This is a genomic window from Mycobacteroides sp. CBMA 271 (assembly GCF_009729205.1).
GTDB lineage: Bacteria > Actinomycetota > Actinomycetes > Mycobacteriales > Mycobacteriaceae > Mycobacterium.
Genome location: NZ_VTHB01000010.1, coordinates 1 through 57671 on the forward strand (window position 1 = coordinate 1; position 57671 = coordinate 57671).

The following is a 57671-nucleotide window of genomic DNA, read 5'->3' on the forward strand; positions in this document are numbered from 1 at the left end:
GGCACCGACACCCGCAGCATGTTCGCCGACCTCAACTCGATTGCACGCGGCGCCAATGACATCACGGTGAGCCCCAACACCAGCCTCGTCGCGATCAACCGACTGATGCCCGTTCTCATCAAGGCCAACGCCGGTGCCGCCCAGGCGCATGACGTCAACATCGCCAAGCTTGCGCTGGGCAATCTCGATGACGCAGGCAACAAGGGCGTCGATAAAAACCACGGCCCCAAGCAAGCAGACTGGGCCTACTTCGTCGGCAGCTTCAAATACACCCTCTACCGACTCCAAGAACGCATCGTCGGACAAGGCCCCAATCCGCCCATGCCCGCCGACAACTCGACACCGCCCGGACGGTAGCCGGAATAGCGGGTCCACATTCGGGGTTCGCCCCGACATGGCCACCGAACAGTTCGATCCGCATGCGTTACTCGCCGAGAGCCGCATCGGCGTCCTGGCGACAATCAAGTCGAACGGAATTCCGCAGCTCTCCCCCGTCACCCCGTTCTACGACCGCGACAAGGGCATCATCTACGTCTCGATGACGGACGGCCGCGCCAAGACCGTGAACCTGCGCAGAGATCCGCGTGCCGCGCTGGAAGTCACCAGCCCGAACGGCGGAGCCTGGGCGACCGCCGAGGGAGACGTGACCCTGACCGGGCCCGGCACCGATCCAGAAAGCCCCGAGATCGAGGCGCTTGTCGACTACTACCGCGGCGCCGCCGGCGAGCACCCCGACTGGGCTGAATACCGATCGGTCATGGTGTCGGATCGACGCGTCCTGATGGCGCTGAAGATCGAACGCGTATACGGCGAAAAACTCCGCTGAGCCTCAGACCTGTCCGGTGGCGTCGTAGATCCAGCTCATATCGGCGTTCGCAAAATCCGCCATCCAGGACGCCGGTGCGAAGTTCGCCAGCGCGCCCATGTCCCAGTAGTCCTTCCAGACCGTGATCTTCCCGTCGACCACCTTGTGGACGGTGACGAACGGGAGCACTGCGATCTCGCCGGTAGTCCAGGTCCAGGTCTCGGAATGCTCGAACATGACATCCTCACCGTTGGCTACGAGGAGGCCGGGGTGGTTCACGTACCCCTTGAGTGGTTCCAGCCCGATCTTGAGCCGCTTGACGATGTCCGCGGGTCCCCGTGCCGCGGCGGCGGGACCCACCGGCACGTCCAGATAGATGCACTCGTCAGACAGAAAGGGCTCAAGCGCCTTCCAATTCCGCTCCGAAAGTGCGAGCCACATACCGAGAACCACCGCCGCTGATGACATACCCATAGCTTTCCTTCCCCCGAAGTACGACGAGTCGGAATCTTACGATCTGCGGGCCCCCGCCGGGTCCAATCTCGGCTATTAGGCTCACCCCATGCCCGTTGCAAAGTCGATCTTGTTGTTCACGGTCGCGGCGGTCCTGGAAATTGGTGGCGCCTGGCTTGTCTGGCAAGGAGTACGCGAACACCGCGGCTGGACCTGGGCGGGCCTGGGTGTCATAGCGCTGGGTGCCTACGGGTTCGTCGCGACACTGCAACCCGACGCCCACTTCGGCAGAATCCTGGCGGCGTACGGCGGTGTCTTCGTGGCCGGGTCGCTGCTCTGGGGCATGGCCCTGGACGGTTTCCGCCCAGACCGCTGGGACGTCATCGGCGCGCTCCTCTGCCTCGCGGGGGTCGCGGTCATCATGTACACGCCCCGGGGCGCATGAACCGCGAATCGTCCGGACCCTTGCGGCGGGAACTGGGCACCTTCGACGCCGTCATGATCGGGCTGGGCTCGATGATCGGTGCCGGAATCTTCGCGGCATTGGCGCCCGCGGCGCAGGCGGCCGGGTCGGCTCTGCTCCTCGGCTTGGCGGTCGCTGCAGTCATCTCTTACTGCAACGCGACATCCTCCGCGCGGCTGGCCGCTGTGTACCCCGCGTCGGGCGGCACCTATGTGTACGGCCGCGAACGCCTCGGCGAATTCTGGGGGTATCTGGCCGGCTGGGGGTTCGTGGTTGGGAAGACGGCGTCCTGCGCCGCCATGGCGCTGACGGTCGGCTTCTACGCATGGCCGGCGCATGCGCATGCCGTCGCAGCGGCCGCGGTTGTGGCCCTGACCGCGATCAACTATGCGGGAGTACAGAAGTCGGCCTGGGCGACGCGTGTCATCGTGGCGATCGTGTTGGCGATATTGGCCGCTGTTGTGGTCACCGCCTTCGGGCTCGGCGGAGTCGACGTTAGCCCGCTCAACCTCACCGGCGGCTCATTCGAGGGCGTCTTACAGGCGGCCGGACTGCTCTTCTTCGCGTTCGCCGGATACGCCCGCATCGCGACCCTGGGCGAGGAGGTCCGCGACCCCGCCCGCACCATCCCCCGCGCCATCCCCATCGCGTTGGGGATCGCGTTGGTCGTCTATGCCGTTGTCGCCCTTGCCGCATTGACGACACTAGGTCCGCAACGACTGGCCACGTCCGCCGCTCCCCTACTCGATACCGTCACCACCGCAGGCGCGCCGTGGCTGCAACCAGTGGTGCGGATCGGTGCCGTCGTCGCCGCCTTGGGCTCGCTGTTGGCACTGATCCTCGGGGTGTCGCGCACGGCCTTCGCGATGGCCCGCGACCGGCATCTGCCCCACCAACTGTCGGCGGTGCATCCCAGATACGGGGTTCCGTATCGCGCCGAAATTCTTGTCGGCCTGATTATTTCGGTCCTGGCCGCCACGGTGGATGTACGCGGAGCGATCGGATTCTCCTCCTTTGCGGTACTGATCTACTACGCGGTCGCGAACGCATCGGCGTGGACTCTCTCCCGCGATGAGGGACGCCCACCACGCATCATCCCGGTGCTCGGCCTCATTGGCTGCGTGGTGGTGGCCTTTGCGCTACCGCTGCCGTCGATCGTCTCGGGTACCTCAGTGCTGGCACTGGGTGCCCTGATCTACGCCGTCCGTCGCCTCAGTGACCCGGGTAGGCGTGAATGAGCGCGGTATCGAGCTTCGGAACCGCATGGGTCAGTTCATGTTCGGCCTCATGCGCAATACGGTGCGCCGCCGCCAGGCTGATACTCGGGTCGATATCGAGTTCGGCATCCGCGTGCAGGCGATGCCCGATCCACCGCAGCCGCACGCTGCGCACCGTCCGCACTCCCGGCTGAGCCGCCAACGTCGTTTCGGCGGCATCTACCAAAACCGGATCGACACCGTCCATCAACCGCCGGAACACATCACGCACCGCGGTACGCAGCACCGCGAGAATCGCCACGGTGATCACCAGCCCGATGATCGGATCAGCCAACGGATAACCCAGCGCGACACCGGCGGCCCCCAACACCACAGCCAGGGACGTGAAACCGTCGGTGCGCGCGTGCAGTCCGTCGGCGACCAGGGCGGCCGAGCCGATTCGGCGCCCGACCCGGATCCGGTAGACGGCGACCAGTTCATTCCCGATGAAGCCAACAACACCCGCGGCTGCCACCCAGCCCAGTTGGCCGATCAACACGGGATGGACGAGACGGACCACCGCCTCGTAGCCGGCGATCACAGCCGACAGTGCGATCATCGCCACCACGAAGAGGCCCGCCAAATCCTCCGCGCGCCCAAACCCGTAGGTGTATCGCCGTGTCGCGGCCCGTGTTCCGAGCGCGAAGGCCAGCCATAGCGGCACCGCGGTGAGCGCGTCGGAGAAGTTGTGGATGGTGTCGGCCGCCAGCGCCACCGAGCCGGACACCACCACGATCACCACTTGAAACGCCGCCGTCAACAGCAGCGCGACGAGACTTACCTTGACGGCCCGGATGCCGGCGGCACTAGAGGTGAGCGCATCGTCGATGTTGTCGGCGGCGTCGTGGCTATGCCCGCGACTCATTGCTTGCCAACTATCTTCGGCCCCACCGCACCACGATGATGCGGCGGGATTCCCGGCCCGGCATGCTCGGCGTTGTATACCGCGTCCGTGACGAGCTGCTCGACGTGTTCGTTCTCCAGGCTGTAGTAGACCGTGGTGCCCTCACGACGGGTGCGCACCAGTCGCGCCATCCGTAGCTTGGCCAAGTGCTGCGACACCGACGGCGCAGGCTTACCGACAAGGTCGGCCAGCTCGTTGACGGACAGTTCACCAGCGGTGAGCGCCCACAACACCCGAACTCGGGTGGCATCGGCCAGCATTCGGAACACCTCGACCACCAGCGCCGTCTGCTCATCACCCAGTGGCGCTCTGTTCGCCGTCATCTCCCCGAGTCCTCACGTGTGAGACGGAACCAGCGGGGCCCGGTTCTCTTGATCGGCTCGGCGAGCCCACCTGTGTCCGCGAGCTCGTCCTCGACAACTCGCCACCCGCTAAAGGTCTGCTCAATCTCGGTTCGATCGGCCCCGCGTGGCAGCGGGCCCCGGCGGCCCGGGCTGAAGGCGAACATCAGGAGACTCGCACCCGGATCGGTCACCGACGTGACCTGCTGCGCGTATGCGGTGCGGTCGTGAGGTGCGAGCCCGTGATAGCACCCCACGTCGAGCACCAGACGGTAGCCCGCCCCGATCGCCTCGGGGAGGTTAGTGACATCGGCCTGCAGGAATTCGGCGTCCACATGCGCCGCGTATGCCTTGACGCGTGCCTTCTGCACCGCGCGCTCGACGGAGTCCAGACCTGTGACCTGCCATCCACGTTGTGCGAGCTCGATGCTGTGATCGCCTGTTCCACAACCCAAGTCGAGAGCCGTTGCGGGCATTGACACCGCGGCAGACTCTTGGTCCAACAGGCCTCGTAGCTGCCTGAGAAACTCCGACTCGGGATCCGTCTGTTCCCACGGGGTCACGCCGAACCGGTACGCCAATTCGTACAGACGCCCCATCGAACCCTCCTCTACTGCGTATCTGCATTGATACGCAGATAATAGACCATGGCGCGGTCTAGTGCTCGCAGCATCCGCAACTGTCGCTACCGGCCGCCGCAGATTCCACGGGGAACGCCGGCGCACAGCAGGATTCGCCCTTCCAGGCGTTCATTCCTTCACGAACCGCGATGACTGCGATCACCAGCGCGGCCAGCGGATCGGCCCACGACCACCCAAATAGCGAGTTCACCACGAGCCCCACCAACAGCACTGCCGACAAGTAGGTGCACAGCAGCGTCTGCTTCGAATCGGCCACCGCCGACCGAGATCCCAGCTCACGGCCGGCACAGCGTTGCGCCCAGGACAACACCGGCATGACCGCCAGACTCACCGCGGCCAGGATTATCCCGATGGTCGAATGCCGGGCCTCACCGAATCCTGCCAACGACCGGATGGACTCCACCGACACATAGGCGGCGAGCGCAAAGAATGAGAGGGCGATCGCCCGAAGCGCGGCCTTCTCGCGCGCCTCGGGATCCTTGGCACTGAACTGCCAGGCCACCGCCGCTGCCGATGACACCTCGATGACCGAATCCAGGCCGAAACCGATCAAGGCCGTCGAGGACACCCGCGCGCCCTCGCCGAGGGCAACGATCGCTTCGATGACGTTGTAGGCGATGGTCGCGGCCACGAACAGCCGGACCCTGCGCGTGAGGACATCGCGCCGCTGCGTGGTGAGCACCATCAGCAGCAGCCCTCATCGGCCGGGCAATACGACGGGTCCACCGTCAACACCAGCTGCACTAGATCATCCAGCGCCCGGCCAATTCGATCATCGGCAAGCTCGTACCTAGTGCGTCGACCTTCTGGGACGGCAACGACCAGCCCGCAACCACGAAGACATGCAAGGTGATTCGAAGTGATCTGCCTCGATACCCCAACCTCGTCGGCAAGTTCAGACGGATACCCCGGCCGCGATCGCAGGCTCAACAGGATGCCTGCGCGCGTCGGATCCGACAACGCACTCCCGAACCGCATCAACGCATCGCGGTGAACCGCCGTCTCCATGCGCCCAATAGTACAGATTGGGCTGTACTAACCGGCAGTGGCCACGCCTCCCCGCGACACGGCATTCGCCTTCTCGCCCGCACGCAGAAACACGCCGGTGCGCCGCGTGCCCAGGCCATCGGAGGGTTGCCCGTCGGCGACGACGGCCTGACCGCCGATCAGCACGGTGCTCACGGTCGCGTCATTGCGATTGACCATCCGCGACAGCCCGCCATAGGCATGGACGGGCTGCTCGGCGTATTCGGTGAGAGTCCCGTCGAGTTTCTCCGGGTCGAGCACGAAAAGGTCTGCACGGTCCCCGATTCGGAGGTGTCCGGCATCGATCTGGTACCAGTCCGCCAGTTCACCGGTCAGCCGGTGCACGGCCTGCTCGATGGTCATGAACGGCTGGCCCGCTTCCTGCGCATCGCGGACGTGACGCAATAGTCGGAGCCCAAAGTTGTAGAAGGCCATGTTCCGCAGATGTGCGCCGGCATCGGAGAAGCCAATCTGGATACCGGGGTCTTGTGCCAGCTGCTTGAGCACCTCGGGACGGTGGTTGGAGATCGTGGTCCGCCAACGGATCGCCGTGCCGTGTTCGAGCACCAGGTCCAGGAACGTGTCGACGGGATGCAAGCCGCCGCGATCCACGCCGACCTGTCCGAAGGTCTTCCCGATCACCGACTCGTCCGGGCAGGAGACGATCTCGGCATCGAAAAAGTCTCGATGCCAGACTCTTACGCCGAACTTGCTCTCATATTCCTTGCGGAACCGGCGACGGTACTCCTCATCGCGCAGTAGCTCGTTGCGTTCGACCTCATCGCGCAGGTGCAGTGCCGCGGCCCCCGCACCGAACTCTTCGAAGATCACCAAGTCGATACCGTCGGCATACACCTCGAACGGCACGGGCAGATGTTGCCACCGGAAGTTCCCACCGAGCTTGTTGACGATTTTGGCAAGCGGGCCCATCGCGCGAATTGCGTACGGATTGGCCTTGATATCGGCCGCCGATAGCAATGACGTCGACAACCGCTTGCGCAGTATGCCCAGCGACTGCACTGCCTGCGACAGCACATTGAACGGATTCTCAATGTCCGGCCCGGATTGCAACGCCCGGTTCCTTTGGCGCAACTGAGCTTTCAGTTTCCGCAGTTCGCGCGGCTTGGCGTAGGTGGACGGCAGCGTCCGCGAACGGCACACCGCGCCGTCAAGTTTGTCGAACAGCAGCTGCTGAGATGACATGCCCACAAACCCGGCGTCCAGCGCCTCGGTAAGCCATCGATCCATCTGAGCCTGCTCGCCGGGAGTGGGCCGTTCCGACTTGCGGGTGGCACGATCCAGACCCATCACGGCCGCCCGCATGTCCGAATGCCCCAGGAACGTAGCGATATTCGGGCCCAGCGGCAGCGACTCCAGCGCCGCGATGTACTCGCGAGCATTCGTCCACGTCTTGTGCTGATCGACCGCTCCGATCACGTGCTCGCGCGGTATGGCCTCCACCCGGCCGAAGATGTCCCCCGCGTCGATACCGTTGACGTGCACGACCGACAGCGAGCATGAGCCCAACATCACCGTCGTGACTCCATGCCGGACAGATTCAGACAACGCCGGTGCGGCCAGCACCTCGACGTCGTAATGCGTGTGGATATCGACAAGTCCCGGCAGTACCCACCTGCCGCTGGCGTCGATGACGTTGTGGCAGCTTGTCTCGTCCAGGCCGTCGGCCGAGATCGCGGCGATATGCCCGTCCTTGATGCCGATGTTTCGGACGGCGGATGCGGCGCCCGTCCCGTCGAACCATCTGCCGTTGCGTATCACCGTATCGAATGGGGCGCCCATATCAATTCCCTACCTGTTCTTGGACTATCGCTATTTCACCGGCGCAATGCGGAGCGCCGGCAAGACGTAACGCCGGAAGTGGCGTCGCAACGAGGCAGGATCATCCGGGTCGATGCAGTTCCCCGGGACACTGCCCAGGCTGATCATCACGCGGGCAATCCACTCGCTGGCTTCCGCCACATCGGTACGCGCGTGGATATCCCCGGCGTCGCGGGCGGCCTCTACGTAGGGCCGCCAGAACCCAGCCAGGTCGGGCACCAGGCCCTGAACACCCGCGCCGGCGCACGCGTAGAACTCCTCGGGCTCGCGCACACGTAACCGCATGAGCAGGGTCCCCGGATCGTCGTAGGCACGGCGGCCGATCTTCACGCCGGCCACCAGGCGCTCCTCGAAACCGTCAATATCTGAAAGCTCGGCCGCAGACTGGGCCCAGCTGATTTCGATGAGCCGGATGATCGCCCCGCCCACCAAAGCCTGCTTGTCCGGAAAGTGTCGATAGAGCCACGATCGCGAAACTCCCACTTCCTCAGCCACATCGGTCATCGTGGTCGCCCGAATGCCCTTGTCGGCCAAGAGTTTCTCGGTGGCATCCAGCAGCCGCGCGGTCACCGAATCACTATCGGGGTCGGGTACCGAACCGTCGTCAAACACCGCAGTCATGCCCTCAATGTAGACAAGGCGTAGACACATTTCAAGATCTGTGTACACTTCGAGTGCACAAATCTTTAGAACTGTTCACAAGGCGACCGCGGCGACGCTGCCGCGTCTCAAGGAGTGCCATGACCCGACCCAATACCGCGATCATCGGCGCCGGCATCAGCGGGCTCACTTCCGCAAAGATGTTGTCCGACTACGGAATTCCCTACACGTGCTTTGAGACTTCGGACCGGATCGGAGGCAACTGGGCGTTCGGCAACCCCAACGGTCACAGCAGCGCCTACCGCTCGCTGCATATCGACACGTCTCGGCACCAGCTCTCCTTCCGAGATTTCCCCATGCCGGATAGCTACCCACACTTCCCCCATCACACGCTCATCAAGCAATACCTCGAGGACTACGCAACCGCATTCGACCTCAAAACCAACATCGAGTTCCAGAACGGCGTTGTCCACGCCGAGCGGCTCTCCGACGGAGGCTGGGAACTACTGACGCAGGCGGGCGAACGGCGGCAATTCGACCTTCTCGTCGTCGCCAACGGCCATCACTGGGACCCAAGACAACCCGACTTCCCGGGCACGTTCACCGGCACCACCCTGCACTCGCACCACTACATCGACCCACGCACGCCGCTCGACCTCATGGACAAGCGGATCCTGGTCGTCGGCCTGGGCAACAGTGCCGCGGACATCGCCGTCGAGCTCTCATCGCGGGCCACCGGGAACACCGTCGCCCTGTCCACCCGGTCCGGCGCCTGGATCGTGCCGAAGTACGTTGCGGGGCAACCCGCCGACAAATACTTTCGCACCAGCCCGCATATCCCGATGTCCTGGCAACGCAAGCTGTTTCAAATGATGCAGCCACTCATGTCCGGCCGGCCCGAGCAGCTGGGGCTGCCGGTGCCGAATCACAAGTTCGGAGAGGCGCACTTCACCCAGTCCGTCGAGCTGCCACTGCGGCTCGGATCGGGCGACATCGCTCCCAAGCCCAACATCAGTCGCCTCGAGGGTGAGACGGTGCATTTCGCAGACGGCACGTCAGAAGATTTCGACGTCATCATCTACGCGACGGGATACAACATCACCTTCCCCTTCTTCGATCCGGAGTTCATCAGCGCCCCCAACAACCGCATCGACCTGTACAAGCGGATGTTCAAACCTGGACTGGACGATCTGATCTTCGTCGGCCTCGCTCAGGCGGTTCCGTCGCTGTTTCCCTTCGTCGAATGCCAGGCCCGGCTCGTGGGCGCGTACGCGGCCGGTAAGTACCGGCTGCCTTCGGTCGACGAGATGCACGACGTGATCGAGGCCGAACATCGCAAGTACACCGGGCACATGTTGGACCGCCCGCGACACACGCAACAGCTGGACTATTTTCTGTACGAGCACGACATGAGAACCAAGGAGATCCCGCGCGGATTCGCTCGGGCGGGAGGCGTGGCATGAACCGTCAAAACATCCGATTCAGCAGCAACGGCATCGACTGTGACGCATGGTTCTATCCCGCGGCCACGTCAACAGATTCGGCGCCCGTCGTGGTGATGGCGCATGGCCTTGGGGGGACTAAGGATTCCGGATTGGAACCGTTCGCCGAGCGACTGTCCGACGCCGGTATACATGCCTTCGCCTTTGACTACCGCGGCTTTGGGTCCTCTGACGGTTTTCCACGGCAACAGGTTTCGTTCAGCCATCAGATCGGCGACTACCACGCGGCCATTGCCGCGGCATTGCGACTTCCCAGGGTCGATCCGACACGGGTAGTCCTGTGGGGTGTATCCCTGGCCGGCGGCCATGTGCTGACGGTGGCCGGCTCGCGCAACGATATTGCCGCCGTGGTCTCGGTGACACCTCTAGTGGACGGAATCGCGGCGGCGCGAGCAGCGTTGGGCGAGCACAGCGGTGGGATGCTGCTGCGTTCCGCGTTCGCCGGGATTCGCAGCCGGATGGGTCGTGGCCAACAAACCATCCCCATCGTCGGGCGGCCCGGCGAGCTGGCCGCATTGACATCCGACGGGTACTACGAGGCACACATGGCGATCGCCGGTCCTACGTGGCGCAATGAAATCGACGCAACGGTGGGCAGTCAGCTCGCGTCGTATCGACCTACCCGCTTCGCCGGACGAATCAACTGCCCCATCCTGGTTCAGATCGCCGACTTCGACCGCGCCGCACCGCCATACGCGGCGGCCAAGGCCGCGTTCAAGGCACGGGCGGAGGTGCGCCACTACCCGTGTGGCCATTTCGGCGTGTATCAGGGGCAGGAGTACTTCGAGTCTGTCGCGGCACATCAAATCGGGTTCTTACAAAGGCATCTGGGTGTGACGGCCGCGTCGCTGACCGAAGCCGCCCGTGGCTGAGACCATTCAGGAGCTGGTTCGCGCCCGCGCATATGACGACAATGCCGCTCTTGTCTATCGAGGCGAGAAGTGGACCTGGCGGGAACTTGTGACCGAGTCAGCCTCCCAAGCAGCGGCATTGATCAGGATGGCCGATCCCACCCGACCACTTCATGTGGGCACCCTGTTGGCCAACACGCCCGCAATGGTGATGGCGATGACGGCCGCGGCCCACGGTGGATACATCCTGTGCGCCATCAACAACACCCGCCGCGGCGACGGGTTGTTGCGCGATATCCGCAAGGCGGATGTGCAGATCCTGCTCGTCGATACTGAGCATCGGGATCTGCTCAAATCCTTGGACATGTCCGGCATATTGGTGATCGATGTCGACGGCGACGATTGGCACTGGGAGATCAGCGCGGCCGACGAGCTCCAGCCCTACCGAACGGTCGGTACGCTCGACCCCTTCATGATGATCTTCACCTCGGGGACCAGTGGTGACCCGAAAGCTGTTCTCGTGAACCACATGACGGTTCTCGTCGCGGCGCAAGCACTGGTAACGAGATTCTCCCTTTCCCCGGCCGACGTGTGTTACGTCTCGATGCCGCTGTTCCATTCGAATGCTGTGCTCGCGGGCTGGGGGGTGGCCGTCGCGGCGGGTGCCACCCTCGCCCCGGCGAAATTCTCTGCCTCGCGCTTCCTCGCCGACGTACGGGAGGTGGGCGCCACCTATATGAACTACGTGGGTAAGCCGCTGGCCTATGTGCTGGCCACCTCGGAGTACGCGGACGATGCAGCCAATCCCCTACGCGTGGCATTCGGCAACGAGGCGTCTGATCACGACATCACCGAGTTTGCACGGCGATTCGATGTGATGGTGTACGACGGGTTTGGATCCACGGAGAACGCCGTCATCATCACCCGCGAGGAAGGAACGCCAGCCGGGTCCATCGGCAAGGGTTTCCCCGGCGTCGCCATCTACGACGCCGATTCGCTGACCGAGTGCGCACTGGCCGAGTTCGACGCGCACGGAGTCCTGTCCAACTTTGATGACGCGGTCGGCGAGTTGGTGAATACCCAAGGAGCGGGCTTCTTTTCCGGCTACTACAACGACGCGAACGCCACCGACGAACGCCTGCGCCACGGGATGTACTGGTCGGGCGACCTTGCCTACCGGGACGCCGAGGGCTGGATATACCTTGCGGGACGGACCGCCGACTGGATGCGGATCAACGGCGAGAACCTGGCCGCCGCGCCTATCGAGCGGGTGCTGCAACGGCATCCGGCGGTGAGCCAGGTTGCGGTGTACGCGATTCGCGATACTTCTGGCGGTGATCAGCTGATGGCCGCACTGGTGCTGCGCGGCTCCTTAGCCCCGTCCGAGCTCACTGATTTCCTTGCCGCGCAGGAGGATCTGCCTCGAATTGGTTGGCCTCGGCATGTCCGCCTAGCAGAGAGCCTCCCCTCCACCGCAACCAACAAGATCCTCAAGCGTGCGCTGGCTTCGGATGGCGTCCATGTCGGAAGCGACGTTCTCTGGCAGCGCGAGGAGCGCGGGACGGTGTATTCGCATGTGTTGCTGGAGTGACTGAAGTTGTTCACCAATCCCCTTGCAGGGCAGCATCTGTCACGGTAGATTCGAATGCATGTTCGACTCCATGGGGGATGCTGAGCTGATCGACGTGATCACCGCGGCACAACGAGCTGAGGCCCAGGGCGCCGCGCGGCGACTGGCCGCGATCGGCGCCCTGGTGGACCGGCACGCCGATCCCAACCAGGAAGAACCCCAGGACCGGTTCGCCGTGGACCGCTGGGATGAGGTGGCCGCCCAAATCGCTGCCGCCCAGGGCATCACTCACGCGTTGGCCTCTCACCAGATGCGCTACGCCTACGTGCTGCGACACCGTCTCAAAGCCGTGGCGGCCCGATTCACCGACGGACACAGCGACTTTCGCACCGTCGCCCTCATCATCGGACGCACCGAGCCACTCGAGGACGATGCCGTGGTCGCCGCCGTGGACGCCGCGATCGTGGCCGCGATACCCCGCTGGGAACGCTGGTCGGTCAAACGCATCACCGCCGCCCTGGACGCCCTCGTCTACCACCATGATCTCGACGCGGTACGGCGCACCAAAACCGCCGCTGATGACCGACACCTGCAGATCCGACCCCTGGACACTGGGAACCCCCTCGCCGAAATCTGGGGAGTCCTACAAACCCCGCACGCCGTCGCCCTCGATCGGCGCCTCGACCTGCTCGCCGCCACCGTTTGCGGCGCCGACCCACGCACCAAAGCCCAGAAGCGCGCCGACGCCATCGGCGCCCTCACCCAAGGCCACGACCAGATGCACTGCACCTGCATCGATCCCGACTGCGCCGGCCGCGCAGCGGCCGACACCCCAGTAATCGTGCACATGGTCGCCAACCAAACCACCCTCGAAGACCCCGAGAACACCGAGCCCGCCCAGATCTCCGGATTCGGGGTCATCAACGCCGAACAAGCCCGCCACATCGCCGCCCAACCGGGCACCCGCACCCGCACCCTGACATCCGAGGGCACCGACCGCTACCGGCCCACCCGCGCCCTGGACGCCTTCGTGCGGTGCCGCGACCAGATGTGCCGATTCCCCGGCTGCTCACAACCCGCCGACAAAGCCGACCTCGACCACAGCATCCCCCACGCCAACGGCGGACACACCGACGCCGACAACCTCAAAGCACTGTGCCGCAAACACCACCTACTCAAAACCTTCGGCGGCTGGCGCGAAATCCAAGAACCCGACGGCACCATCATCTGGAAAGCACCCACCGGACACCTCTACACCACCACCCCGGCCAGCAACCTGCTCTTCGCCAACCTCACCCGAACACGCACCCGCACCCAAAACCGCCAACAACGCCACACCACCGAACGAAACCACAACCGAAACGACCGACTGCAACGCCAAGCCCAACAAGCCGCCTACGCCCAAGCCAACCCCCCACCCTTCTAGCGACTCCAGGTGTCTTCCAGCATCCGAGGCTTGCACGCCTGGAACGCGCCGACGCCCAGCACGGTGATCGCGACGAGCAGCAGTGCGAACGGTGCGTACCAACCACCGGTCACGTCGTGCAACACACCGAACAACACGGGGCCCAGGCATGCGACGGCATACCCAACTCCCTGTGTGAAGCCGGACAGCGCCGCGGAACCGCCAGCGGTACGGGTACGCAGATTCACCAGCGTCAGACCCAACGGGAATGTCGACGGCCCGAATCCGAGCACGATCACCCACAGCGCAGTCGCCGTCATCGGCATCCACAGCAGCCCGCCGAAACCGACCAAGAAGCAGACCAAGCACGCCGCCACCAACGGGAACGGGTTACGCATGCGGGCCGCGAGCGGCGGGATGGCCAGCGTGCCAAAGAATCCCACGCCGGAGAAGAGCGCCACCATTACGCCGCCCAGCGCGGCGCTACCGCCGGCCGAGGACAGGATCGCCGGGATCCAGGTGAACATCGAGTAAGTCACGAGGGACGTCATGCCGAACATTCCGGCCATGCCCCACGCCAACGGTGAACGCCAAACCTGGCCCACGGCAGCTGAATCCGCATGGACTTCGGCGGAGTGGTCTGCGACATCATGACCACGGCGGGCGATGACGACACCGATCCACGGCAGCAGGGCTGCGATCGGAACCAGCACCCACGCCCCCAACGAGAATCGCCATCCATACGCGTCAGCGAGCGGAACCGCGGTGAGCGCCGGCACCGTGGTGCCGATCTGAAGCACCGTCAGGTAGGCCGCGCTCATCAGCGCAACGCGATGAGAGAAGTACCGCTTGACCAATGGCGGGATCACCACGTTGCCGATGCCCATGCCGAGCAAGGCCACGCAGGACAGCACCACCAGCCCACCCGTCGAGGTCATCGCGGGTCGCGCCGCCATGCCGATGACGGTGGCCACCACGGCAGCGAGCGTGGTGCGCTCGAGACCGAACCGCTCGGTCAGCGCGGGTGTCACCAACCCAGCGACCGCGAACATGGCCGTCGGAAGCATCCCGAACACACCGATCACCGCGGAACCAAACCCAACGTCCCGCGAGATCTCGGTCAGCAACGGAGTTAGCGAGGTGACCGCCGAACGAAGGCATAGGGCGAAGAGCAGGATCGCGACCAGCACCATCAGACGCCCACGGCGCAGCGCGGCAGCCGATACGCCCCGCATCGATTCATGCATGGCGGTCCCGGTGTCGTGCGCTGTCGTGGTCAACGTTCATCCTCCTATGCGGCCCCGCAAATCATAGGATGAATGGATGAATATGTTCAACGTGATTTCCGCCGCACGCTACGATGAGCCGTCATGCAGCCGGTCCGTCGCCAAACACTGATTGGCCAGGTCACCGAGCAACTCCGCGAGGAGATTCTGTCGGGACGCTGGGCCATCGGCGGGCGCATCCCTACCGAACCTGAATTGTGCGAGCTCACCGGGACCTCTCGCAACACAATTAGAGAGGCCGTTCAGGCCCTGGTCCATGCCGGGATGCTGGAACGACGGCAAGGTTCCGGCACCTACGTGCTGTCCATGGGCGGCAGTGGATCGGCCATCGCGGACTACTTCGCCGCAGCCAACGACCGCGATCTGATCGAACTGCGACAGACCCTCGAAGTGACAGCGGCCGGGCTCGCCGCGCAGCGACGTGATGAGGATGACATCGAGCAGCTGCGCGCCCTGTTGCGGCGTCGCAACGAACTGTGGGCACCCAGTCAGGTCGCAACGCAGCACGTCGAGGACGCCATTTCCACCGACATCGCGGTCCACCGGGCAGTGGTGGCCGCCAGCCACAATGCCCTCTACCTGGAGCTTTACGACTCGCTATTGGGCCTGATGGACCACTACATGCGCGGCAATCCCATCGGTGCGGAATGCTCCTTCGAGCACGAACACACCCGGCTCGTCGAGGGCGTCATCGCCGGAGATATCGACGCCGCCACGGCAGCCACCGAGCAGTTGTTCACCGAGCTGAGCCTGCGCCGCCGGAACTTTCCGTCCCCCGCACACGACTAGCTGAACGTGAAGATCGTCATTCCCGCAGCGATAGCGCTGTCGCTGCTCGCCGGCTGTTCAGCCCATGAGCCCACCCCGTCCGAAGAGTCTGCCAAGGTCACCATCACCGATCAGTGGGCCAAGTCCGCTCCCGACGGATCCATGACCTCCGTATTCGGCACCATCCACAACACCGGATCCACCGAGGCCCGCATCGTGTCGGCCACCTCACCCGCGGCGCGCTCGGTGGAACTGCATGAGGTCACCGCTGGCGGACTGATGCGCCCCAAGGAGGGCGGAGTCGTCATCCCGGCCAATGGCGAACACAAGCTCTCCCCCGGCGGTGATCACGTCATGCTTATGGGACTGACCACTCCGCTGCGTCCCGGCCAGGACGTCGTCGTCACGCTGGCGTTTCAGGACGGCTCCACCACGCCCGTCACCGCGCAGATCCGAGACTTCGCGGGTGGCAACGAGAACTACCAGCCCTGAGCATGACGCGTCGTTCCTTATCTCGTCGGGGGCTCATCGTGGGGGGTGGCGCCGCAGCCGCCCTCACGGCGGGCGCCGGATTGTCGGCGTTATCCGCCCAGTCAGAGGCGGCACGTCCCGACAGCGCGCCCGCCGTCGAACCGTTCTACGGGCCGCATCAGGCGGGAATCATCACCTCAGCGCAATCGCACGCGTTGTTCCTCGCGCTGGATCTGCTGCCAACAGACGCGCGCACCGCCCGCGAGAATCTGCGATCGATACTGCGTCTGTGGAGTACCGATGCGGCCAGGCTGACCCAGGGGCTGCCCGCGCTGGCCGACACCGAACCGGAATTGGCCACGCCCACTGCACGATTGACGGTCACCGCCGGGCTTGGCCCGTCAGCCTTCGCCAAGGTCGGCCTGGCTGACAAATGTCCCGTCTCCGCGCGGGACTTCCCGGCCTTCTCCACCGACAAGCTCGACGCGCGGTGGTGCGGAGGCGATCTGCTGCTGCAGATCTGCGCCGACGACATGCTTCTGGTCACGCACGCCGCCCGGGTGCTCCTGAAGAACGTTCGATCACTGGCTACCGAGCGCTGGCGCCAGGCCGGATTCCGCACGCCCCGCGCGGAAGATCCGTCCGGAGCCACCATGCGCAATCTCATGGGCCAGGTCGACGGCACCGTAAACCCCAGCGGTCCCGAGTTCGACAGCCTGCTGTGGCACCAAGGTGAAGACCACGAGTGGCTCAGGGGTGGCACGCTTCTCGTCCTGCGCCGGATCACGATGGACCTGGACGGCTGGGATCAGCTGGACCGCAAGCTTCGCGACCTCGTGATCGGCAGAAAGACAGACACCGGCGCGCCGCTGACGGGCGAGAAGGAATCCGACGAGCCCGACCTGCAGATGACGCGTGGCGGTATCCCCGTCATCCCCACAACCTCACACCTCGCACTGGCCCGGCACCGCAACCCACACGAGAAGTTTCTGCGGCGCCCGTACAACTTCGACGACGCCCCGCTACCCGGCACCTCGTCGAACTCCGGCCTGATCTTCGCTGCGTACCAACGTGATATCGCTACCCAATTCGTCCCGGTGCAGCGGCGTCTGGCCGAACGTGATGAGTTCAATCAATGGAACACCGCTGTCGGGTCCGCCGTGTTCGTCATGCCGCCGGGAACCGCGCAGGACGGCTACCTCGGAGAGTCACTGCTCAACTAGCCGGCCGTACGCACCTGCTGCGCGGCACGCTCGCAACCTCTTGCAAGTTAGGGTTACCTAAGTTTTAATGGTGAGGTGAGCATGATGCCAGGCCCCGCCTCCACGGAGCCGACCGTGAACATCGGCGAGGCGGCCGCCCTGTACGGCCTGGCCCCGTCGACCCTGCGGTGGTGGGAAAAACAGGGTGTCCTGGACACACCGATGCACAACGGTGGCCGACGCACCTACAACGAGCACGACCTGCGCAGCATCGGCATCGCGTACCTGTGCTGCATCACCGGGATGATGCCGCTACGCCAGGCCGCCGTCGTGACGTCCCATACGACACAACCCGATACCTGGCGCAGCGCGGTCACCGCACAGGTCGCGGACATCTCCGCGCGTATCGACCGACTCGACCGCGCACGCGATTACCTCAACCACCTACTCACCTGCACTAACGAAGACATCGTCGAGTGCCCCTACCTGGACGGCGAGCTGCGCATCCAGACCCCACGAGGCCGCGCTTCCGGCACGGATCTGGTGACAGCGGCGCGGAGCGCGCCCATCTCCGTCGTCGAGATCTGTACTGAATCCGACTCGCCATCATGCCTGTTCTGTGGTCACCTACTCACCCCGCGCGGGAAGGGCCGCCCGCAGCGCTACTGCTCCCCCGCCTGCAAGCAACGCGCCTATCGGCAGCGCCGCGGTAGTGAACCGGCCAGTGGGGTCGCGTGATTCACGGTATGAAATGACATGTGACCCCGCCCCTTCCTGAATCCCCGGATCCCCTTCCGCAGATTGCCCAGGCACGGTCCATCCTGTTCTCGGCCCCGGCGGCAGGACGCCGCTGGAGCGTCGGCCTGCGGGCCGCTGCCGCGGTCGCCATCCCCGGCATGTTGGTGGTCGCCGCCGGTTACCCGAATGCCGCCCTCTACGTGACCTATGGAGCGTTCGCCGTCCTCTACGGCGAGGGTCGCCCGTACCGGGTCCGCGCCGCGGTGGTGGCCACCGCAGGCATCACCCTGATGCTCATCGCCGCGCTCGGCGCGGCAGTAGGCACGCACGCGCCCGGAGGCATCGCCAACCACGCCGCAACCATCCTCACCCTGACCGCGGTCGCAGTCCCGGTCGTCTACACCGTCGACGCCCTTCGACTCGGCCCGCCGGGCGCGCTCTTCTTCGTCCTGGTGTGCGGCGGCGCACTCGGCGCCACCGAATGGGGTGTGGATCCGATACGGATCCTCGTCTGCGCGGGGCTGGGAGCAGTTGCGGCGGTATTGGTCTCGTTGACGGGCGCCGCGATCGATCTCCACAAACCCGAACGCGTCGCCGTGCAGCGAGCTGTCGAGGCCGTCGAAACCTATGCCCAGCCCGGAAACCTGACCGTCGATGCCAGACACGCCGCGGGCGCCGCGATCTCCTCGGCGTGGACCGCCTTGCACGACGCCGGACTGTCCACCGGATCCGATTCGCCGTTGGTGACGACCATGCTCGACACCCATCGCCGGTTCACCGAGACCGCGGTCGGCAACAAGATGGTCCTCGACCATCTCATCCCCGGTGATCACGTCCTCATGGTCCGGCCCAGTATCTGGTACCGCCTGCGCCGCTCCGTCCGGTTCCGATCGCACGCGACCATCACGGCCGGACGGGTAGGCATCGCGTGCCTGGGAGCCGGGGTGCTGAGCGCCGCGGTCGGTCTGACACGACCGCAATGGGCGATCCTGAGCGCGCTGGTGATCGTGCACCTGGGTCCGGATCGGCTACATGGCACGGTGCGTGGGCTGCAGCGCTTCGCGGGCACGATCATTGGGCTCGGCCTCTTCGCCGTCCTGTACCAGCTGTCTCTCACCGGATACGCACTCATTGCCGCAATCGCGACATTGCAGTTCTGCACAGAACTGTTTCTGCCGCGCAACTACGCCGTCGCGGTCATGTTCGTGACCCCGATCGCACTGTTGTCGGCGGGCGTGGTCACCCTCCAGGGATCCGTCACGTCGATCGTGCGCGATCGTCTGGCCGAAACGGTGATCGGCGTCGCCGTGGCCATGGCCGCGATGTACGTCATCGCACCGCGCGCCCATCGTCGGACCTTCGCCTTCACCGAGGCCCGGATCCGACGGGCGGCACTCGAGCTCGTCGGGATGGCGCGGGTCATGCCCGCCCACGACGCCGCCTATGCGGAGGCCCGCGACCTGTCCTTCGAACTTGAGGGCGCGATTCGGGCCGGGGTGGAGAGCGCGCACAACGAGCCCGAGTGGCTGCAGCAGCGCTGGCCGGTGCACGCCGCCCTTATTCACCACGGCTACGACCTGGTGGCGGCCTGCTGGGCCACCCCTCCCGGCGAGATGCTCGGCGATACCGACCGCTGGGAACGCTGCTTCAGCAGCAGTCCGTGACGAGGGTCACATCACGCGGATACCCTCGGCAAACACCATGAGTTGACCCGGGTGCCCACTGCTGGTCCTGGCTATTCGGGTACCGATGCGGTTACGGTCGAACGGTACGAAACCCGAGTGATACGAAACCTGTTGTCGTTATGGTGATTATTAGTGGTCGAAACTGAATTGCATTCTGAATCAAGCAGTACCGCCGTGTGGTCGATTAGCCACCCGCTGCAGTCGGACGCTCGTCACATGTGGCGCATAGCGCGCGACTCCGGCGTACTGGATGTCAACTCTTCTTACTCATACCTGCTGTGGTGCACCGACTTTCCCTCTACGTCCGCGGTCGCTCGGGTCGACGATAAAGTCGTCGGTTTCGTCACCGGATACATCCGCCCATCCGGTTCGCTGATGATCTGGCAGGTCGGGGTGGACGAGGCGTATCGCGGAAAGGGACTAGCCGCCACCTTGCTGGCCTGGCTCGCGGACTCTCTCGCGACCCTGCAGGGCGAACCTCTAATCATGGAAACCACTGTCACACAGTCAAATACCGCCTCACGCGCGTTATTCGCCGGGTTTGCCCGCCGGCGGGACATGAACCTCGTCGAATCCAATGGATTTAGCGCGGATCTCTTTCCCGACGCACACGAGGCAGAGCCACTACTTCGGCTCACTCCGCAGGATCCACATAAAAGCGCCCAGAGATAGTGCCTAAAGCATTGGGCCGAAAGGGGATACACAAATGACCGCCACCTTGCCCGCTCAGGGAGCTGGGCTGCCAAAGGTCATCACCGAACGTGAATCAGAGGTGCGGAGCTATTGCCGGAGCTGGCCCACCACCTTCGCCTCCGCCTCCGGATCGTGGCTCACCGATACCGCAGGTGAGCGTTATCTAGACTTCTTCGCCGGCGCGGGCGCGCTCAACTACGGACACAACAACCCGGTGCTTAAAACCGCGCTCATCGACTATCTGACGACCGACGGCGTGGTCCATAGCCTGGATATGGCCACGGTGGCCAAGCAGCACTTCCTCGAGGAATTCGAGCGGACCATCCTGCTGCCCCGCGGGATGGACTATAAGGTGCAGTTCCCCGGCCCCACCGGCACCAATGCCGTCGAGGCCGCCCTCAAACTGGCGCGGAACATCACGGGCCGTGAGTCAATCATCAGCTTCACCAATGCATTCCACGGAATGACGTTGGGATCGCTTGCCGTGACCGGCAACTCGATGAAGCGTGCCGGTGCCGGCGTGCCCTTGGTGCATTCCACTCCCATGCCATACGACAACTACTTCGGTGGTGTCACCGAAGACTTCCAGTGGTTCGAGAAGGTTCTCGACGACGAAGGTGGCGGCCTCAACAAGCCCGCCGCGGTGATCGTCGAGACCGTGCAGGGCGAGGGTGGCGTCAACGTCGCGCGCGCCGAATGGCTTCGCGCGCTGGACGACTTGTGCCGAAAGCGGGAGATCATCCTGATCGTTGACGACGTCCAGATGGGTTGCGGCCGAACGGGTGCGTTCTTCTCGTTCGAGGACGCGGGTATCCGCCCCGATATCGTGACGTTGTCCAAATCTATCAGCGGCTATGGCTTGCCCATGGCCCTGACGCTCATCCGCCCGGACCTCGATCAGTGGGCCCCGGGCGAGCACAACGGCACCTTCCGCGGAAACAACCCCGCATTCATCACCGCGACCGCAACACTGCAGAAGTATTGGCAGGACAGCACATTCAGCGACGATGTGCGCCGTAAGGGCGACCGGCTCCATTCCGAGCTGTCTGCCCTCGTGGACGATGACGACTCGGTGACCGTGCGCGGTCGCGGCATGGTGCAGGGCATCGTATTCGCCGAGACCGAACGGGGCTCACGGGTGAGCAAGTCCGCGTTCGAACGGGGTCTGCTGGTGGAGACATCCGGCCCCAAAGACGAGGTGGTCAAACTGCTGCCCGCCCTGACCACGACCGACGAGCAGCTTGATATCGGCATCGCCACCTTGCGGGAAGCCATCGCGGAATCTGTCTAGAAGGGAAGCATTTTGATAGTCCGTACCACCCAACAGATCACCGGCACCGAACGCGACGTCAGCGGCGAAGGCTGGCACAGCAAGCGGATCGTGCTCGCCGACGACGGCGTGGGTTTCTCCTTCCACGAGACCACTATCGACGCCGGCACCGTGCATGTCTTCCATTACCAACACCACATCGAGGCGGTGTGGCTCACCGCGGGCACCGGCACGCTGACCAACCTGGAGAACGGCGACGTGTTCACCCTGGGACCGGGAAGCATGTACCTCCTCAACGGGAATGAGCGGCATCAGCTTTCGGCGGAAACCGAGATGCGCATGATGTGCGTTTTCAATCCTCCTGTCACCGGGCGGGAGGTCCACGACGAGTCCGGCGCATACCCGGCAACGCCTGCCCTGTCATGAGCGCCGCCGCGATCGTCGATCGCTATCCCAGTCGCCTCGAGGTCGAGCAAGCGCCGATAACCAGGACCGAGCCGGTGGTCTGGGGTGCTACGGAGGACGGGCCGCTGGCCTCACCGGCACTCACCCAGATGTCCAATCAGGGCTTCCTGATCCGCCCCAGCACCGTCGACGACGCCACCGTCTCCGCGCTGCGCAACGAGATCAACAGGGTGCCATCGCAACTCGGTGATGATCCCAGGATCGTCCGGGAGGCCGGATCGCAGGAGGTGCGATCCATCTTCGAAGCGCACGCGCTCAGCCCTGTCGTCATGGACGTGGCGTGCTCGCCGGGTGTGCTGGACGTCGCCGAGCAGCTGCTGGGCGGATCGGTCTACCTGCACCAGTCGCGCATCAACGCAATGCCCGCCTTCCGAGGGCGCGGTTTCTACTGGCATTCGGACTTTGAGACCTGGCACACCGAGGACGGGCTGCCCCAGATGCGCACGGTGTCCTGCTCGATCGCGTTGACCGTCAACGTCGCCTACAACGGCACACTGCAGGTCATGCCGGGAACACACCGCACCTTCTACCCGTGCGTCGGGGCGACGCCACCCGATAACCATCGAAAATCTCTGGTGAAACAGGAAATTGGGGTGCCGTCCACACAAACCCTCGCCGAGGCCGCAGTCACCAGCGGGATCGAGCTCTACCTGGGGCAGCCGGGAGATGCGCTGTGGTTTGACTGCAACCTGATGCACGGGTCCGGGTCGAACATCAGCCCCTACCCACGGTCAAACGTGTTTTTGGTGTTCAACTCGGTGGAGAACGCACCCGAGAGACCCTTCGCCGGGGCGGAGCCGCGCCCCGAGTACATCGCCGCCCGGACCGCCACCCCGCTCACACCCCGATCGCCGGGCACGCAAGTCCAACGACGCGTCATTCGTGCCTGACCCCCTTACCACCCCTTAGGTTAGGATGGGCTAAGTAACGGGGTTTGGGCACAAACAAAGGTCATATCACCATGGGTAGAGGGTTCCAGGGCGCGGTGCTGCGCGGATTCGGGGCACGCGACCACCTGGCCACGGTCGTCGGCACCACGCACGTCGCACCGAACTGCGTGCGGATAACCATGTCCTCTGCATCGCTGTTCGATGACCTCCTACACACCCCCGCCGAATGGCTCCGATTCTGGTTCCCCGATCCCGCTGGTGGTGCCACGGAGTTCCAACGTGCGTACACGATCGTGTCGACAGATAGCGAAGCCGGCGAGTTCACGATCGATGTCGTCGTGCACGAGCCAGCCGGGCCCGCGTGTCAGTGGGCGACCAGCGCCCAGCCGGGTATGACGATTCCGGTGGTCGCTTTCGGATCCTCACGTTTCGAGATTCCCGAGGACCTCCCTGCCGGATTCCTGCTGATCGGCGATTCCGCGTCCATCCCGGCCATCAACTCCATCCTGGCCGCCTTACCCGCAGATGTGGACGTCGAGCTGTATCTGGAACGGCACAGCCCCGACGACGAACTGATTCCGCTGACCGACCATCCTCGGCGGCACCTGCACTGGGTGGAACGGACCGACGAGACATCGCTGTCCACCGCGCTGCAAGCACGCGACTGGTCCAACTGGTACGCATGGGCCGGACCCGAGGCCGGATCACTCAAACATCTGCGCAAACGGCTAAAAGAGGAGTTCGGATTCCCGAAGGCCGATCTGCACGCGGCCGCATACTGGACATTCGGGCGCGCGATGGGAAGTCGGCGCGGCGATGTCGACAAAGGCGGAACCGAGACGCAGCCGACGCCCCGACCCGTCACCCCGAAGACCACCCCGGAAAAGCCCGAAAGTGCTGCGGTCCAAGGCAAGTGGCGCTCACAGGCCGCCGGTGAAATACTAGCACCGGTCAAGAAACAGATGATCGCCAGCGGCGTACTGCAAGCGATCATCACCCTGATCGAACTGGCCCCATTCGTCGTCCTCGTCGAATTGACGCGGCTGCTGCTGGCCGGCGCCAACGAAGCCCGGTTGTGGCACACCGGAATTGCTTTCCTGGTCCTGCTGGTGCTGGGCACGGGGCTCAGCACGACCCTCTCGCTGTGGCTGCACGTCGTAGACATCCGGTTTAGCGCGGGCATTCGGAGCCGACTGCTAGACAAGCTGTCTCGAGTGCCGTTGGGGTGGTTCACTCGGCGTGGCTCCGGATCGGTCAAGAAGCTCATCCAGGATGACACCCTGTCTCTGCACTACCTCATTACTCACGCGATCCCCGATGCAGTGGCCGCTGTCGTCGGGCCGGTGGCGGTGCTGGTCTACCTGTTCATCGTCGACTGGCGCCTGGCGCTCGTGCTCCTCATTCCGATCCTCATCTATCTGGTAACAACGGCCACGATGATGTTTCAGAGTGGCCCGAAGATCATCGAGGCTTCCCGCTGGACCGAACGGATGAGCGGCGAGTCTGCCGCGTATCTCGAAGGGCAGCCCGTGATCCGGGTGTTCGGCGGGGCGGCAGCGTCCTCGTTCAAGCGTCGCCTCGACGATTACCTCACCTTTCTGAACGAGTGGCAGCGGCCGTTCATCGGGAAGAAGACGTTCATGGACCTGGCCACCCGGCCCACGACGTTCCTGTGGCTCATCGCCGCAGCCGGCACGTTATTTGTCGTCGCGGGGACGATGCAGCCGGTCGCGCTGCTGCCGTTCCTGGTGCTCGGCACCACATTCGGTACGCGCCTGCTGGGAATTGCGTACGGACTCGGCGGCATTCGCGGCGGAGTCTTGGCCGCCCGACATATTGCGGTGACGCTCGGTGAGGCGGAACTGACCACCGATAACAGCCATGCCGCCGCCGACGCGGGGCCCTCCATGCCCTCGATCGTCTTCGAGCACGCCACCTTCGGATATCGGCCCGGCGTGCCCGTGATCCACGACATCACCCTGACGCTGCGGTCCGGGACGGTGACGGCCCTTGTGGGACCGTCCGGATCCGGGAAATCTACGCTGGCCTCCCTACTGGCACGGTTCCACGACGTCGACAGCGGCGCCATCCGGATCGACGGCACAGACATCCGGGCACTGACCCCGGACGAGCTGTACACCAAGGTCGGCTTCGTGTTCCAAGATGTGCAACTGGTCGCGGGAACGGTCCGCGAAAACATCGCGCTGGCGCGGCCCGAGGCCACCGACGCCGAGGTCGAGTCCGCGGCCCGCGATGCGCAGATTCACGAACGAATCCTGCGTCTTCCCAACGGGTATGACACCGTTCTCGACACCGGCACCCAACTGTCAGGGGGCGAGAAGCAACGGCTCACCATCGCTCGCGCACTGCTGGCCGACACTCCGATCCTGATCCTGGACGAGGCCACCGCCTTCGCCGATCCTGAATCGGAGTATCTAGTCCAGCAGGCACTGGGCCGGCTCATCCACAACCGGACCGTGCTGGTCATCGCACACCGGCTGCACACCATCGCCGACGCCGACCAGATCGTGGTCCTGGACCACGGCCGCGTCGTCGAAACCGGCACTCATGCCGAGCTACTCGGCGCCGATGGGCGATACCGGCGGCTCTGGGACGGCCGCTTGGCAGAACCGTCGGCCGTACTCGCCGGGGAGAACATCTGATGCTGTCCAAACTGATTCGCCTCATCCCGCCCAGCCACCGCGGCTCGCTGTGGCTGTACATCGTGCTGTCGGTGCTCTCGGTGGCGTTGCGCGCGGCAGGTTGCCTGCTGCTGGTACCGCTGCTGGACGCCCTGTTCGGTTCGGCTCCTTCCGGGGCGTTGCCGTGGCTCGGGGTACTCACCGCCGTCACGGTGGGCGGCTGGATCGTGGACACCGCACTGGCCCGCATCGGCTACCGCATCGGATTCGCGCTCCTGAATGACTCGCAGCATCAGGTGGCCGACAGACTCACCCGCATCCCGCTGGGCTGGTTCACCGCCGAGCGCACAGCCATGGCGCGACAAGCGATCTCATCCGGCGGCCCGGACCTGGTGGGATTCATCGCCAACCTGCTCACCCCGCTGGTGGGCGCCGCGCTGCTGCCCGCAGCCATCACCATCGGGCTGTTCTTCATCTCCTGGAAACTGGGTGTCGCCGCCGCCGTCACCCTGCCACTGCTCCTGGGCGCACTGATCGCGAGCATTCGCATCGTGCGAGCAGCCGACGAGGCAGACACCAAGGCGCACAGCGCACTCACCGAACGCATCCTGGAATTCGCCCGCACACAGGCCGCGTTGCGGGCCAGCCGACGTGTCACCCCTGCGCGTAGCCAAACCGGCGAGGCAGTTGCCGTCGCACGCGGTGCGACCATGCGGCTCTTGCTCTTCCAGATCCCCGGCCAGCTGCTGTTCACCATTGTCAGCCAAATCGCGCTCATCCTGCTCGCCGGCACCACGGCGGTGTTGGCAGTGCGCGGTGCGATCGGGGCCCCAGAGGCCGTCGCACTGATGGTGGTAGTGGTGCGGTTCCTCGAACCGTTTACCGTGCTGGCCAATCTGGCCTCCGCCGTCGAGAATTCGCGCGGCGTGTTCGAACGGCTACATGCGATCATCACTACCGATGCCGCGGACCAACCCGTCGAGGCCGTGGCTTCCGCCGAAACCCCCGCCCCGCGTATCGAATTCCGCGATGTCGGGTTCCGCTACCAAGGCGCCGAGGACCAGGTGCTCACGGGCATCGACTTCACCCTGGAGCCCGGCACCACCACCGCCATCGTCGGGCCATCGGGCTCCGGGAAGAGCACCGTCCTCTCGCTCATCGCCGGCCTGCAGGAGCCGGTCAGTGGCCAAATCCTCGTCGACGGAACAGATGTCGCCACCTTGGACACCGCTACCCGCCGGGCGCTGGTGAGCATGGTGTTCCAACATCCGTACCTATTTGACGGGCCGATCCGAGACAACGTCCTCGTCGGACATCCGACGGCCGACGACGAGGAGGCGCGCCTGGCCATGGCACTAGCCCGCGTCGACGAGATCATCGAACGCCTACCAGATGCTGAACGATCGCGTGTCGGTGAGGCCGGCACCGCGTTGTCTGGTGGCGAACGCCAGCGGGTCAGCATTGCCCGCGCCCTGGTGAAACCCGCACCTGTACTGCTGATCGACGAGGCCACCAGCGCCCTCGACACCGAGAACGAGACGGCGATCACCGAGGCCATTGGAAACGACCCGCGTGCCCGCACCCGGGTGATGATCGCCCACCGGCTCAGCGCGATCCGCAACGCGGATCATGTGCTGTTCGTCGACAACGGTCAGATTGTGGAGCAGGGTTCGATCGCTGAACTCACCGCTCTTGGAGGACGTTTCGCCGAGTTCTGGCGCCAGCAGGAGTCCAGCTCCGGCTGGCGGATTGCGGCGGCCACCAGCTAGGTGCGCGCCATTAGAAACTCCTCGGCAGACAGTGCGTTGCCGGGCACATAGCGCTCGATCAGCGCCCGACCCGACATGTGCGACACCTCGGTGAAACCACATTCGCGCGCCAAGGAAAGCATCTGGTCGGGAGCGAAGAAACTCACCCACGGGGTGCCGGACTCCGCCGCCCTGGACACGATCATCTGTCGGATCGGGCGCTCCGACTCGTCGAGCAACTCCAGCGGCAACAGGAACGTCATTGCCAACGTGGAACCCGGTGCCAACAAAGCACATTGGCGCAGCGTCGCCGCGATGGCGTCTCGCGTCAAATACATGCTCACCCCGGTGGACGCCACCACGGCGGGCTTCTCGGCGTCGAACCCCGTGTTCTGCAGTTGATCCCACCACGACCCGCCGGCCTCGAAGTCGACGGGGACCAACCGTAGCCAGTCTGGTATGCCGAACCCCAGCTCACTGAGCCGCTTTCGCTTCCACGCCTGTGTCTGCGGTTGATCCACCTCGAAAACGGTGAGTCGCCTGCCGACGTCCGGATGCCGCTGCGCGAAGGTATCCAGCCCCGCACCCAGGATGACGTACTGCCCCACCCCGGCCGCGGCCTCCTGTGCGACGAGATCCTCGACGAACCGGGTCCGCGCCACCATGCCCAGCCGAGAGGCAAGGGAACCCTGTGGGTCCATATCGGGTCGCTGCCGCCAATCGGGGGGTGGCTCCACCAACTGCAGACCGATCGCATCGGTCAGCACATGCGGCGGCGGATCCAGTTCCACATGCAAGGCGCGCCACAGCGCGGTTCGTACGGCAGTGTGATCGGGTACCTCAGGGCTCACATGACTCTGTCTACCAGCTAGCTGCCCGCCATGGCGTCGCGCAGACTCTTGGGGCGCATGTCGGTCCAGTTGGCCTCGACGTACTCGAGGCAGTCGGCACGCGAGGCCTCACCGAAGACCTTGCGCCACTGCGCCGGGACTTCGATAGTGGTGGGCCAGATGCTGTACTGCTCTTCGCCGTTAACGAGGACGCAGAAGGCACCACTCTCGTCATCAAATGGGTTGGTACTCACTTGTTTTCCTTTCGCGACGAGCAGATTCGGTACGGATCGGTCCACCGAGCACGCGGTCCGACAGCAATCCGAGGCAGCTGAGGTTGGGGAATCCCGGGCCCTGAGTCAGGCCTGAGAGCGTCGGCAGGATGAGCTTGGGCGTGAGTCCGTTAACCGATAAGTCGTGTCCGAGGGACTCCTGCAACACATTCCCGTCTACCGGGGCACCCAACGTGAGCTCCATGAGGTCGAGGGCGCTCTGGTCGAACAGCGGCAGGAACCACAGGGCGTCCGCACCCGCGCCGTCGATCACCAGATCGAAGCCGTGCACGGTTTCGGACGGTTCACCGGCGCGGTCGCTGCGCAGCGTCAGCCTGATCCGGTCATCGAGAGCGACGGCATGGGCAACCCGGCCACGCAGATGCCGGATGCGGTCATCGGCCAGCAGCGACTCCTGCACGCGGGACGAGAACACCCCGCGGTCGGTACGGTTCAACGCGTCGCGGCGTTCCGCCATGGTGTGGTGCAGCCATCCGGTCGGATCACTGAACAGGGCGTTCTCGAAGTATCCTTCGCCGCGGGTGAACAGCGTGACCCCGGGCGAGATGACGGTAACCGTCGAAACCCGGTGCCCGAAAAGCTCGTTGAGCACCGAGGCGGCGGTCTCTCCCCCGCCAATCACGGCGACGCGTTCGGCCGTGAGACGTGTGGGTCCGGCACACCGGCGCCAGAACTCGGCGATGGACAAGACATTCGGGTGCTCCGGCAGCACGGACCGCTCCGGCTGCCCCGGCCCGGTCACCATGACAGCGTCCGCGGCGATGGAACATTCATTGGTTCCCACCACCCATCGGTCGTCGTCGATGGACAGCGCGGACACCTCGCCGTGGACGACCTTCATGTCGACGGTGGTGGCCACCCAGGTCAGATAGTCGGCCCAGCGCTTGTGCGTTGGCGCTGGCTTGTCGCGGTCAACCCACTCGGCGAATTGGCCGGTGGCGACGAGATAGGACTGCCAGCTCAGCCGCATCATCCGGGCGTCGATCTCGGCATTGCGTCCCGGCAGCACCGCCGACCGATATGGGAAGCCCACATCCTTTTCGGGGCTCGTACCGAGTCGGTGCTGCCCATCGGTCCAGCCGCCACATGCCTGCCAGTTCGCGCCGACCTGCTGGCGTTCGATCGCCACCACATCGGGCACATCGACACCACACTCGCGCAGCGCCGCCGCCTTCGCGGCAACGGCGACCGCTTTGGCGCCGGCGCCTATCACTGCCAATGTCCCTTGAGACCCCAAAGTCACCATTGCTCCTTCGCCAGAATCCCCAGCTGTTCGTGCCATATCGATTGCAACTCGGCGACCTCCGAACGGCCGAGCACCTCCGGAATCGCGCGCCACAGGGTCGCGATAGCGGGCCCCTCGGTGGTCTCCATGATCAGTACCGCGATGGTGAGCTCGTGGAGTACCGCCGAATCCGGTTCGGGCACCGGCGAACCCGATACTGAAAGCAACCCGTCACGCCTAAGCAGGTCACCCTCAAATCCGAGATCGTGCCCGAGATAGGTCAAAAGGATCTGCGGGTCGCGGTACTTCCGCAGCGCCGCTCGGGTGTCTGCGCGCAGGTAGCGCAACAGTCCGTAATCGATGGTCCGGCCCGGCATCGCGCTGTACTGCCGGGCTACCCGCTCCACCAAACCACGCGGGCCGACACCGAGGGGGTCGGTGCCGCCGACGCGCAACGGATGCGCCGTGCTGAGCATGCCAACGGTTTCCGTGGTGGCATCAGTTCGTCCGGGAACCTGCACCGCCAGCAGCGCCTCGACCGCAGGTTGTTCGCGCCGGCGGCGCCACTGGGCCACCATTCGAGCCGCCGCCGCAGCCAAAAGCTGATCCATCGGTATTCCGGAGTTCAGCAGTACGGCGCTCGCTTCAGCGGGCGCCGATTCCACGGTGACCGCGAGCGCGCCTTCCCGATCAGATTCGGGATCTATTCGACGCGAGCCTATTTCGGGGTCCTCACCATCGAGCTGGGTGATCCAGAACGGCAGACTGCCCACATCCTCGGCCTCAGCCATCAACGCGGTGGCCCAGCGCCGGTAGTCGCTGCCGGTTCTGGCGAGCGCCGGCACCGATCCCGTTGTCAGGCCCGTTGCCATTGTCTGCCAACGTGATTCCAGCTCGTGCATGATGACCCGCCAGGCCATGGGATCGGCGGCGAGGTGATGCACCGCGAGGATGAGGACTCCCGGCCCATTCTCTGGGTGAAGCCACACCGCCGCGAGCATCCAGCCCTGTTCGGGATCAAGCCGGTCCACCGCACGGGCAATCTCGGCACCGACGGCATCGGATGGGTCCGCCGAGATGATCTCAACGAATCGAAGCGCCCGCCGCGCACGCGGAATCAGCGCCATGGCGTCGCGGTCGAGCCGGCTGCGCAGCACCTCGTGCTCCCCAACGAGGGCGCCGAGAAGGTTCTCCAGCGTGGATCGGGTGATGCCGGCGGGCAGCCAGAAGACGCCGGTTTCGGCGAGCCGACGCGGGTTTCCATGTTCGTACAGGCGGTGTCCGCTCGGGAGCAGCGGGATCGGTTCCGCCTCAGCCATCCCGTCCTCGACATCCCCAGCGCCACCGGTGCGACGTTGGTCGACCAGCTGGGCAAGGCTCGCCACGGTGCCCCGCTCCAGGATCTCGCGGATATCGATCGCGACCGCACATTCGGACAGGATCGCGGCCGACAACTTGCTGGCCAGCAGCGAATGACCACCGAGGTCGGCAAATGAGTCATCGACTCCGACCGACGATGAACCGAGCAGTCGCGCGAAGAGCGCGGCCACCCACCGCTGCGTCGCGGTTTCCGGTTCCCGGTACTCGGCCCCCGACCCGAGATCGGGCGCCGGTAGCGCCTCCCTGTCAATCTTGCCGTGCGGGGTAATAGGAAGCTCGTCCAGCACGACATAGGCCGCGGGAATCATGTAGTCGGGCAAGGCCGCCGAGATTCTGGAGCGGATCCGATCGATATCGACCACATGTCCGCCGACCGGTGTCAGGTAGGCGACGAGACGCTTGCCAAGGTGCGACAGCTCATCGACCACGATAAGCGCTTGGCTCACGCTGGGGTCCACCTCGATGGCCGACGAGATCTCACCGAGCTCGATGCGGAACCCGCGAACCTTCACCTGGTCGTCGGCGCGGCCGATGAACTCAATATCGCCGTTGGCGTTGCGCCGCGCGAGATCCCCGGACCTATACATCCGCTGGCCCGGAACAAAGGGGTCAGCGATGAACCGCAGCGCCGTGAGACCGGCGGCCCGATGATATCCGCGCGCCACATGCGTTCCACCGATGTAGATCTCGCCGATGGCACCCACCGGCACCGGACGGAGCGCATCGTCCAGAAGGTGAATCTGCGTGTTGATCTTGGGTGTGCCGATCGGCACCATCCGCGAACCTTGGACTCCCCGAACCTTGTACCGCGATGCGTTGATGACGGTCTCGGTCGGACCGTAGAAGTTGTGCAGGGAGGCATCGAAGGTGGCATGGAACTTGTCCGCGACGGTTCCGGGTAGTGCCTCGCCGCCCACCGGCACCCGGCGCAACGACTTCCATTGCGTCACACCGGGAAGCGACAGGATCAAGCCGAGCAACGAGGGCACCATATGCATGGAGGTGACGGCCTCGGTGTTCAACAGGTCCGTCAGATACGCGACATCACCAAGCCCGCCGGGACGCGGAATCACCAGGCGGCCACCACAGCTCAGGATGCCGAAGATCTCACCCACCGACACGTCGAAACTCGGCGAGGCCACCTGCAGCACGCGATCGGATCCGCTAACCCGATACTCGGCGCGGAACCAGTCGAAGTACTCGGTGAGCGGGCGATGCGAGACCGTCACACCCTTGGGCAAGCCCGTCGAGCCCGACGTGTAGATGAGATACGCGGCATTGTCTGGAGTCAGCGGTCGCACCCGATCGGCATCGCCGGGCTCACGCGTATCAAACTCTTCGATACCGGTAACCGGCTCCCGGATAACAAGTTTCGGCTGCGCATCGGCCAGGATGTACGCAATGCGGTCGGCAGGGTATTCGGGATCGACAGGCACATACACCGCACCGGCTTTGGCGATGGCGAGTGCGGTGATGATCAAGTCCGGCGACTTGTCCAGGAGTACGGCGACGCGATCCTCTGCGCCTATCCCCTGACGGATGATCCAGTGCGCCAGACGGTTCGCCAGTTCGTTGGTTTCCCGGTACGAATAGTGGCGCCCCTCGTATACGAGTGCGGTGGCATCGGGCTGCGCGGACACACGGGCGGCCACCAGCTCGCCGAGGGTCGCCGGTACCGCCTCGAACGCTTCTCCCGAGGACACCTCCCAGAGCCACGCGGCTTCTCGGCCGTCCATGAGGTCCAGGCCCACCAACGGAGCATCCGGATCGGCGAGCGCCGAGCCGAGCAGGTTGACGAAGTGCCGGAGGATCTGCGCGGTCAACCGCTCGTCGAGCACGTCGACCACGTACTCGGCCACGACGTCGGTACCGTCGAGAGACGTTTCGATCGTCAGCCCGAGCGGCACGGACGCCAGTTGTCCGCCCAACGACGCGCGTTCACACTGGATTCCGGGCGGGCAGAACCGAGTTGCGGAGTCTTCTCCCATCGCGAAGCTAACGCGCGGGACCACGCGGTCCAGACTCACCCGCTGATGCGCCAACCCGTCGTACGTGGTCCGTTGCGTCTGCGCCAGTAGATCACGGAAGCTCATCCGACCGTGAGGGCGCATGCGTAACGCGATGGTGTTGCCGAAGTATCCGATTGCATCCTTGGCGTCGCCGTCGCGCGTAGCGACGGGCGCGGCCACCAGGAAGTCCTCGGCATGCGTATAGCGATGCAGCAGCGCGGAATATGCGGCGAGCAGCACCACATACGGCGTAGTGGCGGCGTCCTGGGCAAGCTGTTCGACATTGCTCATCACACTCGCGGGAAGGCGGGTGCTGCATCGCTGCGCCTTCCAGCTGGACGGCACCGTCGCACCGTTAGGGCCCGGAAGCTCCAGTGGTTCAGGAGGATTCACCAGCTGACGGCGCCAGTATTCGAGGTCGGCGCCGACCGCATCCTGCTGCTGGGTCAGCAGTGGGGTAAGCCCCCTGATGGCACCCTGCGTGTAGGCGCTCGTCAGATCGTCGAGGAATATCGACCATGATGCGTCGTCCCAGGCGATGCGGTGGGCGACGACGAGCAAGAGGTACTCGGCGGCGCCGGTACGGATCAGCGTGACACGTAACGGCGATTGCGTGCCGAGATCGAAGGCGGTCCCGAATTCTCGCTGCGCCAGCACCCGGAGCCGCAATTGCCGGGCAGTGCCCGTCAGCTCGGTCACATCGTGCTCGGCCCACCGGGGAGCCAGCGCGCCGTGCAGCACCGCGACCGGGTCCCCGGCGGTGCCGATATGGAACGTCGTGCGCAACGCGCGGTGACGGGCCGCCACAGCAGTGACCGCGGCGCGCAGTGCGGCGACGTCCACCTCTCCGCTGAGCCGGTACGAGCGGCACAGGTTCATCAGCGCGGGCGTCACCGCATGGGTGAACCACGCGCGATGCTGTCCGTCCGACAGCGGCGGCGCGATATCGGGATCGAGGTCAATCGACGCCCCTCCGGTGGTGACGTCCATCTCGACGTCACCCTCGTTCACGGTGCGCAACTGATCCCACCTCGCGTTTTCGCTCTTAGTACAGGCTGCCCTAACTGCGATGAGGCTACCCTATCTAGACTGCGAGAGGTCACCCACAAGGAGCTCAGATGACCCCCGCCACCCCAACCCCTGCCGCATCGCTCGCCACGACCACGACGGCGGGATTCGTCCCGTTCGCCCCAGCACGCGCCGCCGCCTACCGGCAGGCGGGGTACTGGACCGGGACAACCGTGGAGTCACTGCTCCGCACGAGTGCCGCCCGGCGAGCCGGCCACCCCGCTGTGGTCGACGAACACGGTGCGCTGACCTATCGGGAACTCGACGAATCCGCCGATCGCGCCGCACATGCTTTCCTGCAGCTGGGGATCGCCCCCGGCGACCGGGTGCTACTCCAGCTGCCCAACCGGACATCGTTCGCCGTGGCATTCTTCGGCCTCATGCGTGCGGGTGCGCTACCGGTGATGTGCCTGCCCGGACACCGCGGCGCCGAGCTGTCCCACTTCATCGAGGTGGCCGACGCGGTGGCGCTGGTGACTGCCGACACCGCGGGCGGGTTCGATTACCGCGCACTGGCAACAGAGCTTGCCGAGCAGCATGCGAACCTGCGCCACATCGTGATCGATGGCGATGCCGGTTCATTCACCGCATGGTCGGACCTGCTTGCCGACGCAGCGCAACAAGGACCGCTTCCCGAGGTGCACACGGATGCCCCCGCATTGCTGCTGGTCTCCGGCGGCACCACGGCCGCACCCAAGCTCATCCCCCGCACCCACGAGGATTACGTCTACAACGCCACGCAGGCGGCCCGGGTCTGCGCGCTCACCGAAGACGATGCGTACCTCGTCGCGCTGCCCGCGGGCCACAACTTTCCATTGTCTTGCCCCGGGCTCCTCGGCGCGATAAGTGTCGGTGCCACAACGGTTTTCCTGTCCGATCCGAGCCCGGAGTCGGCATTCGAGACCATCGCCCGGCATCGGGTGACCGTGACCTCGCTGGTACCGTCGCTGGCCCAGCTGTGGGCACAGGCCACGGCGTGGGAACCGGTACTGCCCGAAACACTGCGTCTCCTCCAGGTGGGCGGCGCGAAGCTCGGCGCCGAGGACGCGCGCACGGTCCGCGAGGCACTTACACCGGGACTGCAGCAGGTCTTTGGGATGGCCGAGGGTTTGTTGTGCATGACACGTCCCGGCGACTCGGCGGACATCCTCGATCACACCCAAGGAAGGCCCATCTGCGACGCAGATGAGGTGCGCGTTGTCGGCGAAGACGGCGCCGAGGTGACGCCCGGTGACACCGGCGAGCTTTTGGTCCGCGGGCCCTACACGCTCAACGGGTACTACCGCGCCGAGGCGGACAACGCGCGATCCTTCACCCCCGACGGCTTCTATCGCAGCGGTGACCGGGTGCGGGCGCTGCCCGACGGCTATCTGGAAGTGACCGGCCGTATCAAGGACGTCATCCTGCGTGGCGGAGAGTCCATCGCCGCGCTCGATCTCGAATCGCATCTGCAGACACATCCGGCGGTCTACGCGGTCGCCGCGGTCGGTCTCCCCGATCAGTATCTGGGTGAGATGGTCTGTGCGGCAATTGTCTTCAGCGGCAAGCCGGCGACAATGACAGAGCTGAACCAGCATCTGCAGGAACGCGGAGCCGCCACACATTCGCGCGTCGACAAGCTGGTGACGGTACCCACGCTGCCATTGACGGCGGTCGGCAAGATCGACAAGAAGGCGCTGCTGGCGTCCCTGACGAGCTAGCCAGTCATTTTCCTTGCCGCAACCGCATGCCGAACTGCTGTTTGGCGCCGAAGCTTCCTGCGCATACCGAAGTTCGGCATGCGCATCGCGGGCCGGGTCCGCGGTTGGTCGTTACCCCTCGCGCTTGATCACGTAGGGCGCGATGCTGCCGAGCTTCTCGCAGGTCTCCTCGAACTCCCGGTCGGGCGTCGAGGCCTCGATGATGCCGGCCCCGGCGCGCAGCCAGGTGTGCCCGTCTTGCTCATAGGCCGCACGCAGCGTCAACGCCGCGTCCAACTCGCCATCGGGTGACATCATCAGAACCGCACCCGAATACAGACCGCGCGGGTGATCGTCGAGCCGAAGAATGGCGTCGACACCCTCCGCCTTAGGGATACCCGAGGCGGTGACCGCGGGGAACAGCGCCTCCAGCGCGTCCATCCGCGACATGCCGGGACTCAGCTCGCCACTGACGGTGGATCCCAGGTGCTGCACGCTGCCGCGCTCACGCACAGTCATAAAATCGGTCACCTTGGTGCTGCCCGCCTCGGCCACTTCGGCGAGCTCGGCAAGCGAGCTGCGCACCGAAATCGCGTGCTCAACAATCTCTTTAGCGTTCGACTCCAGATCGTCGCGCGCCACCCGGTCCTCGTCCTCGCCGCGGCCGAAGGCCCGGGTGCCGGCCAACGGCTGGGTGACGACGGTTCCGTCGGCCTCGACAGCGGTGACGAGCTCAGGGCTGTAGCCGAGGGCGCGGATGCCCCCGAGCCGAAGTAGGAAGGAGCGCACGGGGGTGTTGCCCTGGCGGCCCAAACGGTAAGTCGACGGAAAGTCCATCGCGAACGGCACTTCCACACGCCGCGACAGGATCACCTTGTGGTACAAGCCCGATCGGATCTCGGCGGTGGCGATACCGACTCGGCCACGGTAATCGGACGGGTCCGGTTGAAGATCGATCGACGCCGGCACCGGAGCCTCCGGAGCGCCCCGCGCGATCACTCGAGCGATCTCCTCCACGTAGCTTTCATCGGAAACCGACACCCCATCGGTGTTGATCACTACTTCCGCACGCGGGGTGAAGACGCGCGCCAACGCGGTCCCGGCGGCCAACCGGTGCTGCAAGTTGAACCGATAGGTGCCGAATTCGAAGGCGACCCAACCGAAGACGCGGTGCACGCCGTCCGAGATCGCTTTCACGGCCTCTTCGAGAGCCGCACCGGGGTGACCTGACCAACTGCGCTGTTCGACGGATCCGTCGCGGCCGATCCGCAGTCCGTCGCTGTCGAGTTCGACGAAGGCGCGGGCGCCGATGGCAAGCACCCATTCGCCGTCGCGCTCGTAAATCAGGTACTCGTCGCCATCGCGCTCGGGGATCTCCTGCGCGAGCACACTCGCGAGGTCGGCCGGTGCGAAGCCTTCCGGCAGCCGCTCCTGGACAGAAACCCAGGCCTGGACGCCGGTACCGGAATCTACAACCGCACTCATCTTCGACACCCGAGTAAGCCTAGCCTATGCTAAGTGGTGTAGGAACCCGCCCGTGACATGACCTCCGCCACGTTGCCAGGCGAGATCGGGTGTGCAGTGCTCACTCCCATCAGCCAGCCGCAAGCGCCTGTCGCGCATACGCTCTCACATCGGCATCGCCGTCCTGCAGCGCACCGGTAAGCGCCTCGCGAACCGCGGGCTCGGTCGACACCCATTGGCTCATGCTCAAGACCGCCGCCTTGCGCACGTCCAGGTGTGGATCGGCCAACGCGTGCGACAGTGCCGGGACGGCCTGCGCCGAATGCGCTCCGGCCATGGCGCGCACCGCGCCTTGCCGAATCTGCCAGGCCGGTGCCGCCAACGCCTCCTTGACGGCACCGAGGATCCGGTCATCGACACCCAACGCGCCGACAGCCGTCAGCGCCGCGGCCCGCACCAGCGGATCGCGATCGCCCACCAGTGCCCGCACCGTCTCGGCACCGGCGGACAGCTTCGCCAGCCCGTTGGCGACGGCAATTCGCACCTCGCGGTTGTCGTCCTCCGCGGCGGTGGCAATCGACACCGCATCGTCCACCGACACCAGGGCGCGGACCGCGTCGATCCGGACCCGGTGGTCGAGGTCGCGCAAGGCCTCGACATAGGCGGCCGGATCCCCGACGCGCCGAGCACTGGCCACATACAGGGAGGTACCGCGCACCAACGGGTCAGACGCGCCAACATGATCTCGGATCGCAGCCGGGTTCACAAGCACTTCGACGAGCTCGCGTACCCCGTCGGCGGCGGTGCGGCGTACCGCGGAATCGCTGTCCCCCAATGCATTCAGCAGTGCAGGTTCGTAACCCTCCGGGGTGTGCTCGGTCAGCGCCGCAATCGCGGTGCGGCGTACACCGGGGTCCTCGTCAGCGAGGTATTGCGCCAAATCCTCGACGGTGGGCGCCTCCGAAGACAGCACTGCCAGCACCGCAGCGATCCGCGGCGACGGGGGTTGCTCGACCTCCGCGGGGATGACACCCGAGATCCGCGCGGCCGGAGCCTTTCCGCCGTGCAGTTCGGGTTGGTGCACCGCGATCGGAGCGGACTCCCCCGACGGCAGGTCGTCGAGACCCGGCACCGGGACGAAATAAGGCGCGACAGGCCGTTTGATGAAATCCATACCGCCGTCGGCGCTCTTACTCAGGTTCAGGTGGTATCGCCAGTTCACATCGTCGCGATCCGGCAGGTCGGCCCTGTCGTGGTACAGACCCCACCGCGATTCGGTGCGGGTCAGTGATGAGCGCGCCGCCATCTCGGCGCAGTCCCTGATGAACGACACCTCCGCCGCACGCATCAGCTCATGCGGGGTCCGTGCGCCTATCCCGGCCACCTCATCGGCCATCCGCTCGAATGTCTGAACGGCCAGCGAGAGTTTGGCCGCCGTCTTGGGAGGGGCCACGTAGTCGTTGACGAAGCGGCGCAGCTTGTACTCGACCTGCGGCTGCGGCGGACCATCCGGATGCCGCAGCGGGCGGTAGATGAGCTCGTGCGCCTCCTTGAGCTGGTCGACGGGAAGATCCGGCGGTACAGGAGTTTTCGATAGCGTGGTGGCGGCGTGCTCGCCCGCCAGATCGCCGTACACAAAGGCGCCGATCATGTAATTGTGCGGCACGCATGCTAAGTCGCCTGCGGCGTACAGACCCGGCACCGTGGTGCGGGCATGCTCGTCAACCCATACTCCCGATGCGGAATGACCACTGCACAAACCGATCTCCGAGATATGCATCTCGATGTCGTGCGTGCGGTAGTCGTGTCCGCGGTTGGCATGGAAGGTGCCGCGGGTGGGACGTTCGGTGGTGTGCAGGATGTTCTCCAGCGCCGACAACGTCTCATCCGGCAGGTGGCTCACCTTGAGGTAGATGGGACCGCGCGCGGACTCGATCTCGTTCTTAACCTCCGACATCATCTGGCCGGACCAGTAGTCGGAGTCGACGAAACGCTCGCCCTGTGCGTTCACCTGGTAGCCGCCGAACGGGTTGGCCACATAGGCGCACGCAGGTCCGTTGTAGTCCTTGATGAGCGGGTTAATCTGGAAGCACTCGATCCCCGACAGCTCGGCACCCGCGTGGTATGCCATCGCGTACCCGTCCCCCGCGTTGGTCGGATTCTCGTAGGTGCCATACAGATAACCTGATGCCGGCAGGCCCAAGCGCCCACATGGTCCGGTCGCGAGAATTACCGCCTTGGCGGCGACGGTGACGAATTCTCCGGTGCGGGTGTTAAAGCCCGCGGCGCCCACCGCCCGGCCGTCATCGGTGAGAATCCGCACCGGCATGACGCGGTTCTCGATGCGAATCTTCTCGCGCATCGACTTCTGCCGCAGCACGCGGTACAGCGCCTTCTTGACGTCCTTACCCTCGGGCATGGGCAGCACGTAGGAGCCCGATCGGTGCACCCGCCGCACCGCGTATTCGCCGTGCTCGTCCTTCTCGAATTTGACGCCGTAGCGTTCGAGGCGTTGCACCATAGCGAAACCACGTGTCGCCGTTTGATACACGGTGCGCTGGTTCACGATCCCATCGTTGGCCCGCGTGATCTCGGCGACGTAGTCCTCCGGTTCGGCCTTGCCGGGGATGACGGCGTTGTTGACACCATCCATGCCCATCGCGAGGGCGCCGGAATGCCGCACATGCGCCTTCTCCAGCAGGATTACCTGCGCGCCGTTTTCGGCCGCCGTCAACGCCGCCATCGTGCCCGCGGTTCCGCCGCCGATCACCAGCACGTCGCAGTCGAGCCGGATGGCACTGTCCAGTTCAGGGATGTCCACTATGCAGCAATCTCCGTATGATTCAGCGCAGCAAGGATTTCGGCGCGCAGCGCGCTGCGATCGACATCAGCCTCGCGGGGGTTGGCAACATCCAAGAGTGCGCGCAGCGGCTGACCGGCCCTACCCAGCACGGCGATTCGGTCGCCCAGCAGCAGCGCCTCGTCGACATCGTGGGTCACGAACACCACCGTGGTGGGATGGCTGCGCCAGGTGTCGATGAGTAGGCGTTGCATACTGGCGCGAGTCTGCGCATCGAGCGCGCCAAACGGCTCGTCCATCATGACCGCCCGAGGCGCACCTGACAGTCCGCGGGCCAGCTGGACACGCTGGCGCATACCGCCCGAGAGGCTCTTGGGCAGGTAATCCTCGAAGCCGGTGAGACCCACATCGTCGATCCAGGCTTGTGCCGCCGCACGCCGTTTCGCACGAGGAACCCCGCCCAGCCTGAGCGCCAGCTCGATGTTTGATTGTACTGTGCGCCAAGGTAACAGCGCATTTTCCTGGAACACCATGGCCCGGTCCCTGGAGGTCGTGACGACCCGCTCGCCGTCGGCGTGGATGGTGCCCGAGTCCGGCGGGAGGAGACCAGCAAGGGCGCGCAGCACGGTGGACTTGCCACAGCCGGACGGTCCGGTGAGCACCAGGATCTCGGCGGGACGCACTGTGAGGCTGAGACGGTCGACCACGGTGCGACCGTCATAGCCCAGAGTGACCCCGTCGAGAACCAATTGAGAAGGCCTCACGACCTGTGTTGAATACTCCTCGCCCAAGTGGATCATCGCCGCTCCTCGGCACGGGGCAGCCACCGTGTCGCCCTGCGCCCCACCAACTCCACCGCGGCGGAGGTCAGGAAACCGAGCACACCGATGGTGATGATGCCGACAAAGACGTCCGGGTAGGCCAACACGGTGTACGACTGCCAGGTGCGGTAACCGACCCCCAAACGGCCAGAGATCATTTCGGCGGAGATCACGCATATCCAGGCGACGCCGATGCCGACGGACAGCCCACCGAATACCCCGGGCAGGCTGCCCGGCAACACCACCCGCACGAGCACATCCCAGCGGCCGCCGCCGAGGGTGCGAACCGATTCCTCCCACAGTGTCGGCAGCGCACGCACCGCATGCCGCGTGCTGACCATGATCGGGAAGTACGCCGCCAGGAAGGTGATGAACACGATCCCGGCCTCATCGTTGGGAAACAGCAGGATGGCTACCGGCACAATCGCTATCGCGGGGATCGGGCGGGCCAGTTCGGTGAGCGGTCCGAAGATGTTGGCGAACAGCGGTGACCGTCCCAGCCAGATGCCGGTGATCACACCCAGCACTGCGGCGAGGCCGAACCCGGTGAGAATCCGGATCGTGGACTGCCCCAAGTCCAACCAGTACTGTTCGGTACCAATGCGCTTGGCGAGCGCCGAGACAATCTCGGTAACCGTCGGGAGCGTGTCGAACCGCAGCCCGAACCGCACCTTGTTGACCGTCAACAGCTGCCACAGCAGCACGGCGATGGCCACCGATGTCGCCCGGGTCCCCCAGGCGACATACCTCGAACCCTGTCGCCGGGGTGTCGGGGCCGCAGTCTCCTCGCCGGTGACCGCTACCGCGACTATCCGGGGCCTCGATTCCAGGATGGGCAGGCTGCTCACGCCGCCGCCGCCAACGCATGCAGGTAATCCAGCGGCGCGGCACCGGGGTGGGCGGCGATGTAGCGGGTGGCGCCCGTACTAGTCGTAAACGGGTGCAACCCGGTCGAATCCCGGACCCACCACGCGTGGTCGGCGAACCACCGGGTGCCCAGATCGGTATCCGCGACGTAAGCGGCGCGGATCTTCTGGCCCGCGGCGTTGGCCGCGTTCACGGCCTTGAGCAGCTCCGTGGGGTTGGCGAGCACCCGGGTGGAGTCCTTGCCGTCGAACCAGATCTCGGCCGCCAGCGCCGGGTCCGGGGCATTGAGTACCAGCGGGTTGACCTTGGCGGCCAGTTCCGTGTCGTAGCTCTTGGTTCGCGCCGCATACGCCTGGCGCAGCGGACCGTCCTGCACGAACTCGCCGATGTTGAGCTCCGCGAAGTCCCCAATCGATTTCAGATACGGCACATCGCTTCTGAACGCCTCGATGAGCGAGGGCTTGAGGGTGGTATCGAACGAGGTGCCGCCCGGCCCGTTGTAGAGGTATACGACCTCCTGCGGCAGACCGCTGCCCTCGGCCACAATGCGCGCCGCTTCGAGTGACTTCTCGTGGATGAAATCGGTGGCGTCGAGTTGAGCCTGCAGGAAGGCATCGAGCACCTCCGGATGCTGCTTGGCATAGTCGCGGCGGACCACCACACCGTGGAAGGTTGGAACATTCAGCTCTGCACCGTCGTAGAGCAACTTGGCCTTGTTCTGGAAGACCAGCAGACCCGGCCAGGCCACGAACTGCGACAGTGCCTGCACCTGACCAGATTCCAACGCGGAGGCCCCGACCTGCGGCTGCTGGTTGAGTACCTCGACGTCCTTGGTGGGGTCCAGACCGTCGTTGCGCAGTGCCCGCACCAACGTGCCGTGCCCAGCGGAGCCCACGCTGGCCGACACTTTCTTGTCCTTCAGCTCGGGCAGCGTGGTGATGGCCGAATTGGGCGGCACCACAACCATGTTGAGCGCACCTTTGGCGTTGTATCCGGTGATCGACACCAGCTCGGTGCGGGCCTTCTCATTGGCCTGCGTCTTGGACCCGTTGATCAGCAGCGGGTAGTCGCCCATCGAGCCGATGTCGATCTTCTCGGCGAGCATCTGCGCGGTGATCGGCGCACCGGTGTCGTAGTCCTGCCATTGCACGGTGTATTTGGTTCCGGTGCGAGAGGTGGCCTCGGCGAGCCGCTTCTCCAGGTAGCCCTGGGCGCGCAGCAGCGTGCCGGCGGTCACCGTGTTGATGGTCTTCGACTGATATCCGACGACGACGGTCAACTCGTTGGCCGAGCCAGATCCTGAATCCAGCGAGCATGCAGTGGCCAGGACAAGGGTAAGGGCGACAAGCAGGGCTGTTCTCTTCATGAGCGTCCTGACTTAACGGAGGAGGTAAGGCATGTTGACGGTGACAGCACCGGTAGGACACCGGGCCGCGCAGGGCCCGCAGTACCAGCACTCGTCAACGTGCATAAAGGCCTTGCCGTTTTCTGGGTTGATCGCCAGCGAATCAAGCGGACAGATGTCCACGCACAATGTGCAGCCCTCGATGCACAGCGATTCGTCGATGGTGACCGGAACGTCGATCCGATTGTTGACCAATGCCATAAGAGTCCTCAGGTATCCCTTAATAGATTGCTGCGCAATGTGATTCGATCTCCGCGCATCCGGATGTATTCGAGGTCGACGGGGGTCCCGTCATCGAGATGAGTCAGCCGCTCCAGCAGTAGCAACGGGGCGCTATCTGGCACCTGTAGCGTGGCGGCCGAATGTGAGTCCGCGGCAACGGCTTCCAGCGCCAAGCTGGCCGATCCAAGCCGCCGCCCGGTCACCTGTTCGATCAACGCGAAGATGTCATTGGTCTCCAGCTGGTGCTCAAGCACCGCCGCGCCGACGTCGGGCGTCAGGTAGGTCTTGTCGAGGCTGAGCGGCAGATCGCCGAGGTAGCGCAGCCGCTCGATGAAGAAGACATGCGAGCCGGCACCGAGACGGAGCCGATGCGCGACCGCGGGCGGGGCGTTCACTTCCTGGATGACGCGGACCTCGTTGTGGACCTCGCCGTATCCCTTGAATGTCTCCTTGAGTCCGAGCAGCGCGTCCAGGCCGTGCTCGTATTTGCGCAACGCGACGTGGGTGCCGGTGCGAGGGCCACGCTCGATCAGTCCCTCCTCCTTGAGGGTGGTGAGCGCCTCGCGGACGGTGTTGCGGGATACGAAGAACTCTGCGGCCAGTTCCTGCTCGCTCGGTAGACCACCGTCGGCGTATCCCCCGGCGTGAATCTGGTGGCGCAGCACGTCCGCGACCAGCCGCGCCTGATCGGCGCGTGGCCGGCGCAATGGCGTGGGCTCGACAGCAGCCACTAGTCCTCCTGACGTGAAACAACCTCGCCAACACGCTAAAGGCCTGCTCAGCGGCTACCCGCTCGGTGAATTCAAACTCTGTCAGGTCTCATTCATTGCGCCGGTCGACACCCCGCTCCGACCTGCTGCGAACCATCCGATGAGCACCAATACGCCACCGGCCTGCCGAGGTCGAGATTGGATTCAGGATGAGTGGAACAACCCTCAGAGAATGTCGCGGGCGCGATCCAGAAAGGCGCGCGCCGCGGGGCTGACCGGACCACCGAGACGCCAGGCCAGTGCGAGGCGTCCGCGTAATGCGGGCCGGATATCCACCGCCACCACGCCATCGCGATGTCGCAGGTACGGCGTAGGCACGACCGCGACACCGAGCCCCTGTTCGACCAGGGCCAGAAGCGATCGCGGCGAGCTGGCCTCGAAGGCCACGTTCGGGGCGAGGCCCGCTCCTCGGCACGAGGTTTCCAAGATGGATCTGATGCCACTGCCATTCGGCAAGGAAATCAACGTGCGTTCACACAGCACGTCCAGCGTGACCGTCCGCCGTTTCGCCAGTGGATCGCTGGTCGCGACCGCCGCCACCAGCGACTGATCATCGATGACGCGCAGGCCTAACCCCTCCGGTTCGTCGGCCCCTAGGGCGATGATGGCACCGTCCAGCCGCCCGTCGCGCAGCCCGGCCGTCAGGTCGTCCGAGGTGGCTTCGGCGAGGGTGATGGTTATCGCGGGGTGGTCGCGGTGGAAAGACGAGAGCAGCCCGGGCAGATCGGCGCCGTGCGATGTGACGGTCCCGAATGCGATGTGCCCGCGCAAGAGCCCCCCGATCTCGTCGGCCGCCTCACGAACTCCGTCAACAGCGGCGAGAGCGGCTCGGGCGTAAGGAATTACCGCCTCGCCCGCGTCGGTAAGCCGGACCTTGCGGCCCGACCGGTCGAACAGTTCCTGCCCCAGTTCGCGTTCGAGGAGCCGAATCTGCGCACTCACCCCCGGTTGGGCGACATGCAGGGAGGCCGCCGCCTTCGTGAAGCTCGCGGCGTCCGCCACGGCCAGGAGGTACCGGAGCTGATGAATCTCCATAACTATTGATTATAGATCGATTAACTAATAGATCTTGGACTTCTGATTCGCCCAGGCCGATGCTGGAAGGCATGAGCGAGAACAAGACATCGATCGTGATTGCCGGAGCCGGTATCGGAGGTCTGACCGCGGCCCTGACCCTGCATGCCGCGGGGTTCGACGTGGCCGTGCTGGAGAGCGCCCACGAGGTCAAGCCATTGGGCGTCGGCATCAACATGCTCCCGCACGCCGTCGGCGTGCTCACCGAGCTCGGACTGGGCGATGAACTCTCGCGTATGGGTGTCGCTACTACCGAGATCCGATTCTGCAACAAGCGCGGCACCGTGCTGTACACCGAACCCCGAGGCCTCGCCGGCGACTACCTGTACCCGCAGATCTCCGTGCACCGTGGCCGGCTGCAACTCATGCTGCTCGATGCGGTGCGGAAACGCGTTGGCCCACAATCTGTTCAGACAAATAGCAGGGTTTTCGGGTTCGAGCAGGACGCGGCCGGCGTGCGGGTGCGCACCGCGGTCGGCGATATCGAGGCAGATGTCCTGGTGGGCGCCGAGGGCGTGAACTCGGCGATACGCGCACAGCTGCATCCGGCGGATCCGCTGCGCTGGGCCGGGGTGCGAATGTGGCGCGGCGCCGCTGACGTCGGCCCCTTCCTCACCGGCAAGACCATGATCGCCGCCCACGATGACACCGATCACGAGCTCATCGCCTACCCGATCAGTGACCGCACCGTGAACTGGGTGGCGCTCGCACGCACTGACGCCGCCGGAGACCTACCCGTCGACGCGCAATGGAACGCCCCCGTCTCGGCCGGGGAAGTCCTGGATCACTTCCCGGGCTGGGATTTTGGCTGGTTGGACATCCCGACCATGATCCGTAGCACCGACCACATCGTTGAATACCCGATGGTGGACCGCGACCCATTGCCACGCTGGGGCGAGGGGCGGGTCACCCTGCTGGGAGACGCCGCACATCCCATGTATCCGCTGGGCGCCAACGGCGGCTCACAATCCGTCGTGGATGCCCATGTGCTGGCGCGCGCACTGTCCGAATCCTCCGGCGATCCGGCACGCGGATTGGCGGACTATGAGTCCCAGCGGATCGAGGCCACCCACGACGTGGTGCTGGCCAACCGCGCAATGCTGCAGTCCTGGGGCGAGGAATTGTCCGCCGAGCTGGAGCAGGTGGCGCAGTCGTATCGACAGCGTACGAAGGCCTGACACTCACGGACTCGCCGTGAATGGAAGCAACGGCGGAGGTCATCCAACCAATCCACATGGCGCTCACATCGCGGGTCCAGGAATCGCTGGCTCAATAGAGACATGCACATCCACCAGAGCCCCGATGTGGTCGTCGTCCTCAACGCCGACGACCCGAACGGCCGTCAGATCGTCCAGATCCTGGTGCGCAACGGGCATCGGGTGGCCATCAGCGGCAGATATGCCACCGATCTCACGAGAATGCTTCACGGCTACAACACGGATCAGGTGATGGCCATCGCGGCCGATGTCACCGACCCACACCAGCTGCGCGAACTGTGCCGGCGTGCGGCCGATCGGTTCGGCACCGTCACCACGATCCTGGACGCCAACGGCCGACAGATGCCGCACTTGCGGCTCGCCTCATGAGCAGGCCGAGCGCGGTAGACGCACCTCAGGACATCCAGTAAGCCTGAGCCTTCATCGATCGGCGCGGGATGCCGTAGTAGTCCTTGAGGACACGGGTGACCTCGCGGGTGGTCCGGGTATCGCATGCCACCCACCCGAAGAAGTCCGAGGCATCGACCGCAGCCTCTCGCACGATCTCGGCCAAGGGCCGGTCGCCGTGACGATCCACCCAGATCGCATCGCCGCGGACCGGCAGCGTCTTGTCGTTCTCGTGCGCGGCTTCCAAAAACACCATGGCCGGGCTGTCCCCGATCGCCTCCAGGAGAGAGTTGATCGCGGGTAGCGATGCGGTATCCCCGACGATGACGTACCCATGCGGAGCGGGGTCCGGCAGCGCGAAACTGCTGCCCAGCACGGTTGCCTCAATCGTATCGCCGACCTGGGCCGACTGCGCCCAGCGGGCCGCGAGCCCGTTATGCAGGGCGAACTCGATATCGACGGTGTCGGCCCGCGGGTCGGGATTGACCAGCGTGTATCCGCGTTGATGCAGCTTGTCGCCGTCCGGGAACCACAGCCGGATCCACATCGTCGGATGAACCGGACCGCTCTGCAGCAGGCCGCCGGCCGCGAAGCTGAGTCGCAGATAGTGCTCGGTCAGCTCGCGCCGACCGGTGACTGTTAGCTGAAAGTCGCCGGCACGGAACAGTTTGAGAACCGCGCCCTGCCATCCGCGTGTTGGTTGCGTCACTGTGGTCGGCATTACACCCCTACTTCATCAAGATCACTTTATACCTTAGGCTAACCTAATAACCTCCCGGCAGATAAGGCTAGGGTTAGCTATCGACACTTAGGTAAGGGAATGCTAATCTCTTGCCGAGCAAGCACTGATGTCACGGACAAGGGCGGTAGATGAGTACTCGCGAACGAGTTGATCAACTCGAACGCCCGGTTGTGTTGGTCGTCACAGCACGGTGTTCTGCCGGCAACACCGAACTCCGGTCTCAAGATCACCACCAAGACGGGGAACGTCATCGTGGCAGCGGGCGATCTGGCGCAGGTTTGCTGGCCGCCCGCAGCAGAGGTATCAGGAACCAATCATGCTCGCTACCCGACTACTCCAATCAGCGGGCATGTCGATCAGGCGAAGGGCTGTAAGTGGATATTCGTGAGCGAGTAGGTCAGCGAGAGAGTGTGAGCCCAACGGTGGCTCCGTCGACGCGCATTGACCCCGAGCTGGAGAGCCGATTCGCAACCTGCTGCCGGGCCCTGGGTCTCGCCGTCAACGACAGGCGACGTCCCGCAGATTTGCCAGCAGCACGCTACGGCTTCACTTCGCTGTGCAGAACCGCTCAAGATCACTGCGATGTCTGGGTCGGTCTCGCAGCCTCCGGCGGCGCCACCATCGACGTCCTGGAAGCGATCTCGGAAACCACGGCCACCGCGGGGCAGCTGCAGCACGCGGTGAACCTGCAACCGGGTGATCTCACCTTCACCTATGACACCGGGTTGTACCTCGAGTTCCGCGCGAACGGGCCCGACGACTACCACCTCGCCTATGCCGCGGCACTCGTCGACAAGGGTGAGTACGTCAAGGCCGACGAGTTGATCGCCACCGTGATCGACCGGCGCCCGGGCTGGTTCAACGCCCGCTGGGTCGCGGTGGCCATGCAGAACCGGGCCGAGCGGTGGTCCGATGTCGTCACTCTGCTGACCCCGGTCGTCACCGACGAGTCACTGGATGCCACCACCGTCCACGCCGTGCGGATCACCCTGGGCATCGCCCTGGCCAAGCTCGGCATGGTCAATCCGGCCCTTTCCTATCTCGAAGACCCCAGTGGCCCAATCGAAGTCGCTGCCACCGACGGCGCACTCGCCAAGGCACTGAACCTTCGTCACCACGGCGACGAAGAGACCGCCACCGAGGTGCTTCAGGACCTGTACGCGGCCAACCCAGAGATCGCCGACGTCGAACAGGCGCTCACCGATCCGAGCGTGGGTCTGCACACCACGACCGCCGCACGCATTGCGGCCCGCTCCGACCCGTGGGATCCCGAGACCGAGCCCACCGAAGAGGATTTCATCGATCCGGAGGCCCACGAGCGCAAGGCAATCCTGCTCGCCGAGGCCGAGCAGCAGCTCAGCGAGTTCATCGGACTTGAGCAGGTGAAGGATCAGGTCTCCCGCCTCAAGAGCTCCGTGGCGATGGCGTTGCGCCGTCAAGAACGCGGACTCGCCGTCGGCCACCGCACACACCACCTCGTGTTCGCGGGACCTCCCGGTACCGGTAAAACCACCATCGCCCGGGTTGTCGCCAAGATCTATTGCGGCTTGGGACTTCTCAAGCGCGAAAACGTCCGCGAGGTGCATCGTGCCGATCTCATTGGCCAGCACATCGGCGAGACGGAGGCCAAGACCAACGCCGTCATCGACAGCGCACTGGACGGCGTGCTGTTCCTCGATGAGGCATACGCCCTGGTGTCCACCGGCGCCAAGAACGACTTCGGCCTCGTCGCCATCGACACCCTGCTGGCCCGCATGGAGAACGACCGCGACCGTTTGGTGGTGATCGTGGCAGGTTACCGCGCCGAGCTGGACCACTTCCTCGACACCAACGAGGGTCTGCGCTCCCGATTCACGCGGTCCATCGAATTCCCTTCGTACGCACCACCAGAACTGGTCGAAATCGCTTCGGCGATGGCGTCGGCACGGGACAGCAAGTTCGACGAGGACGCTGCCGCCCAGCTGCTCGCCGCCTTCGCGACAATGTGCGCCGCTGAAGCTCCCGATACGCGCGGTATCGCGCGTCGGAGCATCGACGTCGCCGGCAACGGCCGCTTCGTCCGTAACGTCGTCGAACGGTCCGAGGAGGAACGTGAACACCGCCTTGACAATTCGGGCACCGAAGAATTCAGCGATGACGACCTCATGACCGTCACCGTCGAGGACGTCCAGGCGTCGGTGGACGCCATCATCAGTGGACTGGGTCTGTCTGCTTCCGGGTTGTCGGTCAAGAAATGAGCGACAACAGCAACAACAGCGCGAACAGATCCGATTCCGACCGCCGGGCCTTTGCTTCGCGTACCCCGGCCAGTGAGAACCCCGAACCGCTGAAGTACCGCCGCGGTTTCGTGACCGGGCATCAGGTGACCGGATGGCGTTTTGTCATGCGGCGCATCGCATCCGGCGTGGCACTCCACGATGCCCGGATGCTCGTCGATCCGTTGCGAACCCAGTCACGCGCATTCGCAATGGGCGCCATCATCGTGATCACGGGTGTGGCCGGATGTTTCATTCTGAGCATGATGCGGCCTTCTGGTATCGCCGGAACCGATCCGGTGCTGGCCGATCGATCGACCGCCGCGCTCTATGTGCGAGTCGGCGACAACCTGCACCCGGTGCTCAACCTCACCTCCGCCCGCCTCATCGCCGGCAAGGCCGTGGATCCGACAATGGTCAAAAGCGCCCAGCTCGATCAGTTTCCGCGCGGCAACCTGATCGGCATTCCGGGTGCACCGGAACGCATGGTGCAGGCCAAGTCCACCGATGCCGCGTGGGCGGTGTGCGAGTCCAGCGAGGACCGCGCTGTCACCGTCATCGCCGGGTCACTGGACACCGGCGGCGACAAGGCCACCGAGGTACCGCACGACCGCGCCGCGGTGGTGTCCTCCGAGTCCGGTACCTGGCTGCTGTGGGACGGGAAACGCAGTGCGCTCAACCTCGGCGATGTCGCCGTCACGAGTGCGCTGGGATTCACCACTGCGCCTGCGGCGCGTCCCGTAACGACCCGTCTGCTCAACGCGATCCCCGAGGCTCCGCCGCTCGTGGTTCCCGCCATCGCCGGGGCCGGCGCGCCTACGGCCTACCCGCTGCCCGTGCAGGCACCCATCGGCTCGGTGCTGGTGAGCTACGCCAATGACAACAACCCGGTGCACTACGTGGTGCTCACCGATGGCGTACAACAGGTTTCACCCGTGATCGCATCGACACTGCGCAATGCAAACTCCTATGGGCTGGAGCAGCCGCCTCGCTTGACGGCCGATCAGATCGCGCATCTGCCAACCTCATCGTTGATCGACACCAGCGTGTTCCCCAACGCCACGGTCAAGCCGCTGGCGGACAACGAGAATCCCGTGCTGTGCACCCGGTTCACGAAGACGGCCGATGCCGCCTCGGAATCGTGGTCTCTGCTAGCGGGCTCGGTTCTGCCCCTGTCCTCGTCGGTACACACCGTGCAACTGATCACCCCTGCCGCCACCCCCACCCGGGTCGCTATCACACCCGGCATCGGATATCTGGTGCAGCCGGGCGGCCTCGGCGCGTATCAATGGATCTCCGATACCGGCGTGCGATATGGCATCGACACGGAAGCAGACGGCGACAAGACCCTCGATGCGCTCGGACTGCGGAAGCCCGCACTACCCATCCCATCGTCAATCCTGGATCTGTTCGCGGCCGGCCCGTCGCTGTCACGCACCGACGCCCTGTTGGCCCACGACAGCCTGGCCCCGAGCAATCGGCCGGCCATCCGCATCCAGACTGACAACCCATCTGCTCAGGCACAGGAGTCCCGTTGAGCCGTCTCATCTTTGAACCCCATCGGCGGGTAGCGCCTCCGGCGATACCCGATGCCACGGTGACCGTCGAGGCGCCTCCACAGCTGCCTCGAGTGGTTCCGCCATCGTTCCTGCGGCGCGCCATGCCCGTCGTGATCGTGATCCTGATCGTCGGCATGGTGGTCGCGTTGTTCGCCACGGGCATGCGAGTGATCTCGCCCACCACCCTGTTCTTCCCGTTCGTGCTTCTGTTGGCCGCCACCGCATTCCTCCGGAACGGCAACGACAAGGTGCGCACCGAGGAGGTCGACGCCGAGCGCGCGGACTACTTGCGCTATCTGTCGGTGGTCCGCGACAACCTGCGTACCCATGCCGCTGCGCAGCGTAAGGCGCTGGAATGGTCGCATCCGGATCCCGAAGAGCTGACCATTCTCCCGGGCTCACGCCGGCAGTGGGAACGAGATCCCGGCGACGACGACTATCTGCTTGTTCGCGCCGGCCGCCATGACATTCCGCTGGCAAGTGCCGTGCGGGTCAAGGACATCGCCGATGAGATCGACCTGGAACCGGTGAGCCACAGTGCATTACGCGGGTTACTCGACACTCAGCGCACGGTGCGGAGCGCCCCGCTCGGCATCGACCTGGACAAGGTTTCGCGTATCACGGTGCTTGGTGACGACGATATTGCCCGTGCCGCCATCCGTTCGTGGGTGACACAGGCCGCCACCTTCCACGATCCGACGCTCTTGACGGTCGCGATGGCCGGCCCCGGGGCCGAAGATGCCGAGTGGTCTTGGCTCAAATGGCTTCCGCACGTGGATATCAGCGGCGAGGTCGACGGCGTCGGCCCGGCACGGTACCTACGTCGTACGGGTGCCGAACTCTTCGAGTCATTGAAGCCGGTCCTGGACGAGCGACCGCTCTTCGGAGCGGATGGCAGCGTCCACAAGCACCTGCTGATCGTTCTGGACGACCCGACATACGACCTGGGCGGCCTACATTCGCCCATCCCCGCGGCCGGGTTGGCGGGCGTCACCGTCATCCAGCGTCTCGACGGTCAAGAGAACTCGGCGGATTCCTTCAAGCTGCCGGACTATCTCAATCCGGAACGCCCTGTGCTGCAGGTCAACCGCAATGGCGTGAGCGCACGAATCACCCGCTGGAACGGCAGTGATTGGCAGCCGTTCATCAACGAGGCCGATCAGCTCACCGTCGGAACCGCAACACATGTCTCCCGACGGTTATCTCGCTGGGATTCCAACCCGACCCATCCAGGGCTACGGTCGGCGGCCACCGGCGGTGCGACCTTTACCGCACTGCTAGGCATCGAGAACGCAGCGGAACTGGACGTCCCGGCTCTGTGGTCTCAGCGTTCGCGAGACGAGGAGCTGCGGGTGCCTATCGGCGTCACCTCCTCCGGCGAACCGCTGATGTTCGACCTCAAGGATGAGGCCGAAGGCGGTATGGGTCCGCACGGTCTGATGATCGGCATGACGGGCTCCGGAAAGTCCCAGACCCTGATGTCGATCCTGTTGTCGCTGTTGACGACCCACTCCGCCGACCGCCTCATCGTGATCTACGCGGACTTCAAGGGCGAGGCCGGAGCCGATATCTTCCGCGACTACCCGCAGGTCGTCGCCGTGATCTCGAACATGGCCGAGAAACGTTCCCTGGCAGACCGTTTCGCCGACACGCTACGTGGCGAGGTCGCGCGCAGAGAGAACCTGCTCAAGCAGGCCGGTCGCGACGTACAGGGCAGTGCCTTCAACTCGGTCCGTGAATACGAGGACGCGATTGCCGCGGGTCACGATCTGCCACCGATCCCCACGCTGTTCGTGGTGGCCGACGAATTCACCCTGATGCTCCAGGATCACCCGGAGTACGCCGAACTGTTCGACTACGTCGCACGCAAGGGTCGCTCGTTCCGCATCCACATCCTGTTCGCGTCGCAGACCCTGGACGTCGGCAAGATCAAGGACATCGACAAGAACACCTCGTACCGCATCGGCCTGAAGGTGGCCAGCCCCAGCGCATCCCGACAGATCATCGGGACCGAGGACGCCTATCACATCGAATCGGGCAAGGACCACAAGGGCGTTGGGTTCCTGGTGCCCGCGCCGGGCGCGGTGCCCATCAAGTTCCGCAGCACCTACGTCGACGGCGTCTACGATCCGCCGTCGCAGACCACCACCGTGGAGATCCACGCCACCCCGCAGCCCAAGCAGTTCACCGCACTGCCTGTTGCGTCCGATCCGACAACGGTGATTATCAAGGGCGATACCGGGCGTTTGACGCAACCGGCGCGCAAGCTCATCACCACCGTCGGCGCCCAGCTGGGCAAGGTTGGCCCGCGCGCACCGGAGCTGTGGCTGCCACCGCTGGACAGCGCGATTCCGTTGGCGAATGTGTTGGACCAGGCCGGGATCCCGGCGCGGCAGCTCCGCTGGCCGCTCGGCGAGATTGATAAGCCGTTCCAGATGCGCCGTGATCCGCTGATCTTCGACGCGACCTCGGCCGCCGGGAACATGATCATTCACGGCAGCCCGAAGTCCGGGAAATCGACCGCGCTGCAGACGTTCATCCTGTCGGCTGCCGCATTGCACTCCCCCGGCGATGTCACCTTCTACTGCGTCGACTACGGCGGCGGGCAACTGCACGGCCTTGAGGGACTGGCGCATGTCGGCAGCATCGCCAGTGCGTTGGAGCCTGAGCGCATTCGGCGTACCTTCGGCGAGCTGGAGCAGCTGCTGGCATACCGGCAACGCCTGTTCCGGGACCGCGGCATCGCTTCGGTGGCCCAGCTGCGGGCTTTGCGGGACAGCGATCCCACACTGCACGACGGTTACGGAGAGACGTTCCTGGTCGTAGACAACCTCTACGCGTTCAGTCGCGACAACACCGACCAGTTCAACACGCGAAACCCGTTGCTGGCCAGGCTCACCGAGCTGGCCAACGCGGGCCTGTCGTACGGCATCCATGTCGTGATCACGACACCGAACTGGATCGAGGTGCCATTGGCGATGCGTGATGCGCTCGGCCTGCGCGTTGAGCTCAAGTTGCATGATTCGGCCGACAGCAATGTGCGGGTACCGGGCGCACTGCGCCGCCCCGCCGAGAGCGTTCCGCACGATCAGCCGGGCCGCGGACTGACCATGCAGGCCGAGCACTTCCTGTTCGCCTCGTCGGATCCGCAGAGTGTCGAGTCGGTCAACGCCAACTACCCCGGGGCCAAGGCTCCCGCCGTCCGGCTGCTGCCGGCGGATCTGGCGCCGAACGCCATTGGGCCGCTGTACCCGGGGCGCGAGCAGGTCGTCATCGGCCAGCGGGAGCAGGATCTGGCGCCGGTGGCGCTCGACTTCGCACACAATCCGCTGCTGATGGTTTTGGGCGACACCGGATCTGGCAAGACAACGCTGCTGAGGCACGTCATCCGCACCGTCCGCGAGCATTCGGCGCCCGACGAGGTAGCGTTCACGGTCCTGGACCGGCGCCTGCATCTCGTCGACGAGCCACTGTTCCCGGATAACGAGTACACCCCCAACATCGACCGGATCACCCCGGCAATGCTGGGCCTCGGTGCGCTCCTAGAGAAGCGTCGGCCACCCGCCGGCCTGTCCTCGGAAGAGCTGCACAACTGGGTGTCCCGCGGCGTCACCGCACAGCGGCACTACCTGATCATCGACGATGTCGACCAGATCCCCGACGCGCCGGCCGTGAGCGGTCCATACATCGGGCAGCGTCCGTGGAACGCGATCACCGGCTTGCTCGCCGAGGCGCGCGAGCTGGGCCTCCGGGTGATCATCACCGCGCGGGCGACCGGTTCGGGCCACATCCTGATGACCAACCCGATGCTGCGACGCTTCCACGAGCTGCAGGCCAACACCCTGATGCTCAGTGGCAGCCCGCAGGACGGCGGCCGAATTCGAGGGCACCGCTTCGAGCGTCTGCCCGCGGGACGCGGAGTTCTGTTGTCCGATAACGATGTCCCCACATATGTACAGACCGTCAATCCACTCGTCAGCGAGCATGCCGCTCAAGGAAGGGAGTACCCACGATGATTCTCAACGTCGTTCCGGAAGGTCTGACCGCCACCAGTGCGGCCGTGGAGGCGCTGACCGCGCGCCTGGCCGCGGCGCATGCCGCAGCCGCCCCGGTGATCGGTGCCGTGGTGCCACCCGCCGCCGACCCGGTGTCGCTGGAGACCGCCGCCGGGTTCAGTGCGCGCGGAATCGAGCACAGCGGTGTGGCGGCCCAGGCCGTCGAGGAGCTGGGTCGCGCCGGGCTGGGCGTATCAGAGTCTGCGGCCAGCTACACCACCGGCGATATGCAGGCCGCGGCCACCTACATGATCGCGCGGGGCTAATTCGGTGTCCGCGCCCATCTGGATGGCGTCGCCTCCCGAGGTCCACTCGGCGCTCCTGAGCGCCGGACCCGGGCCGGGTGCACTGTTGGCCGCTGCCGCGCAGTGGCAGGCACTCTCGGTGCAGTACGCGACCTCTGCAACGGAGTTGGGGCAGCTGCTCGCCGCCACCACCGCCGGACCCTGGCAGGGGCCCAGCGCCACCCAGTATGTCGCCAGTCACGCCCCCTACCTGGCCTGGCTGACCCAGCAGAGCGCCATGAGCGCCACCAATGCCGTGCTGCACGAGACCAGCGCCGCCTCCTACATGACCGCACTGGCGGCCATGCCCACGCTTGCCGAGTTGGCCGCCAACCACATGATCAATGGTGTTCTGTTGGCCACCAACTTCTTTGGCATCAATACCATCCCGATCGCCCTCAACGAGGCCGACTACATCCGGATGTGGGTCCAGGCCGCCACCACCATGGGCGTCTACCAGGGTGTCTCCACCGCGGCCGTCATGTCGGTGCCCCCCACCCAGCCGTCACCCATGATCATGGCCCCGGGCGGCGAGATGTCCCGGATGGCCGCAGACATGTCCGGCATGGCCGCGCAGGCCCAGGCAGCCGAGTCGGGCACGGCGCTGGACAGCAGTGAAAGCTTCTTCCAAAAGCTGATGCGACAGATCCAGGAATTCTTCACGGACCCGCTGGGCACGCTGCAGCGCATGTTGCAGGACTTCATGAAGAACCCCCTCGAAGCGCTCATCGCCTGGGGTCCGCTGTTGTTCTTCATCGCGTATGAGGCGTTCTTCATCCCGTTCGGGTTCACCGCGTGGGGCATCATGCTGTCCGCACCGCTGTGGATACCGTTGCTCCTCATCGGCCTGGCCCAGCTTGTTCCCCAGGCACCGGCCGACGTGACCACGCCGGGCGATGAGCCGGGACGCGAACAACCTCGGGTTGAACGCAATTCGCCGCAGCAGGCCACCTTCGCCGCCGCCCTGCCCACGATGACATCGCCGCCAATCGGAGGGGGTGCGGGTGCAGGTGCAGCACCTGCCGGCGCGCCGGCACCGACTGCCGCCGCGGTGGCTACACCGGCGTATCTGGCCTTCGCGGTGCGCGAGGATCCTCCACCGGTACGTTTCGGACCCACCCTTAACGAAGGCAGCGGCGCCAAGGCGCCGGCGGCCGGAATCTCGGCAGCAGCCGCGGCCGCGGCCTCTGCTCGTTCGCGGGCCCGGCGTAAGCGCGGCGCCCGGATCAAAGACCCCGCCCCGCAGTACATGGACATGAACTCCACTGTGGAGCCGGACTTTTCCGAGCCCAGCGCGCGGCCCGTACGCGATGTGTCCGGCTCGGCGCGTGGTTCGGGCCAACTCGGATTCGCCGGAACCGTCCCCAAGTCGACGACGACCACGACGGCGGCGGGTCTGATCGAGCGCGAGAGCGCGATGGACGAACAGAACTCCATGGACAGCACCCGCACCATGCCCATGCTCCCCACCACGTGGGGCACCGACCCCGAGCCGCCCGAGGAACGGGGGGCGAGTACCTGATCCGCCACATGAGCACCACTACGGAAAGCACCACGGAAGTACATGAGCAAGAAACAGAGAATAAGGAGAGGATCATATGAGTCTGCTTGACGCACACATCCCCGCTCTGGTGGCCGCAGAGGGCACCTTCGGCGCGAAGACCGCGTTGATGCGCAGCACCATCTCGCAGGCCGAGCAGGCCGCGATGTCGGCGCAGGCCTTCCATGTCGGTGAGTCGTCGGTGGCCTTC

Annotated in this window: 47 protein-coding genes and 3 pseudogenes (1 of these 50 running past the window's edge); 28 read left to right on the plus strand and 22 right to left on the minus strand. The window is 65.1% G+C overall.

Translation table 11 applies throughout. The features are described from left to right. Positions 1-357 (plus strand): annotated as a pseudogene (locus FZI91_RS23785) (mammalian cell entry protein); the annotation flags it as partial. Between the two features lie 37 nt (positions 358-394). Then, a complete protein-coding gene (locus FZI91_RS23185; protein WP_155941470.1) occupies positions 395-826 on the plus strand; it encodes a PPOX class F420-dependent oxidoreductase in 432 nt (143 codons plus the stop codon). 3 nt (positions 827-829) lie between these two features. Here FZI91_RS23185 and FZI91_RS23190 read toward each other — a convergent pair whose 3' ends face one another. Then, complete coding sequence (locus tag FZI91_RS23190) at positions 830-1273, minus strand: nuclear transport factor 2 family protein (protein ID WP_155941505.1); 444 nt, start codon at positions 1271-1273, stop codon at positions 830-832. Positions 1274-1367: 94 nt separating this feature from the next. Between FZI91_RS23190 and FZI91_RS23195 the strand changes: the two genes are divergently transcribed. Both FZI91_RS23195 and FZI91_RS23200 read left to right on the plus strand, forming a co-directional pair. Beyond that, entirely contained in the window at positions 1368-1703 is a 336-nt protein-coding gene (locus FZI91_RS23195) for a YnfA family protein (protein WP_155941471.1), read from the plus strand. Beyond that, the gene (locus tag FZI91_RS23200) at positions 1700-2959 is read left to right on the plus strand and encodes an APC family permease (protein WP_155941472.1); all 1260 of its coding nucleotides are present in this window, start codon (positions 1700-1702) and stop codon (positions 2957-2959) included. Before FZI91_RS23195 ends, FZI91_RS23200 begins: the two co-directional genes overlap by 4 nt. Here FZI91_RS23200 and FZI91_RS23205 read toward each other — a convergent pair. From FZI91_RS23205 to FZI91_RS23235, 7 genes and pseudogenes are all read right to left on the minus strand, one after another. After that, positions 2934-3830: pseudogene (locus FZI91_RS23205) on the minus strand (cation diffusion facilitator family transporter); the annotation flags it as partial. The gene FZI91_RS23200 and the pseudogene FZI91_RS23205 sit on opposite strands and share 26 nt — an antisense overlap. An 8-nt stretch (positions 3831-3838) precedes the next feature. Next, entirely contained in the window at positions 3839-4204 is a 366-nt protein-coding gene (locus FZI91_RS23210) for a metalloregulator ArsR/SmtB family transcription factor (protein ID WP_155941474.1), read from the minus strand. Beyond that, positions 4201-4821 carry a class I SAM-dependent methyltransferase gene (locus FZI91_RS23215; RefSeq protein ID WP_155941475.1) on the minus strand — a complete coding sequence of 207 codons (621 nt, stop codon included), beginning with the start codon at positions 4819-4821 and terminating at the stop codon, positions 4201-4203. Before FZI91_RS23215 ends, FZI91_RS23210 begins: the two co-directional genes overlap by 4 nt. Before the next feature lie 58 nt (positions 4822-4879). After that, a complete protein-coding gene (locus FZI91_RS23220) occupies positions 4880-5548 on the minus strand; it encodes a cation transporter (protein ID WP_155941476.1) in 669 nt (222 codons plus the stop codon). Further along, on the minus strand, positions 5548-5871 hold the full coding sequence (locus FZI91_RS23225; protein ID WP_155941477.1) for a helix-turn-helix transcriptional regulator: 324 nt from the start codon (positions 5869-5871) through the stop codon (positions 5548-5550). Before FZI91_RS23225 ends, FZI91_RS23220 begins: the two co-directional genes overlap by 1 nt. A gap of 27 nt (positions 5872-5898) precedes the next feature. Beyond that, the gene (locus FZI91_RS23230; RefSeq protein WP_155941478.1) at positions 5899-7689 is read right to left on the minus strand and encodes an amidohydrolase family protein; all 1791 of its coding nucleotides are present in this window, start codon (positions 7687-7689) and stop codon (positions 5899-5901) included. A 30-nt stretch (positions 7690-7719) separates the two neighbouring features. Continuing rightward, positions 7720-8349 carry a TetR/AcrR family transcriptional regulator gene (locus FZI91_RS23235; protein ID WP_155941479.1) on the minus strand — a complete coding sequence of 210 codons (630 nt, stop codon included), beginning with the start codon at positions 8347-8349 and terminating at the stop codon, positions 7720-7722. A 119-nt stretch (positions 8350-8468) separates the two neighbouring features. Here FZI91_RS23235 and FZI91_RS23240 point away from each other — a divergent pair, with 119 nt between their 5' ends. Genes FZI91_RS23240 through FZI91_RS23255 form a run of 4 tightly spaced genes read left to right on the plus strand, consistent with a single transcriptional unit; the run spans position 8469 to position 13677 of the window. Continuing rightward, on the plus strand, positions 8469-9791 hold the full coding sequence (locus FZI91_RS23240; RefSeq protein ID WP_155941480.1) for an NAD(P)/FAD-dependent oxidoreductase: 1323 nt from the start codon (positions 8469-8471) through the stop codon (positions 9789-9791). Further along, on the plus strand, positions 9788-10702 hold the full coding sequence (locus tag FZI91_RS23245) for an alpha/beta hydrolase (protein ID WP_155941481.1): 915 nt from the start codon (positions 9788-9790) through the stop codon (positions 10700-10702). Before FZI91_RS23240 ends, FZI91_RS23245 begins: the two co-directional genes overlap by 4 nt. Next, the gene (gene fadD1 / locus FZI91_RS23250; RefSeq protein WP_162526031.1) at positions 10695-12272 is read left to right on the plus strand and encodes a fatty-acid--CoA ligase FadD1; all 1578 of its coding nucleotides are present in this window, start codon (positions 10695-10697) and stop codon (positions 12270-12272) included. The genes FZI91_RS23245 and fadD1 overlap by 8 nt, the downstream gene beginning before the upstream one ends. A gap of 58 nt (positions 12273-12330) precedes the next feature. Next, the gene (locus FZI91_RS23255; RefSeq protein ID WP_155941482.1) at positions 12331-13677 is read left to right on the plus strand and encodes an HNH endonuclease signature motif containing protein; all 1347 of its coding nucleotides are present in this window, start codon (positions 12331-12333) and stop codon (positions 13675-13677) included. Here FZI91_RS23255 and FZI91_RS23260 read toward each other — a convergent pair. Next, on the minus strand, positions 13674-14903 hold the full coding sequence (locus FZI91_RS23260; RefSeq protein ID WP_155941507.1) for an MFS transporter: 1230 nt from the start codon (positions 14901-14903) through the stop codon (positions 13674-13676). The genes FZI91_RS23255 and FZI91_RS23260 overlap by 4 nt on opposite strands. A 123-nt stretch (positions 14904-15026) precedes the next feature. Between FZI91_RS23260 and FZI91_RS23265 the strand changes: the two genes are divergently transcribed. The 11 genes and pseudogenes from FZI91_RS23265 (at position 15027) to FZI91_RS23315 (ending at position 27535) form a co-directional block, all read left to right on the plus strand. Further along, positions 15027-15731, plus strand: coding sequence for a FadR/GntR family transcriptional regulator (locus FZI91_RS23265; protein ID WP_155941483.1), 705 nt, complete (start codon positions 15027-15029; stop codon positions 15729-15731). Between the two features lie 6 nt (positions 15732-15737). Beyond that, positions 15738-16202 (plus strand): copper chaperone PCu(A)C, encoded by a 465-nt coding sequence (locus FZI91_RS23270; RefSeq protein ID WP_162526030.1) that lies wholly within the window; start codon positions 15738-15740, stop codon positions 16200-16202. Positions 16203-16204: 2 nt separating this feature from the next. Continuing rightward, on the plus strand, positions 16205-17404 hold the full coding sequence (locus FZI91_RS23275; protein WP_155941485.1) for a Dyp-type peroxidase: 1200 nt from the start codon (positions 16205-16207) through the stop codon (positions 17402-17404). Between the two features lie 84 nt (positions 17405-17488). Beyond that, the gene (locus tag FZI91_RS23280) at positions 17489-18121 is read left to right on the plus strand and encodes a MerR family transcriptional regulator (protein WP_155941508.1); all 633 of its coding nucleotides are present in this window, start codon (positions 17489-17491) and stop codon (positions 18119-18121) included. Between the two features lie 20 nt (positions 18122-18141). Next, a complete protein-coding gene (locus FZI91_RS23285) occupies positions 18142-19785 on the plus strand; it encodes an FUSC family protein (protein ID WP_162526029.1) in 1644 nt (547 codons plus the stop codon). 237 nt (positions 19786-20022) lie between these two features. Next, positions 20023-20485: pseudogene (ectA, locus tag FZI91_RS23290) on the plus strand (diaminobutyrate acetyltransferase). A 27-nt stretch (positions 20486-20512) separates the two neighbouring features. Then, positions 20513-21790 carry a diaminobutyrate--2-oxoglutarate transaminase gene (gene ectB / locus FZI91_RS23295; RefSeq protein ID WP_155941486.1) on the plus strand — a complete coding sequence of 426 codons (1278 nt, stop codon included), beginning with the start codon at positions 20513-20515 and terminating at the stop codon, positions 21788-21790. A gap of 12 nt (positions 21791-21802) precedes the next feature. Continuing rightward, positions 21803-22195: an ectoine synthase gene (locus tag FZI91_RS23300; protein ID WP_155941487.1), complete on the plus strand. Its 393-nt coding sequence runs from the start codon at positions 21803-21805 to the stop codon at positions 22193-22195. Next, on the plus strand, positions 22192-23124 hold the full coding sequence (thpD, locus tag FZI91_RS23305) for an ectoine hydroxylase (protein WP_155941488.1): 933 nt from the start codon (positions 22192-22194) through the stop codon (positions 23122-23124). The genes FZI91_RS23300 and thpD overlap by 4 nt, the downstream gene beginning before the upstream one ends. 71 nt (positions 23125-23195) lie before the next feature. Beyond that, entirely contained in the window at positions 23196-25787 is a 2592-nt protein-coding gene (locus FZI91_RS23310) for an ABC transporter ATP-binding protein/permease (protein WP_155941489.1), read from the plus strand. After that, positions 25787-27535, plus strand: a complete 1749-nt coding sequence (locus FZI91_RS23315; RefSeq protein ID WP_155941490.1) for an ABC transporter ATP-binding protein — start codon at positions 25787-25789, stop codon at positions 27533-27535. Before FZI91_RS23310 ends, FZI91_RS23315 begins: the two co-directional genes overlap by 1 nt. On the opposite strand, the gene FZI91_RS23320 is transcribed toward FZI91_RS23315, so the two are convergent. From FZI91_RS23320 to FZI91_RS23335, 4 genes are read right to left on the minus strand one after another with little or no spacing between them, the layout of a single operon-like run. Continuing rightward, on the minus strand, positions 27532-28365 hold the full coding sequence (locus FZI91_RS23320) for a class I SAM-dependent methyltransferase (protein ID WP_162526027.1): 834 nt from the start codon (positions 28363-28365) through the stop codon (positions 27532-27534). The genes FZI91_RS23315 and FZI91_RS23320 overlap by 4 nt on opposite strands. Before the next feature lie 17 nt (positions 28366-28382). Continuing rightward, positions 28383-28598 (minus strand): MbtH family protein, encoded by a 216-nt coding sequence (locus FZI91_RS23325; protein ID WP_162526026.1) that lies wholly within the window; start codon positions 28596-28598, stop codon positions 28383-28385. Then, the gene (mbtG, locus tag FZI91_RS23330) at positions 28579-29883 is read right to left on the minus strand and encodes an NADPH-dependent L-lysine N(6)-monooxygenase MbtG (RefSeq protein ID WP_155941492.1); all 1305 of its coding nucleotides are present in this window, start codon (positions 29881-29883) and stop codon (positions 28579-28581) included. Before mbtG ends, FZI91_RS23325 begins: the two co-directional genes overlap by 20 nt. After that, on the minus strand, positions 29877-34271 hold the full coding sequence (locus FZI91_RS23335) for a non-ribosomal peptide synthetase (protein ID WP_162526025.1): 4395 nt from the start codon (positions 34269-34271) through the stop codon (positions 29877-29879). Before FZI91_RS23335 ends, mbtG begins: the two co-directional genes overlap by 7 nt. A gap of 98 nt (positions 34272-34369) precedes the next feature. On the opposite strand from FZI91_RS23335, the gene FZI91_RS23340 reads away from it, so the two are divergent. Continuing rightward, positions 34370-36019 carry a (2,3-dihydroxybenzoyl)adenylate synthase gene (locus FZI91_RS23340; protein WP_155941493.1) on the plus strand — a complete coding sequence of 550 codons (1650 nt, stop codon included), beginning with the start codon at positions 34370-34372 and terminating at the stop codon, positions 36017-36019. 111 nt (positions 36020-36130) lie between these two features. Here the strand turns inward: FZI91_RS23340 and FZI91_RS23345 are convergent, their stop codons facing one another. The 8 genes from FZI91_RS23345 to FZI91_RS23380 form a co-directional block, all read right to left on the minus strand. Then, positions 36131-37492, minus strand: coding sequence for a salicylate synthase (locus tag FZI91_RS23345; protein WP_162526024.1), 1362 nt, complete (start codon positions 37490-37492; stop codon positions 36131-36133). A 100-nt stretch (positions 37493-37592) separates the two neighbouring features. Next, positions 37593-40283, minus strand: coding sequence for a fumarate reductase/succinate dehydrogenase flavoprotein subunit (locus tag FZI91_RS23350; RefSeq protein WP_162526023.1), 2691 nt, complete (start codon positions 40281-40283; stop codon positions 37593-37595). Beyond that, positions 40283-41062 carry an ABC transporter ATP-binding protein gene (locus FZI91_RS23355; RefSeq protein WP_155941495.1) on the minus strand — a complete coding sequence of 260 codons (780 nt, stop codon included), beginning with the start codon at positions 41060-41062 and terminating at the stop codon, positions 40283-40285. The genes FZI91_RS23350 and FZI91_RS23355 overlap by 1 nt, the downstream gene beginning before the upstream one ends. Next, positions 41059-41895: an ABC transporter permease gene (locus tag FZI91_RS23360; RefSeq protein ID WP_162526032.1), complete on the minus strand. Its 837-nt coding sequence runs from the start codon at positions 41893-41895 to the stop codon at positions 41059-41061. The genes FZI91_RS23355 and FZI91_RS23360 overlap by 4 nt, the downstream gene beginning before the upstream one ends. Positions 41896-41927: 32 nt before the next feature. Continuing rightward, positions 41928-43316 carry an ABC transporter substrate-binding protein gene (locus FZI91_RS23365; protein WP_155941496.1) on the minus strand — a complete coding sequence of 463 codons (1389 nt, stop codon included), beginning with the start codon at positions 43314-43316 and terminating at the stop codon, positions 41928-41930. A 12-nt stretch (positions 43317-43328) separates the two neighbouring features. Further along, positions 43329-43556 (minus strand): ferredoxin family protein, encoded by a 228-nt coding sequence (locus tag FZI91_RS23370; RefSeq protein WP_078312259.1) that lies wholly within the window; start codon positions 43554-43556, stop codon positions 43329-43331. Positions 43557-43564: 8 nt separating this feature from the next. Then, positions 43565-44308 (minus strand): GntR family transcriptional regulator, encoded by a 744-nt coding sequence (locus FZI91_RS23375; protein ID WP_162526022.1) that lies wholly within the window; start codon positions 44306-44308, stop codon positions 43565-43567. A gap of 204 nt (positions 44309-44512) precedes the next feature. Next, positions 44513-45382 carry a LysR family transcriptional regulator gene (locus FZI91_RS23380; RefSeq protein ID WP_155941498.1) on the minus strand — a complete coding sequence of 290 codons (870 nt, stop codon included), beginning with the start codon at positions 45380-45382 and terminating at the stop codon, positions 44513-44515. Positions 45383-45441: 59 nt separating this feature from the next. Here FZI91_RS23380 and FZI91_RS23385 point away from each other — a divergent pair, with 59 nt between their 5' ends. Further along, a complete protein-coding gene (locus tag FZI91_RS23385) occupies positions 45442-46599 on the plus strand; it encodes a flavin-dependent oxidoreductase (RefSeq protein ID WP_162526021.1) in 1158 nt (385 codons plus the stop codon). Between the two features lie 102 nt (positions 46600-46701). Further along, positions 46702-47007 (plus strand): SDR family NAD(P)-dependent oxidoreductase, encoded by a 306-nt coding sequence (locus tag FZI91_RS23390; RefSeq protein WP_155941500.1) that lies wholly within the window; start codon positions 46702-46704, stop codon positions 47005-47007. 25 nt (positions 47008-47032) lie between these two features. Here the strand turns inward: FZI91_RS23390 and FZI91_RS23395 are convergent, their stop codons facing one another. Next, positions 47033-47746: a siderophore-interacting protein gene (locus tag FZI91_RS23395; RefSeq protein ID WP_155941501.1), complete on the minus strand. Its 714-nt coding sequence runs from the start codon at positions 47744-47746 to the stop codon at positions 47033-47035. A 395-nt stretch (positions 47747-48141) separates the two neighbouring features. Between FZI91_RS23395 and eccA the strand changes: the two genes are divergently transcribed. From eccA to FZI91_RS23425, 6 genes are all read left to right on the plus strand, one after another. Next, a complete protein-coding gene (eccA, locus tag FZI91_RS23400; RefSeq protein WP_162526020.1) occupies positions 48142-50004 on the plus strand; it encodes a type VII secretion AAA-ATPase EccA in 1863 nt (620 codons plus the stop codon). Then, a complete protein-coding gene (gene eccB, locus FZI91_RS23405; protein ID WP_155941502.1) occupies positions 50001-51560 on the plus strand; it encodes a type VII secretion protein EccB in 1560 nt (519 codons plus the stop codon). Before eccA ends, eccB begins: the two co-directional genes overlap by 4 nt. Next, positions 51557-55597, plus strand: coding sequence for a type VII secretion protein EccCa (gene eccCa / locus FZI91_RS23410; RefSeq protein ID WP_155941503.1), 4041 nt, complete (start codon positions 51557-51559; stop codon positions 55595-55597). The genes eccB and eccCa overlap by 4 nt, the downstream gene beginning before the upstream one ends. Then, complete coding sequence (locus FZI91_RS23415; RefSeq protein WP_155941504.1) at positions 55594-55902, plus strand: PE family protein; 309 nt, start codon at positions 55594-55596, stop codon at positions 55900-55902. Before eccCa ends, FZI91_RS23415 begins: the two co-directional genes overlap by 4 nt. A 4-nt stretch (positions 55903-55906) precedes the next feature. After that, complete coding sequence (locus FZI91_RS23420) at positions 55907-57442, plus strand: PPE family protein (protein WP_162526019.1); 1536 nt, start codon at positions 55907-55909, stop codon at positions 57440-57442. A 76-nt stretch (positions 57443-57518) separates the two neighbouring features. Then, on the plus strand, positions 57519-57671 hold the 5' portion of the coding sequence (locus FZI91_RS23425; RefSeq protein WP_155940886.1) for a type VII secretion protein EsxS. The gene runs 141 nt beyond the window's last position; 153 of the gene's 294 nt are visible here — the first part of the coding sequence; it begins with the start codon at positions 57519-57521; its stop codon lies off the right edge, out of view.

What these genes read in the sequence shown, in the direction of transcription:
- FZI91_RS23215 (WP_155941475.1), bottom strand. Translation starts at nt 4,821, where the DNA reads ATGGGGCGTCTGTACGAATTGGCGTACCGGTTCGGCGTGACCCCGTGG.
- FZI91_RS23380 (WP_155941498.1), bottom strand. Translation starts at nt 45,382, where the DNA reads ATGGAGATTCATCAGCTCCGGTACCTCCTGGCCGTGGCGGACGCCGCG.
- FZI91_RS23275 (WP_155941485.1), top strand. Translation starts at nt 16,205, where the DNA reads ATGACGCGTCGTTCCTTATCTCGTCGGGGGCTCATCGTGGGGGGTGGC.
- FZI91_RS23385 (WP_162526021.1), top strand. Translation starts at nt 45,442, where the DNA reads ATGCTGGAAGGCATGAGCGAGAACAAGACATCGATCGTGATTGCCGGA.
- thpD (WP_155941488.1), top strand. Translation starts at nt 22,192, where the DNA reads ATGAGCGCCGCCGCGATCGTCGATCGCTATCCCAGTCGCCTCGAGGTC.
- FZI91_RS23340 (WP_155941493.1), top strand. Translation starts at nt 34,370, where the DNA reads ATGACCCCCGCCACCCCAACCCCTGCCGCATCGCTCGCCACGACCACG.
- FZI91_RS23355 (WP_155941495.1), bottom strand. Translation starts at nt 41,062, where the DNA reads ATGATCCACTTGGGCGAGGAGTATTCAACACAGGTCGTGAGGCCTTCT.
- FZI91_RS23200 (WP_155941472.1), top strand. Translation starts at nt 1,700, where the DNA reads ATGAACCGCGAATCGTCCGGACCCTTGCGGCGGGAACTGGGCACCTTC.
- FZI91_RS23395 (WP_155941501.1), bottom strand. Translation starts at nt 47,746, where the DNA reads ATGCCGACCACAGTGACGCAACCAACACGCGGATGGCAGGGCGCGGTT.
- FZI91_RS23280 (WP_155941508.1), top strand. Translation starts at nt 17,489, where the DNA reads ATGCCAGGCCCCGCCTCCACGGAGCCGACCGTGAACATCGGCGAGGCG.
- FZI91_RS23185 (WP_155941470.1), top strand. Translation starts at nt 395, where the DNA reads ATGGCCACCGAACAGTTCGATCCGCATGCGTTACTCGCCGAGAGCCGC.
- FZI91_RS23415 (WP_155941504.1), top strand. Translation starts at nt 55,594, where the DNA reads ATGATTCTCAACGTCGTTCCGGAAGGTCTGACCGCCACCAGTGCGGCC.
- FZI91_RS23370 (WP_078312259.1), bottom strand. Translation starts at nt 43,556, where the DNA reads ATGGCATTGGTCAACAATCGGATCGACGTTCCGGTCACCATCGACGAA.
- FZI91_RS23315 (WP_155941490.1), top strand. Translation starts at nt 25,787, where the DNA reads ATGCTGTCCAAACTGATTCGCCTCATCCCGCCCAGCCACCGCGGCTCG.
- FZI91_RS23235 (WP_155941479.1), bottom strand. Translation starts at nt 8,349, where the DNA reads ATGACTGCGGTGTTTGACGACGGTTCGGTACCCGACCCCGATAGTGAT.
- FZI91_RS23220 (WP_155941476.1), bottom strand. Translation starts at nt 5,548, where the DNA reads ATGGTGCTCACCACGCAGCGGCGCGATGTCCTCACGCGCAGGGTCCGG.
- FZI91_RS23365 (WP_155941496.1), bottom strand. Translation starts at nt 43,316, where the DNA reads ATGAAGAGAACAGCCCTGCTTGTCGCCCTTACCCTTGTCCTGGCCACT.
- FZI91_RS23190 (WP_155941505.1), bottom strand. Translation starts at nt 1,273, where the DNA reads ATGTCATCAGCGGCGGTGGTTCTCGGTATGTGGCTCGCACTTTCGGAG.
- FZI91_RS23260 (WP_155941507.1), bottom strand. Translation starts at nt 14,903, where the DNA reads ATGCATGAATCGATGCGGGGCGTATCGGCTGCCGCGCTGCGCCGTGGG.
- FZI91_RS23210 (WP_155941474.1), bottom strand. Translation starts at nt 4,204, where the DNA reads ATGACGGCGAACAGAGCGCCACTGGGTGATGAGCAGACGGCGCTGGTG.
- FZI91_RS23240 (WP_155941480.1), top strand. Translation starts at nt 8,469, where the DNA reads ATGACCCGACCCAATACCGCGATCATCGGCGCCGGCATCAGCGGGCTC.
- FZI91_RS23390 (WP_155941500.1), top strand. Translation starts at nt 46,702, where the DNA reads ATGCACATCCACCAGAGCCCCGATGTGGTCGTCGTCCTCAACGCCGAC.
- FZI91_RS23265 (WP_155941483.1), top strand. Translation starts at nt 15,027, where the DNA reads ATGCAGCCGGTCCGTCGCCAAACACTGATTGGCCAGGTCACCGAGCAA.
- FZI91_RS23225 (WP_155941477.1), bottom strand. Translation starts at nt 5,871, where the DNA reads ATGGAGACGGCGGTTCACCGCGATGCGTTGATGCGGTTCGGGAGTGCG.
- mbtG (WP_155941492.1), bottom strand. Translation starts at nt 29,883, where the DNA reads ATGGTGACTTTGGGGTCTCAAGGGACATTGGCAGTGATAGGCGCCGGC.
- FZI91_RS23310 (WP_155941489.1), top strand. Translation starts at nt 23,196, where the DNA reads ATGGGTAGAGGGTTCCAGGGCGCGGTGCTGCGCGGATTCGGGGCACGC.
- ectB (WP_155941486.1), top strand. Translation starts at nt 20,513, where the DNA reads ATGACCGCCACCTTGCCCGCTCAGGGAGCTGGGCTGCCAAAGGTCATC.
- FZI91_RS23245 (WP_155941481.1), top strand. Translation starts at nt 9,788, where the DNA reads ATGAACCGTCAAAACATCCGATTCAGCAGCAACGGCATCGACTGTGAC.
- eccB (WP_155941502.1), top strand. Translation starts at nt 50,001, where the DNA reads ATGAGCGACAACAGCAACAACAGCGCGAACAGATCCGATTCCGACCGC.
- FZI91_RS23195 (WP_155941471.1), top strand. Translation starts at nt 1,368, where the DNA reads ATGCCCGTTGCAAAGTCGATCTTGTTGTTCACGGTCGCGGCGGTCCTG.
- FZI91_RS23255 (WP_155941482.1), top strand. Translation starts at nt 12,331, where the DNA reads ATGTTCGACTCCATGGGGGATGCTGAGCTGATCGACGTGATCACCGCG.
- FZI91_RS23230 (WP_155941478.1), bottom strand. Translation starts at nt 7,689, where the DNA reads ATGGGCGCCCCATTCGATACGGTGATACGCAACGGCAGATGGTTCGAC.